The sequence below is a fragment of the Kitasatospora sp. NPDC001119 genome (genome assembly GCF_053598475.1).
In genome coordinates this window covers 1-57,671 of record NZ_JBSFKI010000027.1, presented here as the reverse complement: position 1 = coordinate 57,671, position 57,671 = coordinate 1, and the positions used below count along the sequence as shown (strand labels likewise).

Here is a 57,671-nt window from a genome sequence, read left to right as displayed (position 1 = left end):
CAGGGACTCGTGCCCGCCGGCCGGGAGCAGTTCGAAGGAGACGGCGAACAGCAGGACCAGCAGGACGCCGGTGACGAACGGCGGGACCGCCAGCACGCCGGTGGTGACCGCCTGGACGGCGGCGGCGACCGGGCCGCGCCTGGTGGTGGCGCCGACCACGCCCAGCGGCAGCGCGATCAGCACCACCAGCAGCAGGGCGCCGAGGGTGAGTTGGACGGTGGCGCCGAGGCCGTTGCCGATCAGGTTGGAGACCTGGCCGCCGATCGCGTAGCTCGGCCCGAGGTCGCCGCTCAGCAGGTGGCCGAGCCAGCTGACGTACTGGCCGAACAGCGGTTGGTCGAGCCCGAGTCGACCGCGGATGGCGGCGACGGTGGCGGGGGAGGCGTCCGGCCCGGCGAGCGTGGTGGCCGGGTCGCCGGGGATCAGCCGGAGGATGAGGAAGACCAGGAAGGAGGCGAGGGCGAGGACGAGCAGTCCGCTGGGGAGGCGTTTCAGGAGGAAGGTGCGCATGGGGTTCCGGGCCGTCCTGCTCAGGCCGTGAGGTAGGCGTCGTCGAGGTTGAGGTAGCCGAACTTGTTGAGCGTGACGCCCCGGGCCCGGCGGCCCGCGACCTCGACCAGTCCGGCGATGGCGAGGTCGATCACGAACTCCTCGTCCAGCAGCACGTCGGTGATCTGCTGGTGGAGGGCCCTGGCCTCGGGGCTGTCGCTGTCGCTGCGGTTCCAGGCGCGCTGCACCACGTCGGTGTAGGCGGGGGAGGCGAAGCGGGAGCTGTTCCTGGCCTCGTTGAAGGGGTAGGCGCTCACCGCGAGGGTGGCGGGCTGGAGTTGGGCGAAGCCGTGGCTGAGTGTCCACAGGGCCGGCATGGACTGGGAGATCAGCTGCTTCTGCATGGTCGGCGAGTCGGCGGGCTGGAGCACCGTCTCGATGCCGACCTGCCGGAGGTCGTACTGGAGGATCTGCGCGATGGCCGTCGGCCCGGCCTCGTTGGAGTGGGCGAAGGGCAGGGTGATGTGCTCGGCGCCCGCCTCCCGGAGCAGCGCCCGGGCCCGTTCCGGGTCGTGCCGGTAGTGGGTGGCGCCGGCCTCGGTGTAGGCCGGGGAGGACTTGGGCCAGGGCACCGAGGAGACGGTGCCGTAGCCGCCGAGGGCCTGTTGGACGAGCCGGTCGCGGTCGACGGCCCAGGCGATGGCCTGGCGGACGCGCTTGTCGCGGACGTGCTCGGCGGTGACGTCCACGCCGATGTAGTGGGCGCCGGAGCCGGTGTCGTACTGCCTGATCCGGAACCGCGGGTCGTCGACCAGGGTCGCGGCGTCCTTGCCGCGGACGTTGTAGGAGAGGTGGGTCTGGCCGGTCCTGAGCGAGGACAGCAGCGACTCCGCCTGCGGGATGATCCGGATCTCCACGCCGTCGAGGTGGGGGCGGCCGGGGTTCCAGTACTGCTCGTTGCGGGCGAAGGAGAGCGAGGAGCCGGGCTTGCGCCCGGTGAGGGCGAACGGGCCGGTGCCGATCAGCCGGGTGCCGGTGACGGCGTCCTCGATGCTCTCCCGGTCCGGGACGATCATGAACTCGAAGAGGTCGAAGAGATTGCTCACCGGGTGGGCGAGCACCAGCGTCAGCTCGAAGTCGCCGTTCCTGCGGAAGTCGGTGACGGCGGCGGCGGTGGACCTCAACTGGGCGGAGCGGGCCGGGTTCTGGAGGTTCCGGACGGCGAAGACGACGTCGTCGGCGGTGAACCGGCGGCCGCTGTGGAACAGCACGTCCTCGCGCAGCCTGAGGGTCACGTTCAGGCCGTCCGGCGAGACCTCCCAGGCGGTGGCGAGCTCGGGCTGCGGCCGGAGCCGGTCGTCGTACCGGGTGAGGGTGTTGAAGGCGAGGCGCTGGACGAGGGTGTTGGCGCTCACGGCGAAGAGCAGGCTCGGGGTGATGTCGATGCCGGTCGCGACGGTCAGCACGCCGCCCCGGCGCGGGGTGTCGGCGTCCACGGCACCGGCCGCGTTCCGGGCGTGCTCGACGGCCGAGCGGCAGCCCGCGAGCGTCAGCAGTCCGGCGCCGGCGAGGCCCGCGCGCAGCAGGGTGCGGCGGCTCGGGGCTGGGGGACGGGGGAGCGCGGTCATGGCGGTCCTTCGGGGGCGGCTGCGGGTGATCGGGGCGGTTTCGCGGGGTCGGGGGCGGCTGCGGGTGATCGGGGGCGGTTAGGGACGGTGGGCGGCGCGGGGTGCGGTGAGCGCGTGGACCGGCCGGGCGTACAGCTCGCCGAGCACCGGCGCTCCGGCGGCCACGGCGAGCACGTCCCGGCCGCGCGGCTGGGCGATCAGCAGGCCGGCGTCCCGGTGCAGGTGCGAGCGGAGCGCGAACTCGGCCCGGACGACGTCGAGATGGGCCGGGTCGAGGAGGGCGAAGGTCTCGGTCAGCACCACCAGGTCGGGGTTGACGACGTCGGCGAGCAGGGCGAGCGCACGGCCGACGATCCGGGCCCGGTTGCGGACCAGCCGGCCGGCCGTCGGGTCGCCGCGCCGGACGGCGGCGATCAGCTGGGCCCGGTCCGGTGCGGCGGTGACCCCCTCGGCGGCGGCCGCCGCGAACAGCGCGGTGTCCGAGGCGGCCACCGAGAGACAGCCGAGCCGCCCGCAGTGGCAGCGCTCCCGGCTGTCCGCGTCCGGGTCGGTGACCGTCCCGGAGACCGGGAGGTGGCCGAGGTCGCCGGTGGCCGAGGGCGGGCCCAGGTGGACGGTGCCCGCGACCGCCAGCGCCGCGTCCACCACGTGGCCGACGAACAGCTGCACCATGCTGCGGCGGGCGGCCGGGTGGCCGAAGAGGATCTCCGCCAGGGTGAGCGCCCGGGCGTGGTTGTCCACCTGGACGGGCAGTCCGGTGGCGGCCGTCAGCTGCTCGCGCAGCGGCAGGTCCCGCCACCGCAGCGGATCGTGCCTGACGACCACCCCGGCCGCCGGGTCGACGGAGCCGCCGGTGACGGCGCCGAGGCCGACCACCGTACGGTCGCCGCGCAGGGTGTCGATCAGCCGGGGCAGCCGGGCCAGCAGCGGCCGCAGCAGGTCCGGGCCGGTCCGGCCGCGGTGCGGGACCTCCTTGCGCCGCAGCACCCGGCCGCGCAGGTCGAGCAGCGCGACGGTGGTGAACGGCAGGCCGATGTGCAGCCCGGCCACGGCGAGGCGGTCCGGGTCGAGGTCGAGCGGCAGCTGGGGGCGGCCCAGGGTGCCGGCGCCGGCGGCCGCCAACTCGGGCCGCTCGTGCAGGAGTCCGAGCCGGACCAGGTCCACCGCCTGCCGGGAGACGGCCGAGGCGCTGAGCCCGGTGAGCGCGGCGACCCGGCTGCGGGCGATCGGCCCGTGGTCGAGCACCGTGCGCAGGACGGCGGAGGCGTTGGCGTCCCGGCGGTCGTCGCCGGCGCGCGGGGCGGTGGACGTGGTCATCGGCGCGGATCTTCTGCCGTGGTCCCTCGCGGCCCCGGTCAGTTGGCCGCTTCGAGCTCCTCGGCGGGCACCAGGCCCGGCACCCGCGGCGGGTCGGCGGGCTCCAGCAGCCGGCTCGGGGTGCCGTCCACGCCGACCGGCAGGTCGCCGTCCAGGGTGATCCGGCGCACCAGGCGCGGCTCGTCGCCGTAGTCGGCGACCGCGTAGTGCTGGGTGGCGCGGTTGTCCCAGATCGCCACGTCGCCGACCTGCCAGTCCCAGCGGACGGTGTTCTCCAGGCGCTCCACGTAGCGCTGGAAGAGGTCGATCAGGGCCTTGCTGTCGTCGCCCGAGACGCCCTGGACGCGCTGGGCGAAGGCGCCCAGCAGCAGGGTCTTCTCACCGGTCACCGGGTGGACCCGGACCACCGGGTGCTCGGTCCTGAAGGCGGTGGAGACGAACACGTCCCGGAACAGCCTGGCGACCTCGGCGTTGTCCGCCAGCTCGGGGCGCAGGGCGAGCCGGGCGGCGTAGTCGTAGTCGTTGGTGTGGACGGCGCGCAGACTCTCGGCGAGCGCCTTCAGCGGGGCGGGCAGGTCCCGGTAGGCGGCCGCGGTGTTGGCCCAGACGGTGCTGCCGCCGGCCGGCGGGACCTCCAGGGAGCGCAGGATCGAGGCCTTGGGGTAGGACGGGACGAAGGTGACGTCGGTGTGCCAGTTGTTGGCGCGCACGCCCTTGGTCGCGTCCAGCTCGAAGATGTAGCGGCCGTCCGCGCTGGGCACGGTGGGGTGGCCGACCGGCTGCCCGAGCAGCCGGGCGAAGGCCTCCTGCCCGGCGTCGTCCAGGTGCTGCTGGCCGCGGAAGAAGAGCACCTTGTGCTCGTACAGGGCGGCCTCCAGGGCGGCGACGGTCCCGGCGGGGAGGTCGCCGCCGAGGCGTATGCCGTGCACGAGCGCGCCGATCCGGCCGGCGACGGGGGTGAGGCGGAGCGCGGTCGGGGCGGTGGCGTCGGCGGTGGTCGGTGCGGCGGGGGCGGCGGGCGCGGCGGGGGCGGTGGTCATGGCGGGGCCCTTTCGGGACGGGTGTGGCGACGGTGGATACGGCTACGCAGCGTGACGAATGGCGGGTGCGCGGAGCGGCGTCAGGCGGCGGTGGGTGTACGGCTCCGCACGGCGGGCAGCGGGCGTACGGGGGGCGCGACGGTCCGCTTCGGCGGACGTCAGCGGGCGAGGGCACCGCGACAACAGCGGCGCGGGCAGCGGCGGGGGACGGGGCGGACGACGGTGGCCATCGGCCCTCCTTCCTGGTCGCTGCGGATGGGCTCGGGCCTCATCGTGCTGAACCGCCCGGGCCCCTGTCAATCGTCATCTTGGCTGGTGGGAAAGGGCGTTGCCGCTTCGTTGCGGCGGCTTGCGGCCGTTTGCCGGGTGTTGCGGCGGATGACGGGGGGATGGCGGGCGCACTGCGGGCGGGGGTTCGGGCTTGTGGCCCGGGGGTGGGGTTACTAATTTTCGGAGCGGAAGTAATCCGGGCCGGCGCGGGCGGTTCCCGCCTCGGGGCCGACGCCTGCCCGGATACCGGTGCGGCTGTGACGTTCGGTGACGGCGGTGCGGTCGCTACTGCCCGAGCAGGCGGGCGAAGTCCAGCCCGAGACTCGCGAGGACGGGCAGCGCGCCGAGGTCGGTCACGCCGGCGACCGGGATGCTGTAGCCCTGGTTCACCTCGCGCGGCGCGGCGCCGGCGGTGACGGGGGCGGTGGTCGGGAGCAGGACGCTGCCGAGGAGCAGGGCGACGAGCGAGGTGCGCATCTGAGGAGGCCTCCGGGGGCTCGGGTGACGGCCTGTCAACACCCTCCGTGGCAGGGCGGTCACGCATCTTCGCCCCTTCGGCCGCATTGGTAAAGATTCTTGCCTTGTGTTCATGCCAACATCGCGGAGGTCTGGACCACCTTGCGGTCAGGCGCATACGTTTCCTCCACAAAGGCGTTCGGTCGGTGAACTTCCGTACGAATGTGCCGACTTCTGCCTGTCATGCTCATGACCTTCACCGCAACCGAAGGGAACGAACCATGCGCGCCATCGGCAAGAACCTCAGGATCCTCGCGGGCGCCCCGCTCGCCGCGGCCGCCCTGATTGCCCTCACGGCCGGCTCCGCCAGCGCGGCGATACCGATCAACCAGCCCATGACCGGCAAGGCCACCTACTACACCGACGCCGGCTACGGCGCCTGCGGCACCCAGATCAACGCCTCCACCCAGATGCTGGTCGCCGTCTCGCACACCTGGTGGACCACCGCCAACCCGAACAACGACCCGGTCTGCAAGGGCATTTCGGTCAAGGTGACCTACCAGGGCAAGACCGTCACCGTCCCGGTGAAGGACCAGTGTCCCTCCTGCGACTCCACCCACATCGACCTCAGCCAGCCCGCCTTCGCCAAGCTGGCCCCGCTGGACAAGGGCGTCATCACCGGCCTGAGCTGGCAGTTCGTCAAGACCGGGCTCAAGGGCGAGACCGTCGAGCTCTCCGCCCCGGTCACCGGCTCCACCATCGGCTGAGCCGGCCCCGACGCCGGCCCCCGACGGCCGTGCCCGCCCCCGCGGCATGACGGGGGCGGGCACGGTCTCTCCGCGTCCGGTCGTCCTCCCGCGTCCGGTCAGGCGCCCGCGGACCCCGCGAGCCGCAGGGCCATCGCCAGCAGCAGCTGGACGGCCGGGGGAGCCGTCCGCGGATCGTGGGCCAGCCCCAGCGTGACGGTCGGCACCGGGGCCGTCAGCCGGCGCAGGCAGACGCCGGGTATCCGGAACACCCGGGCCCGGCCCTCGGGGATGGGCGCGATGCCGTACCCCGCCGCCACCGCCAGCAGGAGCTGCTCGTCGTCCGGCTCCTCCCGCACGATCCGCGGCGACCGGCCCGGCCAGAGCTGCCCGGTGATCAGCGCGTGCATCCCGGGCCCGTTCTGGCGCGGCCAGAGCACCACCGGCTCGTCCGCGATCCGGTGCCGGCCGATCCGGGCCCGGGTGCGGGCGAGCGGATGGCCGGCCGGCACGGCGAGCAGCAGCTCCTCCTCGGCGACGATCCGGCAGTCGAGCCCGGGGACGTCCAGCGGCGGCCGGACGAACGCCGCGTCCAGCCGCCCGGCGAGCAGCTCGGCGACGTTGTGCGAGGTCCAGCCGGTCTGCAGGGCGACGTCCAGCCGCGGGTAGCGGTTGCGGAACTCCGTCACCAGGGCATCGCAGACCCCGCCCCGGGCGGAGCGGGTGTACGCCACCCGCAGCCGTCCCTCCCGCCCCTGGACCACCGCCGCGACCCGTTCCTCGGCCGCCGCCACCTCCCGCAGCACCCGCCGGGCCTCCTCGGCGACCGCGCGCCCGACCGGGGTCAGCGCGCAGCCCTTGCTGGTGCGCTCGACCAGCTCCACGCCCAGCTGCCGCTCCAGCGCCTTGACCTGCTGGCTCAGCGCGGGCTGCGCCACGTGCAGCCGGCGGGCGGCCCGGGTGAAGTTCAACTCCTCCGCCAGCACCGAGAAGTAGCGCATGCGCCGCAGATCCATCCGCAGATCCATCCGGCGATGATAAGGGCGGCTTATCGCTTCCGGACAGAACCGGTCTTGGACGGCTTCCGGCGCGAGCCGCTTTCCTGGTGAGGGCCGCCGGCACCCGGCGGGCGGCCTCCGAGGGAGGGGTTCGCGATGGACGGCACGACGGACGGCACGGTGAACGGTGCGACGGGCGGCACGGTGGACGGCGTGATGGACGTCGTCGTGGTCGGGAGCGGGATCATCGGGCTCACCACGGCGATACGCCTGCAGGAGAAGGGACTTCGGGTCGTCGTGGTGACGGCCGACGGGCTGCTGTCGACGACCTCGGCGGTGGCGGCCGCCGTCTGGTTCCCGGTCGCCACCGGCACCGGCGGCCGGGTGGCGGACTGGTCCGCGACGGCCTTCGCCGAGTTCGCCCGCCAAGCCGAGGAGGGCGTGCCCGGCGTCTCGATGCGCAGCACCCGCATGCTGGAGCACGAGCGGCAGTCGGCAGGCCAGCCCTGGTGGGGCGACGCCGTCCCCGACCTGCGCCGGCTGACGGCCGCCGAACGCGGGGCGGACTGCGCGGACGGCTGGTCGTTCACCGCGCCCGCCGTCGAGATGCCGCTCTACCTGCCCTGGCTGCTCGGCCGGTTCGTCGACAACGGCGGCGGGATCGTCCACCGCCGCCTCGACACCCTCGACCAGGCCCGCGCCTGGGCGCCCGTGGTCGTCAACGCCACCGGGATCGGCGCCCGGCAGCTCTGCGACGACCCGGCCGTGCACCCGATCCGGGGCCAGCTCGTCCTCGTCCGCAACCCCGGCCTGCCCACCTCGACCCGGATCCAGGACGACCCGGCCGGCTACACGTACATCCACCCCCGCAGCACCGACGTCGTCCTCGGCGGCACCTTCGAACCGGACGACTGGAACACCGTCGCCGATCCGGCCACCGCCGAGGCCATCCTCGCCCGCTGCACGGCCCGGATCCCCGCACTGCGCGAGGCCCGCGTCCTCGGCCACGTCGTCGGCCTGCGGCCCGCCCGCCACGGCGGTCCCCGCCTCGAGGCGGAGCCGGACGGCCGGACCGTCCACAACTACGGCCACGGGGGCGCCGGCGTCACGCTCAGCTGGGGCTGCGCCGACGCCGCGGCCGAACTGGCGGCCGCGGCGGCGAGTTGACCCCGCCACGGGTGCGTACCGGCCCCCGAGCGCGCCGTCGCGGCGCCGCTCGGGGGCCTTCGGCCGGACGCCCACCGTGCCAAGTTCGCGGTTTTCCACGATGCCCGAGCGTGGCGGTCGGATGCCAGTCTGTGACTGCCACCGCACCCCGCAGCCGGGTCGGGGCGGGACCGATCGGCCCCGGGTGACCGGCTGTTCACGTGGAACGCCCAGAAGGGACACTTGTCATGAACAGGCGAATCGGAGCGGCCTCGCTCAGCGCGGCTCTCGCGGCCGCGGTTCTCGTCGGCGGTACCGCCCAGGCCTACGCCGCCGCGGCCTCCCCCGCCCCGGCGCACGCCGCGCCGGCGCCCGTCGCGGCGCCCGCCGTCCAGGAAGGCGCGTCGGCGCAGGCGCTCGACATCTGGCACTGGGTCGGCCGGTACAACTCGCAGTTCGCCGCCGAGGCCGCGTACTGGGTGCTGTACGGCCTCGGGAGCGCCATCGCGATGAGGATCGAGAAGATCTGGGACAACGGCGTGGAGACCTGGGAGCTCTACATCCAGTGAGTCTCCACAGCCAGTGAGTCACCCGGCGCCGGCACCCAGCCGCGGCGCCCCCCTCCGGACGGGACCAAGGCGAGCGTGACGCGTGTCCGCTCGTCCAGCCGAGAAGAGAGTTGGTAGACCCATGCAGCGTACGACCTCCATGACCGGTCTGGGCCGCACGGCCGCGGGCGCCCTCACCGCCGTGCTGATGGCGGCCGGAGCGGTCGCCCTCGCCCCGTCCGCGCAGGCCGCGGCCGGACAGGACGGGCCGCAGGCCTCGGCGGCGCAGCGCCCGGCCGCCGAGAGCGCGGCGGCGAACGTGCCGCTGGTCGCCGCGGACCGTTCCACGAAGGTCACGCTCTCCAACGGCAGCGGGTCCGGCCTGACCAAGACGTGGGACAAGCTCGACCACGGCTGCTGGACGAACGACATGCTGCCGTCCGACTACATCCCCAACACGAAGTCCTCCAGCTGGCAGAGCGAGTCCTGCGGGTTCGCGACCGGGACCGAGGGCAACATCACCTACACGCTCGACAACGGCGGCGAGGTCAAGCTGCACTGGAACAACCCGTACTGGGGCAGCAACGACTACAGCTGCTCCGTCCCGGACGGGTACACCTGTTCCCGGAGCGGCGGCAGCGGGGACAACACCGCGGTCACCTTCAGCATCGGGCGCAGCCGGGCCAAGGCCGCCGCCGCGGAGATGCCCAGCCTGACCAGCGCCTCCCGGAGCACGAGCATCAACCTGACCAACAACTCGGGGAAGCTGCTCACCCGCTCCGGCGCGAGCCTGCAGTGGGGGATCTGGTCCGACAACATGATGCCGCCGTCGATGGTCCAGCCCGGTGTCACCGCGAAGTGGGCGAGCGAGTCCGAGGGCGTGATGACCGGCACCGAGGGTGAGGTCAGCTTCAACGTGGCCGGGGAGCAGAACCAGGTCAAGGTGCACTGGAACAACCCGTACTGGGGCAGCAACGGCTACAGCTGCGACGCGCCGGCCGGGTACAAGTGCACCTGGCAGGGCGGCAGCGGCGACAACGCCGCGGTCTCCTTCACCCTGTCGAAGTCCTGACGCCGAAGTCCTGACGCGGGATCCGGTGCCGAGGCCCTGATCGCGTCGGGCCGGGTCGAACCGGCCGCCTCCGCCCGGGTGCATCCGCACCCGGGCGGGGGCGCGTCCGCGGCCGCTACCGGTCCAGCGCCGCCACCAGCTGGGTGCGCCGGGCGATCCGCAGCTTCCGGTAGGCGTTGGTGAGGTGGGTCTCCACGGTGCGGCGGGTGAGGCAGAGCGCGGAGGAGATCTGGGCGTTGGTGTGCCCCGCCGCCGCCAGTTCGGCCACGCGCCGTTCGGCGGGGCTCAGGGCGTGCCCGCCGTCCCGGTTCCGCACCCCGCCCTCGCGCAGCGCCTCCTCCGCCGCGCCGAGGAGACGGCCGACCGGGGCCGGTCCGCCGGTCTCCGGGGCGGGCCCGGCCAGCCGCAGGGCCACGGCGTGCGCCTCGCGCAGCGTGTCGCGGCCCTTGCGGCCGCTGCCCGCCTCGATGTGGGCCCGGCCGAGGTCGATCAGCACCTCCGCGAGTTCCACGGGCGCGGAGGCCGGCCTGAGCAGTTCGGCGCCCTCGGTCAGCGAGCACAGGGCCAGCCGGCCGCCCACGGCCGCGGCGTGGGCCTGCAGCGCCCGGCCGACGGTGCGCGGGGTGCCCCAGGTCCGGGCGTGGCGCAGTTCCTCCTCGGCGAGTTCGCGGGCTTCGTCCCGCCGCCCGAGCCGTACCAGGGCGTGCGCCGCTCCGGAGCGCCACGGCGTGGCGACCGGGCTGACGAAGTCGTGGGCGAGCTGGCCGGCTCCGCAGACCAGGTAGTCGTCGAGGGCGGCCTGCCAGTCGCCGTCCGCGGCGTGCAACAGGGCCCGGGTGTAGCTGAGTTCGTTCCACTCCCAGGAGCTGTCACTGCCGGACGGGCCGACCAGGGCCACGGCCTGCCAGGCCGCGGAGCGCCGGCCGGTCTCGCGCCGGGCGGTCGCCACCATGGCCGCCAGGTGCGGCAGTCGGACGCCCTGTCCGGCGGTCGCCTCCACCAGGGGGGCGTTCTCGGCGATGACGCGGTCGAACTCCCCCGCCCAGAGCGCGGCTTCGGCCCGGACGCTGAGCAGGCACTGCAGGCCCACGTCGGTCAGGTCCGGGGGGACGGGCGGGGCGGGCAGGCACTGGCCGGTCAACTCCCGTGCCTCGTCCAGGCGGTCCGCCCACTGGAGCAGGGTGGCCGCGCTGCCGAGCCAGGCGGTCCGCAGCCGCGGGTCCACCGGCGCGGCCAGCCGCGGCCGGACCCGGTCGAGCACCTCGGCCGCCGAGCAGAGGCCGGCCCCGGCCTCGTACTCGGTGATCAGTCCGCACACCAGGGGCTCGATGGCGGGGGGTGCGGTCGGGGCGAGTGCGCGCAGGCCGGCGACGGCGCCGCGCCAGGCGTCGTTGTCGTGCGAGGAGACGAGCGCGCCGAGCGTCCCCAGCACCTGGACGAGTTCGTCGTCGTCGGCGCCGCGACCGGCCCGGCGGAGGACCTCCAGCGCGGTGTCGGGATCCCGGCGCGCGACGTGGGCCGCGCAGAGGGCGGTGGCCGCGGTGGCCCGGTCCCGGAGGTCGGTGTGCAGTTCCAGTCCGGTGCGGAGCCGGCGGATGCCGGCGGTCGCGTTGTGCGGGAGCTCCAGGGCGCCGAGGCGCATGGTGAGGGCGGCCCGGCGGTCCGGATCGAGCGGGCCGCTCAGGGCGTGGCGCAGGTACGCGGCGGACTCCGCGACGTGACCGGCGCGCATCGCCTCCTCGGCGGCCTCGGACAGCGAGCGGGCCATCCACGCCTCGCCGGGCCGTTCGACCCGCAGCAGCCGGGAGGCCACGGCGGTCGCGGGCGCGCCGCTCTCGTCGAGCAGTTCCGCGACGCGGGTGTGCAGTGCGGCGATCTCCTCCGGCGCGGCGACGGCGAGGACGGCCTCCCGCGCGAGGGGGTGGTCCAGCAGCCTGCTGATGCGGCGCGCCGACCGCTCGCCCGGGGAGCGGGTGGCGGTGCAGAGGTCGGAGAGCTGGTGGAGCAGGCCGGGGCCGACGGGCATCCCGCCCTCGGCGGCGACGGCGAGGGCGAGGCAGGCGTGGCGTACGCAGGGGTCGGCCCGTCCCAGCCAGCGGGCGATCGTGTCGCGGAAGCGGCTGCGCGACGGGGTGGCCGACGGGCGGGGGAGCGCCCCGTCGGCGAAGTCGGCGACGAGCGCCCGCACCAGGGCCGGGTTGCCGATGCCCGCCTCGACGCAGGCCACGGTGGAGCGCTGGTCGAGGCCGGCGTCCCGGGCGAGGCGGATGACGGCGGGGACGCTGAGCGCGGGGAGGGCGACGGCCGTGCCGGTGGCGGGCGGGAAGGGGGCCGGACCGGACGGGTCGGCGCGCTCGGTGAGCAGCAGCAGGACGGGGATCTCGGCGATGCGGCGGGCGAGGTAGCCGAGCCAGCGCCGGGACGGCTCGTCGGCGTGGTGGAGGTCGTCCACCGCGAGCAGGACCGGCCGCTCGGCGGCGGACCGGGTCAGCCTGGTCACCAGCCCGTGGAACAGCCGCTGTTCGTCCGCTCCGGCCGCGACCGAGAAGGGCACGGCCTCGTCGTCCGCGAAGAGCTGGCGGACGAGCCCGAACGGGAACGCCGTCTCCTCCGGTACGCCGCGGGCGCGTCCGACGCGTACGGCGTCACCGTCGGCCTGCTGCCGGACGATCGCCTCCAGCGCGGCGGTCCGTCCCATGCCGGACACCGGTGCCGAGAGCAGGACCCAGCGTCCGCTGCCCGCTCGCGCCGCCGCCGCGGCCGCCGAGGCCGTGCCCAGCACCTCGTCGCGCTCCAAGAGCATGTGCTCCCCATCCTGTCGGTCCTGTTCGGCCGGTCCGGCGCGTGGTACCGGTCCGGGCCGTCCCCAGCGGTCCGGACAGGGGTTTCCGCGGTCGTCGGAGCCGTATTCCGCAGGAACATCGTGAACGATCTCTTTCCGGTTCGATCTTCACCCACGGGTGGCGCGAGGCGGCCGGTCGAAACGGAAAACGGCGTGATCATGCTCATGGCGAAGCTTGATCGCGACGCTACCGCCGGGTTTCCCGCAGGGTGCCCTGCCTGCGACGACGGCCGCACCCGGCCGCCCGGCCCGTCGGGCGGGGCCCCGGAGCGGAGCGGCGGGCGGGCAGCCGTGCCCACTCGGTTCGTCGGCGTACTGGTGGGTCCCGACGAGGTTGTTCGAATACCGGTCGATTCCGTCGGGCGTCGACCGGGCGGGTGGAGCGGACCACGGGGGCGGCTTACTGTTCGGGGGGCCGCAGGCGGGTCGAGAGCGGGCAGTCCGAGAGTGGGGAGGCCGAGGGTGTCCGAGGCGAGGAAGCCGGTGCTGTACGTCGTGGTGTGCGCGGCGGGGGTCGCGGGCGGGGTGGGGGAGCTCATCTCGGCCGCGCAGGAGCAGAACTGGGACGTGGGGGTGGTGGCGACGCCCCAGGCCATGGGGTTCATCGACGCCGAGGCGATCGAGGCGCGGACCGGGTACCCGATCCGCTCCGCCTGGCGGAAGCCGGGGGAGCCCCGGCCGCTGCCGGACCCGGACGCCCTCGTCGTGTCCCCCGCCACCTTCAACACGCTCAACAAGTGGGCCCTGGGCATCTCGGACACCCTGGCGCTGGGGATCCTCTGCGAGTCGTACGGCTGGGGTGTCCCGGTCGCCGTCCAGCCCTGCCTGAGCGCGGCGCAGGCGGCGCATCCGGCCTATGCGGACAGCCTGGCGAGGCTGCGGCGGATGGGGGTGCGGATCGCGGACTTCACGCCGGGCTCGTACGACTGGACGCGGGCCCTGGAGCTGCTGCGGGACTGACAGGGTGGCTGATCGGGCCCGGTGATCCTTGCAGTGTGGGGGGTGGCCCGGGCCGAACCCGCGGAGGTAGCGTCCGGGCAGGTCGGCGAGGGTACGGGAGGTTTCCGGTGACGGCGGTCAACGGCGAGGTGTCGTTCTGGTACGCGGCGGACGGGGTGCCGGAGCCGGGCCCCGCGCTGCCCGGGGACCGGGACGTCGACGTGTGCGTGGTCGGCGGCGGATACACCGGGCTCTGGACGGCCTACTACCTGAAGAAGGCCGACCCCGGCCTCCGGATCGCCGTCCTCGAACGGCGGTTCTGCGGCTACGGCGCCTCCGGGCGCAACGGCGGCTGGCTGTACAACGGCTTCGCGGGGCGCGGCGCCTTCGCCAGGCGGTACGGGCGGGAGCGCGCGGCCGCGATGCAGCGGGCGATGGACGAGGCGGTCGGGGAGGTCGTCGGCGTCGCCGGGGCCGAGCGGATCGACGCGGACATCGTGCGCGGCGGCGTCCTCGAAGTCGCCCGCAGCAAGCCGCAGTTGGAGCGCCTGCGGGCCCACGTCGAGGCCGAGCGGGCCTACGGCGAGGGCCGGGTCGAGCTGCTGGGCGCCAAGGAGGCGGCCGAGCGGATCAACGTCGCCGGCACCCTCGGCGGCTGCTGGACGGCGCACGGCGCCCGCATCCAGCCCGCCCGGCTCGCCCGTGGACTGGCCCGCACCGTCCGGGAGTTGGGCGTCGAGGTGTACGAGGGGACGGCGGTCACCGCGATCCTGCCCGGCAGCGGCTACCGCAAGCCCCGCGCCGTCACCCCGTACGGCACCGTCACCGCCGACCACGTGCTGCGCGCCACCGAGGGGTTCACCGCCGGGCTGCGCGGCGAGAAGCGCACCTGGCTGCCGATGAACTCCGCGATGGTCGCCACCGAGCCGCTGCCCGCGGAGTTCTGGGCGGAGGCCGGCTGGGAGGGCCGCGAGGTGCTGGGCGACTTCGCGCACGCCTACATGTACGCGCAGCGCACCGCCGACGACCGGATCGCGCTCGGCGGGCGGGGCGTGCCCTACCGGTTCGGCTCGCGGACGGACTCGGACGGCAGCACCCAGGTGGAGACGGTGCGCCAGCTCCGGGCCGTCCTCGACCGGTTCTTCCCGGCCGCCGCGCACGCCCGGATCGACCACGCCTGGGCGGGCGTGCTCGGCGTCCCCCGGGACTGGTGCGCCACCGTGGAGCTGGACCGGGTGAGCGGGCTCGGCTGGGCCGGCGGGTACGTCGGCAGCGGGGTGACCACCACCAACCTGGCCGGCCGCACCCTGCGGGACCTGGTGCTCGGCCGGGACACCGAGCTGACCCGGCTGCCCTGGGTGGGCCACACCGTGCGGCGCTGGGAGCCGGAGCCGCTGCGCTGGCTCGGCGTGCACGCGATGTACGCCGCGTACCACGCCGCCGACCGGCAGGAGGCGGCCGGCCGGGCCACCACCTCGCCGATCGCCCGGGTCGCGGACCTGGTCTCCGGGCGCTGAGCCTACGGGGCCGGGCCTCCGGGCGCCGGGCCTCGGGCCTTCGGGAAACCGGGTGTTGAACGGGTGCGGGCGGCACCGGGTTGACGGTCCGGCGGCGTGCCGACCCGGTGCGACGGCCGCCGGTGCGGTCGTCCCGCCAGGATGTCCGGATGACAGTGAACGAGGCGGACCCGCCGCCGGCGCCGCACGATCCACGGCCGTCGCTTCGATCGTCCGTTCGGACGTGCCGCCGAGCGGAGTCGGCCCGCAGCACCCACGGTGAAGGCGTGCTGAGGAGAACACTGCCGGCCCTCGCGGTCGCCCTGCTGCTCTGCGCGCCGACGAGCGGCGCGTGGGCCAGGTCGCCGGGCCGGCAGGTGGCGGTCGTGGACCAGGCCTCGCGCAGCGTGCTGGTGTTGCAGAGCGCCGAGGAGCTGATGGCCTACCGCGGCCCGGGCCGACTGCCCGTCGTGTGGGGCTGGAGTGCCGACCGCGCACCGGAGTTGACGGATCTGGCGCCCGCGCGCAGCTGGACCAACCCGGACGAGGCCAAGTCCCGGATCCGGCAGGGGCGGCGCTTCCTGCTGACCACCGCCTCCGGCGGGCTGGCCGCCGTCGTGGAGACCACCACCGGCCGCGTCCACTGGGCGACGGACCTCGGGACGGCCGCCAACCCGCACAGCATCGAGCTGCTGCCGGACGGCAACGTGGCCGTGGCGGCGAGCGCGGGCGGCTGGGTGCGGCTGTACGCGGCCTCGCAGGGCCCGCGGGCCGCGGCGTACGCGGAGTTCCCGCTGCCCGGCGCGCACGGGGTGCACTGGGACGCGCGGACCGGCCTGCTCTGGGTGCTCGGCGACACGGCGCTGACCGCGCTGCGGGTCGGCGGCACCCCGGCCGCGCCCGCCCTCACCGTCGTGCGGAGCAGCCCGCTGCCCGACCGCGGCGGGCACGACCTGGCGCCCGTCCTGGCGGATCCCGGACGGTTCTGGGTGGCCACGCTGACCGGCCTGTGGCGCTTCGACCCGGCCACCGACCGCTTCACCGCCGTGCACCTGGCCGATCCGGCCGCCGAGCGGGACCTCAAGAGCGTCGGCGACGAACCCGGCACCGGCCGGCTGCTCACGGCGGCGCCCGAACACGAGGCGCCGTGCGACTGGTGCACCTCGGTGATCACCCTGCACCGGCCGGAGGGGACGCGGTCGCTGCGGGGCTCGCACCTGTACAAGGCGAGGTGGTGGAGCGTCTGGTAGCAGATTTCGTTCCCCGAGGAGTCGATCCGGGGCCGCGCGTCGTGGATACCACTCGAATTGCGGACGGCATTCGACTGATGGGGCATATTGTGTACACCGACAAACTACTCCGATGGAGGTCAGTTTTCCGTCGCGGTCGGCAAACCATCCGTCGACCCCCGTCGGCTGGGATAGCGTCGTGGGGTCGGGGGGTCGACACCGATCCGGTGCATTCGAACGCTAGCTACTGGGCCGTAATGGCCGAATGAGTCATGGAGAAAATCATGCGGAATTTCCCTGCGGAAAACCGGCCAGACGGAGTCGACGACCTTCAACTCGCGATGGAATCACTGGCCGCCTTCCCGTCCCGGAACGCAGGGAGCGGGGCGGATGTGACCGAGCGGCTCGCGGCCGTCCACGATCTGTGCCGCGCGGTCGACGCGGTGCTGGACAGCCTGGTCGTCCAGGCCGCCGCCGAGGCGGCCGAGGAGGGTTGGACCGCGGCCCGGATGGCGGCCGAACACTCCGGCTACTACGCCAGGTTGCAGCGCGCGCTGCTCCCCGCCGGTGCCGGGCTGACCCGGCAGTGAGCGCGGTGCTGCCGGGCGTGCACGTGCTGTCCTGCCCCACCCGGTGGAGCGACGTCGACGAGAACGGGCACATCAACAACGCCCGTCTGGTCGGCTACATCCAGGAGGGGATTTACGACCTGTTCTGCCACCACGAAACCGCCGTCCGGGAGTCGCTGTTCCCGTCCGGGTTCATTATCGCCAGGCACGAGATCGACTACCTGGAGCAGTTGCACCACCGGCCCGAGCCGCTCTCGGTGGTGCTCACCGTGGAACGGCTCGGACGGAGTTCCGCCCAGGTCGAGGTGAATGTCTGCCGGGACCGGCTCACCTTTATGCGGGCGCGGACCGTGGTGGTCGCCCGGGACCGCGAATCCGGCCGCTCGCGGGCGCTGAGCCCGGCGGAACGGATCTTTCTCTCGGCGTTTATGCCGGACCCGGCCCGGGCCCAGGCGGTCCTGGCGGCCACCACGGTGACCGCGGCGGCAGCGGTGAGCGCGGCGCCCCCGGCGCAGCGCGTGGCGGCCGGCCCGGCCACCGGCGGGCTGCTGCCGTCCCGGCGGCCGCGCAGGCGGTGCCACGCCTCGGCGCGGTGAACGGCGCGGTGGGCGGTGCGGTGCGGTGAACAGCCCGGTGGACCGCAGGACGGACCGTTGCCCCGGGGCGGCGGCGTGATCGACGGCGGCGGCCGGTTCCGAAGGCGCCGGGGCGAGTTACGCTGAGCAGCACGGGCACCGGTACGTCCCACGGCGGTCACGGACCGCGATCCCCGTCCTGGCCCAGGGCGAGCGCGCCGCCGTCGGTCCGGCCGAGCCCGCCGACCGGAAGGAGGACGCGATGACCATCTCCTGGGAGGACTTCCTCGCCCGCGTCGTGGAGCGCGGCGAGTACCGGGGCGCGGCCGAGGCGGACCACGCCACCCGGGTCGTGCTGGCCCTGCTCGGCGAGCACCTGGTGGGGTCCGAGCGGGGCGAACTCGCCGACGCGCTGCCCGAGACCTACGCCTCGCTGCTGCGCGACGCCCAGCCCGCGGCCGAACCGCTGACCGCCGAGCGCTTCGTACAGGCCGTGGTGGGGTGGATCGACGGGGCGACCCCGGCGACGGCGCAGTGGGACATCGGGGCCGTGCTCAGCGCCGTCGCCGACCTCGTCCCCGGCGAGCTGCTGGACCAGGTGATCGAGCAACTCCCGGACGGCTACGACCTGCTGTTCGGCCACCCGGCACCGGCCTGAGCCCGCGGCGGGTGCCTGCCGCCTGAGCCCGCCGCCTGAGCCCGCCGCCCGCCGCCCGCGGCCTCGGCCGGTCGGCGCGGCTACCCCGTGGTGGCCCGGAACAGCTCCGCGCCCGGGCCGGTCAGTGCGACCGGCCCGGCGCCCGGGCGCAGGTAGGCCGACGCGCCCGCCGGAAGCGGGAGTTCGGAGCCGTCGGGGGCCCGCAGCAGGGCCTGCCCGGAGACGCAGAGCAGGACCTGCGGGGCGGGGCGGTCGACCCGGACAGCGGCGGCGCCGGGGCGCAGCCGGGAGAGCCTGAACTCCTCGGCCGGCGACGGGTACTCCTCCTCGAAGCCGTCGCCGGTCGGGCGCGGGGCGAGCGGCTCGACCTCCCGGGGCCGGAAGTCCGTGACCGCCAGCAGGCCGTCCACGTCGACGTGCTTGGGCGTGAGGCCGCAGCGCAGCACGTTGTCCGAGTTGGCCATCAACTCCACGCCCACGCCCCGCAGGTAGGCGTGCGGCACCCCGGCGTCCAGGTACAGCGCCTGCCCGGCGGTGAGCCGGACGTGGTGGAGCAGCAGGGCGGCGAGCAGCCCCCGGTCGCCGGGGTACTCCTCGGCGAGGCGGGCGTACGCGGCGCTGCTCGCGCCGTACGGCCCGCCGGCGGCCGCCGTGCGGCGCAGGGCGCCCGTGACGGCGGCGAGTTCGGAGCCGTCGGCGTTCAGGCCGGAGCGCAGCAGCTCGGGCAGCACGGCCTCGGCGGGCCGGGTGCGCAGGGCGGCGGCCCAGGGGGCGAGCACGCCGAGCGCGTCCAGCAGCCGGGCGGTGCCGGCGGCCGGGCGGAAGCCGCACAGCGCCTCGAAGTCGCCGAGCGCGCAGAGGAGTTCGGGCTTGTGCCCGCGGTCCTTGTACACCCGCTCCGGCGCGTCCAGCGGGATGCCCCGGGCCTGTTCCGCCGCGTACCCGGCCTCGGCCTGGGCGCGGGTGGGGTGGACCTGGAGGGAGAGCGCCCGGTCGGCGGCCAGCACCTTGAACAGGAACGGCAGCGCCGGGCCGAACCGCCGGACGGTGTCCGCTCCGAGCTGGCCGTCCGGGTCGGCGTCGATCAGCCGGTCCAGCGGCCGCGGGCCGCTGCCGTCTCCGCCGTCGCCGGATCCGTACAGCAGGGACGGCGCCGACGGGTGGGCGCCGAGCCAGAGTTCGGCCTGCGGGGTGCCGTCGGGCGCGGTTCCGGTGAGCGCGGGGATGGCGGTGGGCGAGCCCCAGGCGTAGCGGCGGACGGGGTTCTTCAGGAGGGCGAACGGCGGCATGCGGGCGGCTCCGGGGAGGCTCAGCGGCAGAGCGCGGCCGCGCCGATCAGCCCGGCGTCGGTGCCGAGCTCGGCGCGGCGCACGTCCAGGCCGCGGATGTACGAGAGGGCGGCGTAGCGGTCCAGGTGGCGGGCGAGCGGGGCGAACAGCACGTCCCCGGACTCGGCCACGCCGCCGCCGACGACGACCCGGGAGAGGTCCACCAGGGCGGCCGTGGCGGCGATCCCGGCGGCCAGTGCCTGGGCGGCGCGGTCGAAGGAGGCGAGCGCGACCGGGTCGCCCGCGGCGGCGGAGGCGGCGACGGCGCGGGCCGTCCGGTCGCCGTCCTCGGGCCGCCAGCCCTCGGCGAGCGCCCGGCGGGCGATCGCGGTGCCGCTGGCGAGGCCCTCCAGGCAGCCGCGGGAGCCGCACGGGCAGGGCTCGCCGTCCAGGTCGACGGTGATGTGGCCGAGGTGGCCGGCGTTGCCGCTGGGGCCGGGGCGCACCGCGCCGTCGAGCACGAGTCCGGCGCCGACGCCGGTCGACACCACCAGGCAGAGCGCGTTGTCGGCGCCCCGGGCCGCGCCCTGCCAGTGCTCGGCGGCGGCCATCGCGACGCCGTCCCCGGCGAGGTGGACGGGCAGCGTGCGCTCTGCCACCGCCGGGTGCGCGGCGACCGCGGCGACCAGCGGGAAGTCCCGCCAGCCGGGGATGTTGACCGGGCTGACGGTGCCGTCCGCGAGGTCGACGGGGCCGGCGCTGCCGATCCCGACGGCCGTCACGGCGGCCCAGTCGGCCGTCCCGGCGAGCCGCTCCAGCACCTGGTGCACCACGGCGAGCACGGCAGCGCCCGGCTCGGTGGCCGGGGTGGGCAGCTGGAGCCGGTGCCGCAGCCGTCCGTCGGCGTCGACCAGCGCCCCGGCGATCTTGGTGCCGCCGATGTCGAGGGCGGCGAACAGCGGGGTGAACGGCACGGTGGGCTCCAGGAAGTAGGGGGCGGCGCCCCGGCCGCGGGGGCCGGGGCGCCGAACAGCGTAGATCAGCCTCGGCGGGCGGCGCTGAGCCGCAGGGTGACCAGCTCGAACGGGCGCAGCGCGAGGCGCACCGCGCCGTCCTCGACCGCCACCTCGCCGCGGGTACCGTCCCAGGGCCGCTCCAGCAGGTCGCAGGGGACGGCGCCGGCCAGCGGGTAGGAGGTGGTCAGCCGGCCCCGGGCGCGGCCGCCGCCGGCCTCGTAGACCCGGACGATCAGGTCCCCGCTGCGGTCGTCGGCGAGCTTGACGGCGCTCACCACCAGGGCGTCGTTGTCCAGCTCCACCAGCGGGGCGACCCGCTCGGCGCTGCCGGTGACCGTCCGCTCGGGCAGGCCGATCCGGTAGCCCTCGCGGACGGCGTCGCCGATCGCCGCGCCCGGCACCAGGGCGTGCCGGAAGCGGTGCAGGCCCTGGTCGGTCTTCGGGTCGGGGAAGCGCGGGGCGCGCAGCAGCGAGAAGCGGACCGTGGTGGTCGTCCCGCCGTCGTCGGGGCGCACGGTGCGGGTGACGTCGTGGCCGTAGGTGGAGGCGGTGACCAGGGCGACGCCCCAGCCGGGCTCGTCGAGGTGGACGAAGCGGTGGTTGCAGGCCTCGAACTTGGCCGCGTCCCAGCTGGTGTTGGTGTGGGTGGGCCGGTAGAGGTGGCCGAACTGGGTCTCGGCGGCGTAGCGCTCGGTGTGGACGTCCAGCGGGAACGCGGCCTTGAGGAACTTCTCGGTCTCGTGCCAGTCGACCTCGGTGTCGATGTCCACCCGCTGCTCGCCGGCCGGCAGGGTGAGGGTCTGGACGACGGTGGAGGAGCCGAAGGAGCGGGCGATCCGCACCGAGGCCCCGGCGGGGGACGACGCGGCGGTGAGCGAGTCCACGCCGGTCAGGTCGGTGACGGTGTTGCGGTAGAACTGGTCGACGTCCCAGGCGTCCCACATGTTGGGGAAGTCGGGGTGCAGCTGGAGCAGGTTGGCCCGGCTGCCGGGGGCGACGGTCTCCCGGCCGGTCGCGGTCTCGACCACCGAGGCGATCAGGCCGTCCGCGTCCACGACGACCTCCAGCAGGCCGTTGCGCAGCGTGAAGCCGCCCCCGGGGCGCTCGACCGCCTCGCAGGTGCCGTCCGGCAGGCCGACCGCGGCGGCCCCGCCGGCCGGCACCGTCGAGCGGCCGTGCGGCGCCGAGTTGAACACCAGCTCCCGCCCGCCGGCGGCCGCCCCGGCCAGCGCCTGCTGGGCCGCGCCGATCAGCGCCTCCAGCTCCCCGGCCAGCGCCGCGTACGTCGCCTCGGCCTCGCGGTGCACCCAGGCGATGGACGAGCCGGGCAGGATGTCGTGGAACTGGTGCAGCAGCACCGTCTTCCAGATCCGGTCCAGCTGCTCGTACGGGTACTCCGCGCCGGTGCGCAACGCGGCGGTGGCGCACCAGAGTTCGGCCTCGCGCAGCAGGTTCTCGCTGCGCCGGTTGCCCTGCTTGGTCTTCGCCTGGCTGGTCAGGGTGGCGCGGTGCAGCTCCAGGTAGAGCTCGCCGACCCAGACCGGCGGGTTCGGGTACTCGGCCTCGGCCTTGGCGAAGAACTCGGCGGGCTTCTCCCAGCGGACGGTGGCCGAGCCCTCCAGGTCCTTCATCCGGGCCGCCTTGGCGACCATCTCGCGGGTGGTGCCGCCGCCGCCGTCGCCCCAGCCGGTCGGGGCGAGCGAGTGCCGGGCGACGCCCTTGTCCTTGAAGTTCTTCGCCGCGTGGGCGATCTCGCTGCCCTTCATCGAGCAGTTGTAGGTGTCCACGGGCGGGAAGTGGGTGAAGATCCTGGTCCCGTCGATGCCCTCCCAGAGGAAGGTGTGGTGCGGGAACTTGTTGATCTGGCTCCACGAGATCTTCTGCGTCAGCAGCCACTTGGAGCCGGCGTTGCGGATGATCTGGGGCAGGCCGCCGGTGAAGCCGAAGGTGTCCGGCAGCCAGGCCTCGTGGTTCTCCACCCCGAACTCGTCCAGGAAGAACCGCTTGCCGTGCACGAACTGCCGGGCCATCGCCTCCGAGCTCGGCATGTTGGTGTCGGACTCCACCCACATGCCGCCCGCCGGGACGAACCGGCCCTCGGCGACGGCCTTGCGGACCCTGGCGTACACCTCGGGGCGGTGCTCCTTGATCCAGGCGAACTGCTGGGCCTGGGACATGGTGTAGAGGAAGTCCGGCTCGTCCTCCAGCAGCGCCGTCATGTTGGCGGTGGTGCGGGCCACCTTGCGGACGGTCTCGCGCAGCGGCCACAGCCAGGCCGAGTCGATGTGCGCGTGGCCGATCGCGCTGATCCGGTGCGCGGACGGCACGGCGGGCGCGGCCAGCACACCGGCCAGCTCCGAACGGGCCGCCGCCGCCGTGCCGTTGACGTCCTGGAGGTCGACGGCGTCGAGCGCCCGCTCGACCGCGCGCAGGATGTCCCAGCGGCGGGCGCCCTCCACCGGCAACTCGGCCATCAGCTCGCCGAGCACCTCCAGGTCCAGCACCAGCTGCCAGACCGTCTCGTCGAAGACCGCGAGGTCCATCCGGGCCAGCTTGTACTGCGGCTGGTCGCCGGCCGTCTCCTTGTCGCCCAACTCGGTGGGCAGGAAGGGGTGGTAGTCCAGGATGACCGGGTTGGAGGCGGCCTCGACGTGCAGCAGCACCTGCTCGCCGCCGGCCGCCGGGGCGGCGATCCGCACCCACTGGTTCTGCGGGTTGAGGCCCTTCACCGGGGAACCGTCCGGGCGGTAGACCAGGCCCTCGCACTGGAAGCCGGGCATGTTGGCGTCGAAGCCGAGGTCGATCAGCGCCTCGACGGTGCGCCCGGCCCACTCCTGCGGCACGGTGCCGGTCACGGTGATCCAGCTGGTGCCCCAGGGCGCTCCCCAGGCGTCGCCGACCGCGATCGGGGTGCGCGGGGCGGCCAGGCCCTCGGCGACCGGGACGGGCTCGCCGGGAGCCGTCCAGATGCCGACCTCCAGCGGGACGGACTCGGGGTAGACGGCCGGGCGGATGCGCTCGTCCAGGACGCGCTTGAGGCGGGACTCGACCAGGGTGCGGTCATCGTGCATGTCAGCGGGCTCCGTTGCGTGGCTGAGGGGAACGGACGGACTAGAGGGACGGTACGTCGGAGGGGTGGACCACCTCGGTGATGCCGCGCGCGGCGAGGTGCTCGCGGTCCTCGGCGCGCTCGGCGAGCACCGTGGTCGGGCGGGCGCCCTCCGCGGCGAGGCGCATGAACGCCTCGTACACCGGGCCGCCGGGGCCGCAGACCGAGCGCCGGGGCGAGAGGGCCTCGTCGCCGGTGGCGACCACCACGGCGGTGCTGCGCGGCTTCGGCGGCTGCCAGGAGCGGCGGGCCTCGGCGGCGGCCTCGGCGAGCCGGGCGCCGGCCGGCTTGACCGTCCGGTCGGTGGTCAACAGGCCGAGGCTGTACTCCAGTTCGGGGAAGTCGGCGAGCGAGCGGTCCACGTCGTGCGAGCACCACCAGGTCACGCCCCACAGGTCCGGGCAGTCCAGCACGGCCTCCACGGTGGCGCCGGTGAAGCGCGCCGCGTCCTGCGGGGTGATGTGCGGGGCGGGCGCGCCGACCTCCTGCAGCCAGACCGGGCGGGCCGGGTCGTCCGCCCAGGCCTTGGACAGCTCGACCAGGTAGGCGGCGTGCTGCGCGGTGGCGGTGGAGTGGGCGCCGTAGCGCTGGGCGGTGCCGTTGAACACCCAGGAGTGCACGGCGGTCGCGGCGCCGATCCGGGCCGAGTGCCAGGGGGTGAACGGGTGCTCGTCCAGGTACCAGGCCGCGTCGTACGAGGCGTGCAGGTGCAGCCGGCCGGGGGCGCCCTGCTCGCAGGCGTCGAGCATCCGGCGCAGCCAGGCCTCCGCCTCGGCGGGGGTGGCCCGGTCCGGGTCGGGGTGCGGGGCGCCGGAGAACTGGTTGATCTCGTTGCCGAGCGTCATCCCGAGGAAGTTGGGCCGCTCGCTCAGCGCGTCGGCGAGGGTGCGCAGGTAGGCGGCTTGGCCGTCGAGCACCTCGGGGTCGGTGAAGATGTTGCGGCGGTGCCAGGTCTGCGTCCAGGACGGGAGGAAGTCGAAGCTGGACAGGTGGCCCTGCAGGCCGTCCACCGCGACGTCGAGACCGCGCTCGCCGGCCGCGTCCACCAGGGCCGTCAGCTGCTCGACGGCGCGCGGGCGGATCAGGGTGCGGTTGGGCTGGAAGACCGGCCAGAGCGGGAAGACCCGCACGTGGTCCAGGCCGAGGGCGGCGATGGAGTCGAAGTCGGCGCGCACGGCGTCGAGGTCGAAGTCGAGCCAGTGGTGGAACCAGCCGGCGCTGGGCGTGTAGTTGACGCCGAAGCGGGGAGCGGTGGTCATCGGGGTCATCGGAGGGCTTCCTCAACGGGTGTGGGGCGTACGGACGGTGGGTCGTCACCGGCGGGGGCGGTCCCCGGTCGGGCTATCCCTTGACGGCTCCTTCCTCGACGCCCTTGAAGAAGAAGCGCTGGCAGACGCCGAACACCACGACGATCGGCAGGAAGGCGATCATGGTGCCGGCCGCGATCAGCCGGGGGTTGGCGGCGAAGGTGCCGTTGAGGTACTGGAGCCCGACGGTGAGGGTGTACTTCTGCGGGTCGTTGAGCACGATCAGCGGCCACAGGAAGTCGTCCCAGGCGCCGATGAAGGTGAAGATCACGATCACGCTGAGCATGCCGCGCACGTTCGGCAGGCCGATGTGCCACAGCCGCTGCCAGACGTTGGCGCCGTCCACCAGCGCGGCCTGGTCCAGTTCGGCCGGGACGGCGGCGAAGGCGGTGCGCATCAGCAGCACGTTGAGCATCGCGATCGAGCCGGGCAGCGCGACGCCGGCCAGGGTGTCGGCCAGGCCGAGTCCGCGCACCAGCACGTACTGGGAGACGATGGTGACCTCGCCGGGCAGGATCAGGGTGGCGAGGAAGAGGCCGAGGACGAGCTTGGCGCCGCGGAAGCGCAGCCGGGCGAGCGCGTAGCCGGCCAGCGTGCAGCCGACCACGTTGCCGGTGATGCAGACCACGGCGACGATCACCGAGTTGAGCGCGTAGGTCCACACCGGGATGACCTCGGCGACCTTGCCGTAGTTGCCCAGGGTGGGCTGGTCGGGCAGGAAGCTCGGGGTGCGGGTGTAGACGTCCTCGGCGGGGCCCTTGAGGGAGGTCGACAGCTGCCACAGGAAGGGGCCGATGACCAGCAGCAGGACCAGCACCAGGAGCAGGTAGCGGGCGGCGGTCTGCGCGGTGGAGGGGGTGTTGAAGCTCCGGGAGCGCCTGGCGGGCCCGGCGGGGCCGGTGGGCTTGGCGGCCACGGTGGCCCTGGTGGGCTCGGCGGGGGTGTCGGGGGACTGGGGCGTGCGGACGGTGGTCATGGGGGGTCAGGCCGCCTTCCGGTTCAGCCGCATCAGGAACAGCATCGGGCCGAGGGTGACGACGAACAGCAGCAGGCTGAGCGCCGAGGCGTAGCCCAGGTGCCCGTTGAAGCCGCGGCTGTACATCTGGATCAGCATCACCACCGACATGTCCCGGCCGCCGGGGCCGCCGAGGCCGTTGGAGAGCACGTACAGCTCGGAGAAGACGCGCAGCGAACTCACCGAGATCAGCGCCGAGATCAGGATCATGGTCGGGCGCACCCCGGGCAGGGTGACGTGCCAGAACCGGTGCAGCGGTCCGGCGCCGTCCACGGCCGCCGCCTCGTGCAGCTCGCGCGGGACGTTGGCGAGCGCGGACAGGTAGATGACCATGTAGTAGCCGAGGCCCTTCCAGACGGTCAGGGCGATCGCGCTGAACAGCAGCAGCCAGCGGTCGGTCAGGAAGGCGACCGGGGAGTCGGCCAGCCCGGTCTGCTGCAGCAGGCCGTTGGCCAGGCCCCGCTCGTCCAGCACCCAGCCCCAGATCAGCGCCACCACGACGGCGGAGGCGATCACCGGGGTGTAGAAGGCGGTGCGGAAGAAGGTGATGCCGGGGATCTTGCGCTGCACCAGCAGGGCGAGCAGCAGCGGCAGGACGGTCAGCAGCGGCAGACAGACCAGCATGAACACGATGCTGTTGACCAGGGCGTCGGCGAGCTGGTCGTCGTCCAGCAGCCGGCCGTAGTTCTCCAGGCCGGTGAACTGCCCGCCGCCCAGGGGCTTGGCGTTGGTGAAGGAGAGGATCACCGTGTTGACGGCCGGCCAGAGGTTGAAGACGGCCAGCCAGACTATCGCGGGCCCGGCGAGCAGCCAGGGGGTGAACCAACGCCGGTGGGTCATGCCGTTGCCTTCCTGGGGCCTGGGGGTGGTGCGGGTGATTCCCGGGGAGCGGCGGGCGCGGGGGAGGCCCGCCGCTTCACCGGTACTTCGCCGGTACGTCTCCGGTGCCGCGCCGGAACGTCTCCGGTACGTCGCTGGTACGTCTCCGGTGCTTCGCCGGTGCGGGGTGGGGCACCGCGGGGCTGGTGCCGGGGCGGCGTCGGATCAGCCCTTGAGCAGCTTGTTGCACTGCTCGACGGCGGTGTCCAGCGCCTGCTTGGAGCTGGTGTCGCCGCTGATGGCCAGCGCGAACTGCTGCTTGATGATGGTGCCCATCGCGTCGTCGACCTCGACCGGCTGGATCAGCTTGGCCTTGGCGAGCGAGGCGAAGGCCGTCACCTTGGCGTCGCCCGCGTTGGTGCCGTCGCTCTTGCTGAAGAACGGGTCGTTCGCGGAGGCCTTGGTGGACGGGAACACGCTGGTCAGGTGGGCGAAGGCGGCCTGGTTCTCGGGGCTGGTCACCCAGCGGGCGAGGGCCACCGCGGCGGCCGGGTTCCTGGTGTTCTTCGGGATGGACAGGCCCTGGACGTACAGCGGCGGGGTGGCCATCGCGGGGGAGGAGACGACCTTCGGGGCGAGGGTCGGGTTGTCGGTGGCGAGGCTGGTGATGTAGTTGCCGCCGCCGGTGGTCCAGGCCACGGTGCCGGAGCTGAAGAGCTTGGAGTTGCCGGCGTAGGTGTCGGTGAGCACCCCGTTCGGCATCAGGCCCTCCTTGAAGGCGTCGCGGTACTTGTCGAGCAGTGCGGCGGCCTCGGGGGTGTTGAAGGTGAAGGACTTGCCGTCGTCGGACATGATCTTCACGCCGATGTTGTACAGGTCCCCGATGCCCGGCTTGCGGCTCATCAGGTAGGTCTGGCCGCCGGACTTCTCCTTCATCGTCCGGGCCTGGGCGATCAGCTCGTCCAGACTGGCCGGGGGCTTCTGCGGGTCCAGGCCGTTCTTCGTCAGGAGCTCGGAACTCCAGTAGTTCACATCGGTGTTGAGGTACCAGGGGTAGCCGAAGGTGCCCTGGTAGCCGTTGAACCGGTAGGCGTCCACGCCGCCGGGGACGTACTCCTCGGCGAGCTTGGGGTCGGCCTTGGCGATGTCCAGCAGGACGTCCTTCTTCGCCAGCGGGAAGGCGAAGTCCGGCGGGAGGTTGACCACGTCGGGCAGGCTGCCGGCGGCGGCCTGGCTGAGCACCTTGTCGGAGTAGCCCTCACCGGGCTGGTCGAGCCACTCGACGTCGACGCCGGGGTACTTCTTCTTGAAGCCGTCCAGCACGCCCTGCATGTAGTCGGTGAACTTCGGCTTGAGCGACCAGGTCTGGATCGAGACCTTGCCCTTGACCTCGCCGGTGGCGGCCGCACTCGCCACCGCGTCGCTGTCCTTGGTGTCGCCGGAGCCGAGTCCGCAGCCGGTGAGCGCGGCGGTGGCGAGCGCGGTCGTGGTCAGTGCCGCCCAGATTCTTCGCATGAGGGTCTCCCGGTCCTGGGGGTGGGTGGGGGATCGTGCCGAGCTCGGGGGTTGTGTCGGATTCCGCAACCTGACTAACTAAACCGGTCTAGCTATGCCAGGGACTATGCTCCCGCCTAAACTTGGATGTCAAGAGAGGAGTCGGGTTCTGTGGGCAGACCGACGATCGCCGACATCGCCCGCCAGGCCGGTGTCTCCAAGGGCGCGGTGTCCTTCGCGCTCAACGGCCGGCCGGGTGTCAGCGAGGCGACCAGGGCCCGGATCCTGCGGGTCGCCGAGGAGATGAACTGGCGCCCGCACAGCGCCGCGCGGGCCCTCGGCGGAGCCAGGTCCGACGCCGTCGGCCTGGTGATCGCCCGGCCGGCCCGGACCATCGGCGTCGAGCCGTTCTTCAGCCAACTGCTGTCCGGGCTCCAGGCGGTGCTCTCGGCCAGCTCGATCGCGCTGCACCTGATGGTGGTCGAGGACACCGCCGCCGAGATCGAGGTCTACCGGGGCTGGGCCTCCGAGCACCGGGTCGACGGCTTCATCGTGGTCGACCTCCAGGTCAGGGACCCGAGGCTGCCGGTGCTGGACGAACTCGGGCTGCCCGCCGTGGTGCTGGGCGGGCCCGGCAAGGGCGGCAACCAGCTGCGGATCTGGGCCGACGACCGGGAGGCGATGCTCTCGATCGTCGACTACCTGGCCGCCATCGGCCACCGGCGGATCGCCCACCTCGCCGGGCTGCCGCACTTCCAGCACACCCAGCGGCGGATCCGCGCGCTGCGCGACGCCTCGCGCCGGCTCGGGCTGGAGGAGGCGGTGTCGGTGCCCACCGACTTCAGCGACGCCGAGGGCGCGGCCGCCACCCGGACGCTGCTGTCCCGGGCCGGGCGGCCCACCGCGATCGTCTACGACAGCGACGTGATGGCCGTCGCCGGGCTCGGCGTGGCCGGGGAGATGGGGGTCGCGGTGCCCGGCGAGCTGTCCATCGTCTCCTTCGACGACTCGGTGCTCGCCCGGATCGTGCACCCGCCGCTGACCGCGCTCAGCCGGGACACCTTCGCGCTCGGCGAGCAGGTCGCGCGCAGCCTGCTGGAGGCGCTGGACGGGGCCGGGGCGGGGCGGGACCTCCAGATGCCCACGCCGCGGCTGACCGTACGGGAGTCCACCTCGCCGCCCGGCGCGCCCGGGACTTCCCCCTCCGGAGTGGTTGTCGCGCGCATCGTTGACAGCGGTTCTGAACCGGTTTAGCCTCGCAGCGCCGAGCGGCAGCCGCTCGGTCCGCTCCGCCGCACTCCGTCCGGCCTCCGCTGCCCGTCCCGCCGACCGTCCCGCTCCCCGCGCCGCCGCTCCGGTGCGCCCGGGGCCCGGCGGCGGCGCGACCCCCACCCGATCCACCACCGGCACCACACGCTCCAGCACCGGCACGCCCGCATGCAGCCGGGCCCCCGTCCGCGACGGCGGGCCCGCCCCCACCCTCCTCCGCTCGATCGGAGCCACCGCATGTCACGACGCCTCCCCCTGCTGCTCAGCGCCGTCCTCGCGACGGCCGCCCTGACCGCCACCCCCGCCGCCTGGGCCGACCCGGTACCGGCCGCGCTGCCGGGCGCCGGGCCGGCCGCGGCACCCGCCGCCACCGCCGGCCAGGGCAGCCAGCCCTTCGCCTCGTACTGGTACCCCAACAGCATCCTGAACTGGGACCCGGCCACCGACCCGGACGCCCGCTTCAACCGCTCCCGCGTCCCGCTCCAGCCGCGCACCAGCGACCCGGCGCTGCGGGCCAACCCCAACGCCCGGACCGGCGAAGGGAAGATCGCCTCGCTGGTCTCCTTCGGCCCCACCTCCAACAACCCCTCGCAGGGCTCCGCCGACCCCAACTACTACGCCTTCGGCTACTGGCAGTACGTCGACAAGCTGGTGTTCTGGGGCGGCTCGGCCGGCGAGGGCCTGATCCTCGCCCCCAACCCGACCGTGATCGACGCCGCCCACCGCAACGGCGTCAAGGTCTACGGCACGGTCTTCTTCCCGCCCGGCGCGTACGGCGGACAGCTCCAGTGGGTGCGCGACTTCGTCCAGAAGTCCGGCAGCCGCTACCCCGTCGCCGACAAGCTCGTCCAGGCCGCGCAGTACTACGGCTTCGACGGCTGGTTCATCAACCAGGAGACCGGTGGCGGCGATTCGGCCCTGGCGGGCGAGCTGCGCAACCTGATGCAGTACACCAAGGCGCAGAGCGGTACCGAGTTCATGTGGTACGACGCGATGACCACCTCCGGCGGGGTGAAATGGCAGAACGCCCTCACCTCCGCCAACTCGCCATTCCTGCAAGATGGTTCGAAGCGCACCTCGGACTCGATGTTCCTGAACTTCGACTGGTCGGCGAGCGGCCTCAACTCCTCCCGGGCGCTGGCCCGGCAGCTCGGCCGCAGCGAGTACGACCTCTACTCCGGCATCGACACCGAGGCCAACGGCTACAACACCGGCGTGAACTGGTCCGCCCTCTTCCCGTCCGGGCAGCCGCACACCACCTCGCTCGGCCTCTACCGCCCCGAGTGGACCTGGAAGTCCGCCACCGACCGCGCCGACTTCTACGCCAAGGACGCCCGCTACTGGGTCGGCGCCAACAACGACCCGTCCCGGACCGACCTCTCGGCGAGCTGGCCCGGCCTGGCCGGCTACGTCGCCGAATCCTCGCCGATCACCGCCAAGCCGTTCGTCACCACCTTCGACACCGGGCAGGGCGACTTCTACAACGCGGCCGGCACCCGGGTCGCCACCGGCGGCTGGAACAACCTCTCGCTCCAGGACGTCCCGCCCACCTACCGCTGGATGGTCGACTCGACCGGCAGCAGGCTCACCCCGTCCGTCGACTTCGGCGACGCCTATCAGGGCGGTTCCTCCCTGCGGTTGAGTGGAAAGCTCGACGCCGCCAACACCGTACGGCTGTACCAGACCAAGCTGCCCGTCGCCACGAACACCAGGCTGGACCTGGTGGTCAAGACCCCGGCCGCCGGGCCCACGAAGCTCAAGGCCGCGGTGTCGTTCACGGACTCCCCGAGCAGCTTCACCACGGTCGACGTCGGCGCCAACGCCGGCACCGGCTGGGAGCGGCACACCCTCGACCTCTCCCCGTACGCGGGCCGCACCATCGCCCAGATCGCCCTGCGGGTCGAGGGGAGCGACCCCTCGTACGACCTCCGGGTCGGCCAACTCGCGGTCTACGACGGCTCCGTGGAGTCCCCGGCGGCACCGGCCGGACTCACCGTGCTCGGCGCGAGCGACGTGACCGCCGGCTCCAGCCAGTCGCTGCGGCTGTCCTGGACGGCGGCGCCCGGCGGCAACGTGCACCACTACGAGGTGTACCGCCGCAACGCGGACGGCAGCCGCACCTTCCTCGGCGCCACGCCCAACGACGCGTACTTCGTCGGGCGGCTCGACCGGGCGGGCGGCGAGAACGCCACCACGCTGGACGTCGAGGCGGTGTCCACCACCTACGGGCGCTCCACCGCCGCGTCCACGACCGTCGGTTGGAACGGGACCCCGCCGACCTCCACCAACCTGGCGCTCAACCGCCCGGCCAGCGCCTCCGGCCAGTGCAACGCCAACGAGGGCCCGGCCAAGGCCGTCAACGGCAGCGTCAGCGGCGGGACCGGCGACAAGTGGTGCGCGCTGACCTCCGCCAAGTGGCTGGAGGTGGACCTCGGTTCGGCGAAGCAGCTGTCGAAGTTCGTGGTCAAGCACGCGGCGGCGGGCGGCGAGAGCGCCTCGTACAACACCCGCGACTTCGCCATCCAGGTCCGCTCGGGCACCAACGACCCCTGGACGACCGTCGCCGACGTCACCGGCAACACGGCCGGCACTACCACCCACCCGGTGGACACCGCCGCCCGCTACGTCCGGCTGGTGGTCAACACGCCGACCCAGAACGGTGATCCGGCCGCCCGCGTCTACGAGTTCGAGGCCTGGGGCGCGTAGCCCGCGCTGCCCTCCCGCTGTCCCGCGCCGCCCTGTTCGAGGAAAGGAAGCACCCCCGTGCCGGTCACCATCACCGCCGTCGAGAGTACCGATCTGTTCGTCGGCCCCGAGGACGCCCCGCGCCAAGTGCTGCGGGTCACGCTGGAGGGCCCGGCCGCCCGGATCACCGTCAGCGGCCCGGGCGTCCGCGGCGAGGCGACCGGCACGGGCCTGGTCGAGGTCCCGCTGGAGATCAGCGGGGCCTCGCCCGGCGACCGACTCCCGGTCGCCGTCCGGGCCTCGGACGCCACCGCCGAATCCGTGGTCGAGGTCGCCGAGCCCGGCTGGACGATGTTCCTGGTCTCGCACTTCCACTACGACCCGGTCTGGTGGAACACCCAGGCCGCCTACACCTCCCCGTGGGAACTGCTCTCCGCCGACGCCACCACCCGGCCGCTGTGGGAGCGCAACGGCTTCGCCCTCGTCGACGCGCACCTGGACCTCGCCCTGCGGGACCCGGTGTACAAGTTCGTGCTCGCCGAAGTCGACTACCTGAAGCCGTACTTCGACCAGCACCCGGAGCGCCGCGAGACCCTGCGGCAGCTGCTGGAACGCGGCCAGGTCGAACTCGTCGGCGGCACCTACAACGAGCCGAACACCAACCTCACCGGCGCCGAGACCACCATCCGCAACATCGTCTACGGCATCGGCTACCAGCGCGACATCCTCGGCGGCGACCCCCGGACCGCCTGGCAGCTCGACGTGTTCGGGCACGACCCGCAGTTCCCCGGCCATCTCGCCGCGGCCGGCCTCACCGGAAGCGCCTGGGCGCGCGGCCCCTTCCACCAGTGGGGCCCGATCCAGAAGAACTTCCGCGAGGCCAAGGACGACGCCCGGGTGATGCAGTTCCCGAGCGAGTTCGAGTGGATCGCGCCCGGCGGGGACGGCGTGCTCACCCACTACATGCCGCACCACTACTCGGCCGGCTGGTGGATGGACTCCTCCCCGGACCTCGCCACCGCCGAACGGGCCGTCTACGAGCTGTACCGCAAGCTCAAGCCCGTGGGCGCGACGAAGAACCTGCTGCTGCCGGTGGGCACGGACTACACCCCGCCGAACAAGTGGGTCACCGAGATCCACCGCTCCTGGGCCGCCAGGTACCTCTGGCCCCGGTTCGTCTGCGCCACCCCCCGCGACTTCCTCGACGCCGTCCGCGCCGAGCTGGCGGCCACCGGCCGGCGGCCCAGCCCGCAGACCCGCGACATGAACCCGGTGTACACCGGCAAGGACGTCTCGTACATCGACACCAAGCAGGCCCAACGGGCCGGCGAGGTCGCGGCCGTGGACGCCGAGAAGCTCGCCACGCTCGCCTCCGTGCACGGCCTCGGCCGCTACCCGGCCGCGGCGCTCGACAAGGTCTGGCGCCAACTCGCCTACGGCGCCCACCACGACGCGATCACCGGCTCCGAGTCCGACCAGGTGTACCTGGACCTGCTCGGCGGCTGGCGGGAGGCGTACGACCTGGCCTCCGGCGTCCGGGACGCGGCGCTGGACGCGCTGACCGCGCGGATCTCCACGGCGGGCGCGGGGCAGGCCGTCGTGGTCGCCAACACGCTCTCCTTCGACCGGACCGACCTGGTGAGTGTCGAACTCCCTTCCGGCACCGACTCGGTGAGGGTGCTGGACGACACCGGCTCGCCCGTGCCCAGCGCCGTCGACCGGGGCACCCTGCGCTTCCTCGCCGCCGATGTGCCCGCGCTCGGCTGGCGCACCTGGCGACTGGTGGAGGGGGAGGCGGAGCAGCCGTGGACGCCGTCCCCGGGCCTGACGATCGGCAACGGCCGGTACCGGGTGACCGCCGACCCGGCGCGCGGCGGCGGCCTCTGCTCGGTTCAGGACCTCCTGTACGACCGGGAGTTGATCCAGGACGGCCGGATCGGCAACGAGCTGCGCGTGTACGAGGAGTACCCGCAGCACCCCGACTTCGGCGAGGGCCCCTGGCACCTGGTGCCCAGCGGACCGGTGACCGGCTCCGGGGGAGCCGACGCCGCCGTCCGCCGGGAGACCGGGCCGCTCGGCGAGCGCCTGCTGATCGACGGCACCGTCGACGGCGTCCGGTACGAGCAGACCGTCACCCTCTGGCGCGGCCTCGACCGGGTGGACTGCCGCACCCGGGTGGTGGACTACTCCGGCGCCGACCGGCTGCTGCGGCTGCGCTTCCCGGTGGACGTCCCCGGCGGCCTGCCGGTCAGCGAGGTCGCGGGCGCGGTCGTCGGACGCGGCTTCGCGATGCCCGACGTGGACTCGGCGGAGGCGCCGTGGACCCTGGACAACCCGGCCAACACCTGGTTCGGCCTCGGCGCCACCGCGCGGGTCGAACTGACCGACAGCACGGGGACGGTGACCGGCTCGCGCGCCCTCGGCGTGGCCGAGGTCGTCGTCCCCACCCTGGACGACGCCGCCGACGCCCGCCCCCTGGTGGTCGCACTGGCACGGGTCGGGGTCACCGCCACCACCTCGGGTGCCGACTGGGCGCGGTACGGCTGGCTGGACGTGGACTCCAACCTGCCGGACTTCCGCATCGTGGTCGGCTCGCCGGACCTCAACCCGGTGGCACGGGAGTTGATCGACCTGGCGGGCGAGGAGTACGCGGCCGCCCTGAAGACGCACGGCGCGGTCTGGGTACCGGCGGCGACCCCGCTCACCGAGGTCTGGCACCCGGACGCCGACCTGCGCGACCTGCGCGCACTGCCGGCACTGATCGTCTCCGACCCCTCCGCCCTGGTCGACGACCTGGCCGACGCCCGGATCACCGCCGTCTGCCCGTCCGCCGTCCAGGACCAACTCGCCGACCACACCGTGGCCTTGCTGAGCTTCGGCCTGCCCGGCTTCGCCGTCGACACCACCGGCGCGCTGCACCTGTCGCTGATGCGCTCCTGCACCGGCTGGCCGTCCGGCGTCTGGATCGACCCGCCCCGGCGCACCCTGCCCGACGGCGCGTCCTTCCAACTCCAGCACTGGACACACGAGTTCAGCTACGCACTGGTCGGAGGCGACGGCGACTGGCGGGACCAGACACTGCCCGCCCAGGGCCAGGAGTTCAACCACCCGCTGTACGCCCGGATCGCCCCCGCCCAGGAAGGACCGCTGCCGGCCACCCTCTCCTGGCTGCGGGTCGAACCCCAGCGCGAGGTGCTGCTCGGCACCCTCAAGCCGACCGGCAACCCGATCGCGCACGGCTCGGCCGCGCCGCTCGGCAGCGAACTCACCGTCCGGCTGGTCGAGTCGACCGGCCTCGGCCGGACGGCGAAGCTCAGCGGCGCACTCGGCCTGGACGAGGTGCGCGCCGCCGACCTGCTGGAGCGCCCGCGCCCCGCCGACGGCCCCGCCCTCGACCTCGCCGGCTCGCAGATCGCCACCCTGCTCGCCTCCCCGGCCGTCACGGCCCCGGAGGGTGAGACGGACCTCGGTCCGGTGGCGGAGACGGCCCAGCCCGTCCACGCCCGCTACTGGCTGCACAACCGGGGCCCGGCACCGCTCGGCTACCTCCCGGTGTCCGTCGGTGCCTCGCCCGGACTGCTGCGGACGGCGGGGGAGCCGGTGACGCTCTCGGTCGCCCTCTCCTCCCAGCTGCGGGACGCGGCCGTCGAGGGCACAGCCGTCGTACTCCCGCCCGAGGGCTGGACCACGAGCCTCGGCAGCCGCCCGTACCGGCTCGCACCCGACGGCCACCTGCGCTTCCCGGTGACCCTCACCCCGCCGGTCGACGCCGAGCCCGGGCTGCACTTCGCCGCCGTCCGGATCGAGCACGACGGCCAGCAGATCGAAGACGTGGTGACCATCGCCGTCGGCGACCTGCCCGACCTGCTGCCCGTCCCCGGCGACACCCCCGAGGACTGGACGATCGCCCAGGGCACCAAGGCCGCCAGCGGTCGCGACACCGGCCTGGACGTCGAGGTCTCCACCGAGACCCTGCACGTCGTCCCCGGCAGCCGTACCGCCCTCTCCCTCACCCTCACCAACCGCACCCGCGGCGAGATCCGGGGCGAGCTGCAACTCGTCTCTCCCTGGGGCACCTGGGACGTCATCGCCGACCCCGTCCGCGGCTTCACCGTCCCGGCCGGCAGCTCGTCGGTGGTCGAATTCGCCGTCTCCGTCGCCGAATCCACCGACCCGGGCTCGTACTGGGCCCTGGCGAAGGTCATGTGGTTCGGCCGCTGCCGGTACGCCCCGACCGTCGCCCTGGTGGTGGAAGCATGACCCTCGGCCTCCTCGACGGTCGCCCCCTCCCACGTGCGGCCCTCGACCACCGCCTCGCCGCCCTCCGGAACGGCCCGCGCGCCACCGCCCTGCCACAACCGGGCAGTTCGGAGGACCGCCAGCTGACCCGCTGGGTCGCGCAGGTCTTGTTGACCGAAGCCCTCTGCGAGGCAGTCGCCGCCGAACGCGACCTGCCCGTGGTTCCTGACGGCACCGCCCGCCTCGACCAGCAGGCCGCCGTCGAACTCGGCTCCATCACAGCGGCCGCCTACGAGGGCAGCGCCGCCGTCCGCGCCGTCTACGACGCCGTGACGGCCGACATCGACCCCTCACCCGAGGACATCGCCCACTACCGCACCCTGACCGCCCGCCCGGCGGCCGAGAGTTGGCACCTCGCTCTCCCCGACGGCGAGTTGGAAGCCGACCCCACCACCCTCCCCGCCGCCCTCGCCGAAGCCCTCCGCACAGCCCCACCCGGCGAGTGGGTCACCGCCGGCCCCTGGACGGCAGCCCTCCTAGCCACCCACACCACCCAGGGGGGTATGGACCCCACCCCCACCCTCCGCGCCGCCGCCCGCCGAGCAGCATTCGTCCGCTGGCTCGACCACGAACGCGCCCAACGCATCACCCTGGTCGAAGGATTGGAACACCCAGGCGACCCCGCCCAACCCGACAACCACCACCGCCACTGAGGTGCACGGACGCGCCCGCCGCGCTCGTCCACCGAGCGCGGCGGGCACGGACGTCCTCGGTCCGCCCGGTCAGTGAAGAGCGCGGACCATGACGGCGTAGAGCGGAGCATCCTCGAACGGACGGTGCTCGCCGACCTTCTCGTACGCCCAGCGCTCGTACATGGCCTGGACACGAGGGTGGGTCACGTCGACATAGAGAACGGCCAGCGCCTCGTCCCGTCCGGACAACAGCGCCTCGTGCGTCTGCTCGGCAATTCCCAGCTTCCGCCAGTCGGGGCGCACCATGACCTCGGAGACGGCGAACGTCGACGCGTCGGCGGGCGGCGGCATGTGCTGACGCCACCACTCGCGGCCGTCCTCCTGCGGCGCACCGTAGGAATAGCCGACCGGCTCGTCGCCGTCGTAGGCCATGACGCAGCTGTAACCGGGCCGGGACGTCCAGTGCTTGGCGAACCACGGGAAGCGCTGGACGAAGGGGTCATCGGCCTGGTCCCGGTAGGCATCCGCGTGGACGTCGATGAGCAACTGCGCGTGCTCGGAGGGAAGACCGCCGGCCTCGTAGCGGCGGAGGGCTATCGTCACTGGGTTTCTCCCTGGGCGTGGACTCGGTCGGTCCACTCTCGCGTAACCGCCGAGGTCGGTGCCAGGGTGATCAGGCCGCGATGGAAGTCGCCGAGGAGGGTCAGCAGCCTCGGTGGCAGCGGGTCGTCACCCATCAACGTGTACACGCTGTTAGCTGTGGTGGTGGCCTGTTCGATCTCCCCCTGTCCAAGCTGGGCGAGTGCGAGGCGGGCGGTGGCGGAGGCGCGGTTGCGGCGGAACTGCGGGGGGATCCCGGCCAGGGCATGATGTGATGCGCTCTCGGACTCCGCGCTGTTGTCGAGGTGTTGGTGGACGACGGCACTCAGCGCGAACAGTTCGGCCGAGCCGTAGAAGTCGGTCCACGTGGGGCGCTCGCGGTCATCCACGCGGCTCAGCGCATCACGGGCGTGGCCGAGGCAGCGGAGGGCGGCCTGCCGGTCGCCCGTGATGGAGTGGGCGATGGCGGCCCGAGCGTGTGCGAGAGAGGCGAGGAGCGGGTCGCGGCGGGCTGCCTGGGCGTTCTGGGCGGCCCAGGCCGCCGACAGGGCAACCGCCGGTTTGTTGCGGTGGTAGCCCACCATGGAGAGGCAGTTGAAGACCCGCATTGTGGTGACGTGGTCGTTTCCGAGGCCGGCAAGGCGCAGAGCCGTCTCGAAATGCCGTTCGGCGTCGTCCAAGCGGCGGTCGTCGATGCACGAGAACGCGGCGGTGGCGGTGTAGTCGGCGGCGAGACTGTAGAGACGCCGCCGGACGCTGTCGCTGATCGTCCTGTCCACCTTGCCGAGTGCCTGATCGGAGCCGGCCAGAGCGGCTGTCTCAAGTGATCCGTGTCCTCCGCGGTGGTCATCGAGCGCGGTGAGGGTCCTGAGACTCTCCTTGAGCCGGTCGACGTCGGTGTGACCGACGGCCTGGCCGCGCGAGGCGATCATGGATGGGAGGGCGGCGGCGGCCGAAGCGGCGAGGAAGTCGCGGCGGAGCACAGGTTCCTCCGAGGGCACTTGGGGCTGGGCAGTCCGGTGTGGGATGAAGCCGAGCTGCTCGGGAGTCCGCCTCAGCGCGCGTTCGAGCGCGGTGCGGATCCTGCCCTGAGGCCAACGGGACTGTCCGGAGAGCCAAGTGCCCACTGTCCTCACGGTGAGGGTCCCAGGGCACCCGAGGGCGACGAGTTCCTGGTTGACCAGGTGCGCGAGGTCGGCCCTTGTGAGCCCCAGATCCGCCATGACGGCGCGCAGTTCGGCGTTGCCCACCATGTGCCCAGCGTATCCCGATGGTCACTCAGGGCGCATGTCCATGTGTAAAGGGAAGGTCAGTTTTTCCTTCTGAGGGCGCCCTTGGCAGCCAGGTTTTTCACTCGCCATCGGCGTCGAGTCGGCGTTGAGTTGATGTCGGAAGCAACCGGGCGCACCTGGTGACTCACTGCGCGTTGCCGTCGAACGGGTGATGGAGGAGCAATGGGGTGGAAGATGATCGTCAGCCCGCTCAAGACCGCTCGGTTTCCGGTGCCCCTGGAGTGGGATGTCCCGCCGGACAGCGCGGCCGTGCCGCCGGCGCGGAGGCTGGTGATGGACGTCGTCCGCTTCTGGGATGTGCCGCTCTCCGGGGAAGCACTGCAAGAGCTGGAGCTCTGTGCGAGCGAGGTGATCGCGAACGCGATGGAGCACTCGAAGGCACGCTGCACGGTGACCGTTCGCCGCGCGGGCGAGCGGCTGCGTGTTGAGGTCGCGGATTCCAACCCGGTGTTCGAACGCGGTGGAGCGGACCCGGAAGCGACCAGCGGACGTGGGCTGATCCTCGTCGAGGCGCTGGCTCATGCGTGGGGCTGGCATCCGGTGGCAGGGGTGGGCAAGGTCGTGTGGTTCGACTTCCTGGAATCCCACGAGGCGCGGTGCCCCACGTACGGGTGGGGCACCGCGCGCAACCTCTGCGCGCAGAGCTTGGTGGCGTGAGCCGTCCCGCTGAGAGTGATCTCGTCGTAGGTGAAGTGGTACGACTACTTCCTCTATGGCGGCAAGGGCCCGGCCCGGGATCGGCGGCGGTCGCCCGTAGCTGTTCGGGGGTGCTCAGCACCCGTATCGCCGAGCTGAGCGAGGCCGGGCTGCTCGCCCCGCACGACGACGCCTACCGGCTCACGCCGTTCGGCGCCGACCTCGTCACCGCCCTCGGCCCGCTCACCGCCTGGAGCCACCGGTGGGCCGCCGAAACGGAGCCGCCCGGCGGTCGGCTCGGGTGAGCCGACCGCCGGGCGGTCCGGGGGCATGGTCGTGCGGTCAGACGGTGGCGGCCTGCTCAGCGGCCTGCTCAGCGGCCTGCTCGGCAGGCTGCTCGTCGGTGCCGGAGGTGTTCTCCCGGGGGGTCGGGAGCACGGCCATGATCACGCCGGAGATCACGATGGTCGCCGCCCAGGCGAGCCCGTACTTGCCGACGAAGGTGCCGGAGAACGGGCCGGCGAACCAGTCGCACTTGGTGAAGGCGAGCCCGGCCAGCAGCGCGAGCACCCAGGAGACCATCGCCTGCCAGCAGAAGCCGCCCGTGTACCAGTAGCGGCTCTTCCTGCTGGTGTCCATGAGCGCGGCGGCGTCGTAGCGCACCGCGCGCGAGCGGCGCCGGTACATGTCCACCGCGTAGACGCCGATCCAGGCCGAGAAGGAGACGGCGAGCAGGATCAGGAAGGTGATGAACGAGCCCAGGAAGCTCTTGGCGACCAGCATCAGCAGCAGGCCGCCGACCAGCGAGATCACGGCGTTGATGCTGACGGCCATGGCGCGCGGCAGCTTCACGCCCATGGTCTGCGCGGTGAAGCCGGCCGAGTACATGGAGAGGCTGTTGATCAGCAGCATGCCCACGATCGCGGTCAGCAGGTAGGGCACGGCCAGCCAGGTCGGCAGCAGGTCGCCGAGGAAGGAGACCGGGTCCGCGGCCTCGGCCAGGCCGGGCGAGGCCACCGCCATCACGGCGCCCATCAGCACCATCGGCACCATGACCAGGCCGGCGCCGGAGACCGTCACGCCGACGATCTTCCGGCCGGAGGCGGCGTGCGGCAGGTAGCGGGCGAAGTCCGGGCCGGTGGGGACCCAGCTGATGCCGCCGGCCGCGATGGTGCCGATGCCGGCGATCATCATCGCGGTGGTGCCCGCAGGCTTGGAGAAGACCTCGCTCCAGTTCATGGTCGCGACCAGGTAGCCCAGCACGAGCACGCTGAAGACCCCGAAGAGGTACGTCGACCAGGTGTTGCAGACGTTCAGCGCCTTCCGGCCCATGCCGGAGACCAGGAAGGTGCAGGCGACGAAGGCGAAGAGCGTGATCACGATCAGCGCGGTGTTGCTCTTGACGCCGAAGACCAGGTCGAGGACGGTCAGCACGGCGTAGGCGCCGGTGACGGCGTTGATCGTCTCCCAGCCGAACCGGGCGATCCAGAGGATCGCGCCGGGGAAGAGGTTGCCGCGTACCCCGAAGGTGGCCCGGGAGAGGGTCGCGCCCGGGGCTCCGCCCCACTTCCCGGAGACCGACAGCACGCCGACCATGCCGAACGAGATGAGGGCGGCGCACGCGGCGACGACCAGCACCTGCCAGAAGTTCAAGTGGTTGAACACCACCAGGGCCGCACCCATGGTGAGGAGCAGGACGCTGATGTTCGCCGCGACCCAGGTCGGGAAGAGCTCGCGGACTCTGCCCCGGCGCTCGTGGTCGGGGACAGGCTCAATGCCGCGGGTCTCGATCGCGCCGTCGTTGGCGTCGGTGGACGGATTGTCCATGAGGGTGGCTCCGTGCGTGTGAAGCGGGAGGTAAATCGGTCAAATAAGATATTTGTGGAACTCTTCGCGCGTAGCGGGAGTCGAATCATCCTACTTTGTTCTGAGGGCAAAGCGGTTGGCGCGGGTGCTCGCCGGCGGCCGTCGGCGCACCCGTCTCCTGGGCCGCCTCCCGGACCCTCGGCCGGTCCACCCGGAAAACCCTGCGACCGCGGGGGCGGCCGGCCTGTTGAATGGCCCGCATGTCCAGTGCACCGCACAGCCCGGCCGAAGCCGTCGACCACCTCCTCGCCGAGCTCGCCCCGCTCGCCCACCCCGCCCGGATGCGGCGCCTCGCCGCCTGGACGAAGGAACGGGCAGGGGAGGGACCGAACGAGGGCGACGGACGGGAGCGGTTCGGCCTGCTGCTGTCGGAACTCGACAAGCGCGGCGCCTACGGTCGAGGGCTGGCCGGAGTCGCCGCCACGATCGCCGGGGACGGCGCCTTCGTCGCCGCGCGGCTCACCGATCCCGACCCGGCGGTCAGCCGCCAGGCCCTGAAGGCCGCACTCCACCTGCCGGTCGCGGACGAGCTGCTGGCCGCGGCGATGGCCGACGCGCCCGCCGTCCTGCGCCACCGGCTCACCACCTTGATCGTCGCCCGCGGGCGCACCGCGCTGGCGGAGCGGCTGCTGCTCCCCGTCCGGCAGGCGTGGGGGGACGCGGCGGCGGCCCGGCTGCTGCCGGGCTGCGGGCCCGACACCGTCGCCCGGTACCTGCCCGGGCTGTTCCTCGCCGTGACGCGCTGGAGCGTCCTGGCCCGCCGCCATCCCGACCTGCTGCTGGACGAGGTGGCCCGCCAGCTCGCCGAACTGCCCGAGCCGGCCCGCCCCGCCTGGTGGCAGCGCAACGCGGACGTCCTGGCGGCCGCCGCCGGGCACCGACCGGAGCGGGTGCTGGACCTGCTGGAACGCCACTGCCCCACGTGGTTGCCGCAGCCGGTGCAGGGGTGTCTGGGCCGGTTGCTGACCGCTGCGCCCGGCCGGACCATCCGGTTGATCACGCCGCCCGAACGCGCGGCCACCGCGTCGATCTCCCGCAGCGCGCTGACCCGGGTCGCCCGGCTCGACCCGCCCGAGCTGCCGGACCTCGGCCGGGCCTGGAGCACCGCCCCGATCTGGCTCGCCCGGCTGCTGCGCGCCCTGCCGCCGTCCCGGCGCGAGGCGTTCTACGACCTCGTCACGGCGGACCGGGACCTCAGCCGCAGCGAGCTGTCCGGGGCCGTGCTCGACGCGCTGCCCCGCCGACGGGCGCAGGCCGAGGCCCGGCGGATGGCCGCGCAGGCCGCCGAGCGCGGCGCCGCGTGGTCGGTCGTGCTGGCCCACGTCGCCCACCTGCCGGTGGCCGAGGCCCGGCCGCGGCTGCTCGCCGCGACCCGGCGGCCGGCCGCGGAGGACCGGGCGCTGGCCTACCCGCTGCTGGTCCGCAACGCGGCCCGGTCGGGTGAGCCGGCCGCCGTCGGCGAACTCCTCGACGACCTGCTGCGGCTGCGCAACGAGCAGGATCCGGTCCGCTCCCCGGCCCTGGTCGCGCTGGCCGAGGTCCCGCCCGCGCTCTTCCGGGGGGAGGCGGCGGCCGCCGCCCTCGGCCGGATCGCCACCGACGCCGTCGAGGCCCGGGACACCTCCTGGCAGACCCGCGGAGCGCTCTCGCACCTCGCCCTCGCCGTCCTGCGGGAGCACGCGGTGAGCGGTGAACAGCCGCTGCTGGGCTGGGCCCTGGCCGCCCTGCGGCAGCTCTCCGGGATGCTCGGCAGCGTTCCGCTGGGCCGACTGGACACCGTGCTCCGGCGCGGACAGGAGGCACAGGTCTTCGAGGCGCTGCGCCCGTGGCTGGCGGCCGGCGCGGACCGGGTCGACCACACGCTGACCTTCGCCCTGGCCGGAGCCCTGGGCCGGCGCGCCCACCACCTGCCCGAACTGCAGGAACTCCTCTGGGAGGCCATCCAGTTCGGCGACAACGCGACCTTCATCCAGGCCGTACGGCACTGGCTCGCGGACCCGGCCACCCGCAGCGAACGGGTGGCACGGGTGCTGGAACTGGAACCGTCGGCCGCCGTCCTGCCGCCGGTGCTCCGGGTGCTGGCCCGCGGGCGCACCGACCTGCTGGACACCGTCCTCGCCGACACCCCGCCGTACGGGCGCTTCCTGGCGGCGGGGACGCACTGGCTGCCGCCGGTCGACGGCATCGAGGGCTGGACACCCGGACAACAGGCCGCCGCCGCACGCCTGTTGGCGGCAGCCGCGGCCGACGCCTCGCTGCCCAGGCAGGTACGGGCCGGACACCTGTGCACCGTGGTGGCGGTCCCCGAGCGCGGCTTCGCCACCGTCCGGCCGTACGTCGACTCCCCGGACACGGTGCTCGCCGAGGCCGCGCTCGGAGCCCTGATCTGGACCGACCGGCCCGCCGAGGCACTGCCCCTGCTGCTCGCCCAGGCCGGGAACGACCGGGCACGGGTCGCGCTGTACGCGGCCGGGCGGGCCGCCGGGTTCGTCGCGCCGTCGCGACTGGCGGGCATGCTGCGGGCGGTGCTGCTGCCGGCGGTGGACGGGGCCGCGGAAGCCGGCGGCGGGGCGGCCGGCGGTGGTGGGGCGAAGGTCACCAGCCGGAAGGAGCTGGTGCGGCTGGCCGCCCGGCTGCTGCCGGTGGACACCGCAGGCGCACTCCTCGCCGAGGCCCACGACCTGCCCGGCCAGCACCGCGACGTCCGGGCGGCGGTCGTGGCCGCCACCGTCGACCTGCTCCCCGCACCCGCGGCCTGGCGGCTGCTCGAAGACGCCGCGACGGGCGTCCCCGTGGCCCGGTCCGCCGTGCTGCGCACCCGGCCGCTGGACCTGCCGACCACCGACCGCCCCCGCTACGCCGCGCTGGTGGCCCGGGTGGCGAGCGGCGACGACCCGCACACCGCCCAGGTCGCGCTCGACCTGCTGGCCGCCTGGTCGCCCTGGTACCCCGAAGCGGAGGAGCTGCTGCTGGCGGGCACCGTCGACCTCGCCAACCGCTCCTCCTGGCGGGCCGCCGCAGCCGGCCTGGCCGCGCTCGCCGTCGGCGGCACGGGCCGCCGGCTGACCGAGGCGCTGGCGCAGCTGCTGGCGAGCGAGGCGTCGGCCGCGGGAGCCCCGGAGCGGGAGGACGTGGACGTGGACGAGGATGGGGACGGTGGCGGTGGCGGCGGACTGGACGCGGCCGCCGACCGGGACCGGCCGGCCCGGCAGCGGATCGACCACCTGGTCGCCCGGCTCGCCGCCGGCGTGGCCGACCGCCTGTCGGCGGAGGGCCTGAAGGCGGTCAGCGAGGCAGCCGAACTCCTCTCCACCGAACCTGACTTCATACCCAAGGCCGTCCAACTCCTGACCGCCACCCTGGAGTTCGACACCGCCCAGGACCATCTCCTCGCCGAGCTGGACCGGTTGGCCGCCCTGCACAGTGACCGCCCGGTGCTGGCCGCCCGCACGGCCGAGGCCCTGCGGAGCCGGCTCAACACGCCTCGCCGCCCGGGCGACCCGGCGGTCCTGCACACCGTGACCGGACGGCTCGCAGTCCACGGCGGCCACACCCAAGGCCTGTTCGCGGTCGGCCTCGCCCACGCCCTGGGCCCGCGCACCGGCTGGCGCCCGCAGTGGCGAGCACTGCTCCGCACCCTGCGCCGCCACCCGCAGCCGGACGTCCGGGAGGCGGCCCTGGCGGTACGGACGGCGACGGAGTAGGAGAGCGGGGGAGCGGGGCCGGTAGGGGCGCGGCGGTCAGTCGTCGCGTCCGGCGGCCTGTTCGTAGAGCGCCACCAGGACGCCGTGCACCGGCTCGCCGGGCGGGGCCTCGGCGGCCTCGGCGACCAGGGCCTGGAGGGTGGCGCCGAGGCGCGCGGCCTGGTCGGCGGTCAGCCGCAGGTGCCGCAGGACCAGCACCGGCTCCTGCGGGGCGTCGGCGCACTCCTCGGCCACCGCCTTGAGCAGGGCGGTGGTCGGCCCGGCGTCGCGTCCGGTGTCGCGTCCGGCACCACGCTCCGTGACGGCGATCCGCCGGGTGGTGCGCTGGTAGAGGTGTTCGCTGCCGCCGCGCACCTTCCGGGTCTCCACGATGCGGACGACGCCGGCCTCCTGCAGCACCTTGAGGTGGTGCGCCACCGTGCCCTTGCGGCTGTCCAGCAGCGCCGCCAGTCGGCCGACCGTGGCGGGCTGCCCGCCGAGTGCCAGCAGCAGCCGTTGGCGCAGCGGGTGGGAGAGCGCCTTGTACTGCTGCGGGCTCTCGATGGTCAGCTCGTGATCCTCGGGCTGGTGGTCCTCGGGTTGGTGGCCCTCCGGCTGGGGGTCGTGGGGCTCGTGCTCCTGGGGCCGGTCTTCCCGCTGCTGGTCGTCCATGCGTAAAGCGTCCAATTTTCTTGACGCTTTCGCAAGCCGCGTGCTCTACTCGTCGCGACCTGACCGAGCATCACCAGCGGGGGACAGCAGATGGCGCAGCTCCAGTCGGCCGAGATCACCGGGATCGTCACGGAGGTGAGCCGGCTCACGGCCGGGCTCTACGTCTTCCCCGAGATCGGCGAGCGGATCGCCCTGGGCCTCGACGACGCGTTGTCCAAGGGCCGCTACCACCAGTCCGGCGACCCCGAGACGCTCGGCCGGCTGGTCACCGAGGACCTCCAGTCCGTCAACGGCGACGGCCACCTGCGGCTGAAGTTCCACCCGCACGCGATCCCGACGGAGCAGGAGGACGGCGCCGTCCTCGCCGAACTGGCGCGGGCCGCCGACCTCTCGCTCGGCGGCGTACCCCGGATCGAGCGGCTGGAGGGCGGCGTCGCCCTGCTGAAGCTCGCGCCGATCCTCTTTCCGCTCGACATGACCGGCGACTCGCTGAACGCCGCGCTCGGCCTGGTCGCGCGGGCCGAGGCCCTGGTCCTGGACCTGCGCGAGTGCGTCGGCGGCGACCCGTACACGGTCGCCCACATCTGCGGCCACCTCTTCGACGGCCCGACCCACCTCAGCACGATCTACGACCGCGAGGAGGACGCCGAACGGCAGTTCTGGAGCCCCGCGCCGGCACCCGGCCCGCGCTTCGGCGGCAGCAAGCCGCTCTACGTGCTGATCAGCAGGGCCACCTTCTCGGGCGGCGAGGCGCTCGCGTACGACCTCCAGCAGCGCGGCCGCGCCGTGGTGGTCGGCGAAGCCTCCGGCGGCGGCGCCAACCCCCGCCGGGGCTTCACGCTCCACCCCCACCTGGAGGCCACCATCCCGACCGCCCGCTCGATCAACCCGGTGTCCGGCGGCAACTGGGAGGGCACCGGCGTCATCCCGGACACCGCCACCGACCCGGCCCGGGCCCACCAGACGGCCCACCTCGCCGCACTGGCCGACATCGCCCGGCTCGGCGGCGACACCCCGTCGGCCGAGGAGGCCCGACAGGCCCTCCACGGCCAAGCGGACGACCACCCCACGCCGCCGGACGCCCGGCTCTGACCTCCGGCCCTGGCGTCCGGCGCTGCGCCGGTTCTGCGTCCCGGGAGTGGTTCAGTGCCCGGGGGCGGCCCCGCACGCGGCCGTGGTGAGGAAGGCCGTCACCGCGGACTTGGCGGCGCGCGGGTCGGAGCGGTCGTACGGGTTGTGGGAGAGCACCAGTTGGCGTCGGCCGTCGGCGGTGCCGGCGACCATCGTCGAGTAGCCGGGGAGGTCTCCGCTGTGACCCCAGAACACGCCGCAGGGAGTGTCGAACCGGGCCAGCCCCAGCCCGTATCCGCGTCCTGGGCCGGCGTCCGTCGTCCTGGTCATCTCGGCGAGTTCGGCGGGCCGCAGCAGCCGGCCGTCCAGCAGGGCGGCGATGAAGCGGTTGAGGTCGGCGGTGCCGGAGATGCCCTGCCCGGCGGCGCCCATGACGGACGGGTTGAGTTCGGTGACGTCCACCGGCCCGGTCGAGAGCTTCACATAGCCGTGCGCGTGGGGGTCGGGCAGCCGGACGGAGCGGCCGGGCATGCCGGTGTCGCGCAGTCCCAGCGGCTGGATGATCCTCCGGTCGACCTCCTGTTGCCAGGGGTGGCCGGTGACCTTCTCGACGAGCAGGCCGGCGAGCAGGTAGTTGGTGTTGGAGTAGTGCCAGCCCTGTCCCGGCGGGAAGTACGGAGCGTTGCGGTTGGCCAGTGCGAGCAGGTCGGCCGGCTGGTAGGTCTGCCAGCGCGGTCCCGCCAGCCAGTCGAGGTACTGGGACTCGTCCTGGGGATCCAGGCCGGGCGCATCGGTGTAGTTGTACAACCCGGAGGTGTGGTCGAGGAGTTGGCGGACGGTGATGGCCGAACCGTTCGGGACCGCGCCGGGCAGGTGACGGTCGATCGGGTCGTCCAGGCCGATGCGCCGCTCGGCGGAGAGCTGGAGCAGGACGGTGGCGACGAAGGTCTTGGTGACGCTGCCGATCCTGAACCGGGCGTGCTCGGGTACCGGCGTGCCGGTGGCCAGGTCGGCCACGCCGGCCCGCCCGCGCCAGACGGTCCGCCCGTCCTGCCGGACCTCGCCGACGGCTGCCGAGGAACCGGTGTCGACGATGCCCTGAAGCGTGCTGCGCAGTGCGGTGGCCTCGGCGCTGCCAGTCGCCAACGTTCCCTGCTCGCCCGCCGGTTGGGCATCGACCGGCAGGCGGCCGGGGGATGCGGCGAAGCTCGGGGTGGCACCGGCGCCGAGCAGGGCGGCGGCGGCCAGGAGCGCGGCCGCCGAGCGGAGGCCGCGCCTCAGGGTGCGCGGAGGTGTCGTCACGTCGGACATGGGCTGCTTCCCTCCCGGGGCAGGCGCGCATCGCCGCCCCCGTACCGAGCGTGCCGGAGGGGTTCCCGCCCGGGCATCCACCGAAGGTGCCGCGCCGTGTCCTCCCCGGGACCGGTCGGGCCGGTCGGGCGTCGCCCTGTGGGCTGAGCCGGTCCCACGCCGCGGCCCGCCCCCGGAGCGGGACTAGAGTAGGACGGTGACCGCTCTGCCGGACAACCTGCCGATCAACGACGTTGAACGCGACCATGCCGTGGAGCGCCTGCAAGAGGCGTTCACCGAAGGGCACATCTCACACGAGGAGATGGACGAACGTCTCCACCAGGTGCTCACCGCGAAGACGCGTTCCGACCTCGCGCCGCCCCTGGCCTCGCTCCCCGAGCCGGACCAGGGAGCGGTCCCGACCATCGCCGCCGTCAGCGGGCGCCTGGTGCGCCGCGGCCCCTGGCGGGTTCCGCGCAGCTTTCAGGTGGCGTCGGCCTTCGGGCGGGTGCACTTGGACCTGTCGGAGGCGGTCATCGAACATCCGGTGATCGACATCGAGTTGGGGCTCGGTACCGGCAGTGCGAAGATCACCGTCCCGCGCGACGCCGTCGTCGACCTCGACGGCCTCCAGGGAGGCTGGAAGGACGTGCGTTACACGCCTCCCGGCCGCTCATCCGTGGGCAACCCGACGATACGGATCACCGGGACCACCGGCTTCGGCCGTCTGAAGATCCGGCACGCCCGGCGCTGAGCGGCGGCGTCGGCGAGGTCGGTGCTCCCTCTGGCTGGACCGAGGGGCTGGTTCCCTGCGCTGCGGACAGCAAGCGCCGCAGGATGGTGAGCAACTCGCCTTCTCCGGCCGTTGGTTGCTGCGCCCGCCAGGCGATGTGACCGTCCGGGCGGACGAGGACGGCGCCGCCGGTGGTAGCGGGAAGGCCGGTGGCGCGGGCCCAGTCGGGGGGCGCCAGGGTGTGTACGGTGACCGGCAGTCCCGCCGCTGTCGCGGTGTCCGCCTGGTGCTGCCAGTCGGCGTCCTCCGTGGCCGTGGTGAACAGGGTGAAGCCCGGCCCGACCAGGTCGAGGGTGGATGTGGCTGCGGCCCCGGGCGGGCCGGGGAGGCGGAGGTGGGGGAGGCGGGTGCCGGGCGTGCCGTCGGGGTGTTCGCGGTCCGGGTCCAGGGGTGGCCGTTCCGGGGCTGTCGGGTCTGCGAGGACCGCCGTCGAGCGGTAGGCGGCGGTGAGCAGCAGCTCGTCGTCGATCCGGTACCCGGCGCGGGCACGGGAGTTGGCGAGCGAGATGTCGATGACCTGCCGGGCCACCGGGCGCCGCTCGGCCTCGTAGGTGTCCAGCAGGGCCTCGCCGGCCGTCCCGGCGGTGACCGCCGCGAGTTTCCAGGCGAGGTTGTCCGCGTCGCCGATGCCGGTGTTCATGCCGTGCCCGCCGGTCGGCGGCACCACGTGGGCGGCGTCGCCCGCGAGCAGCACCCGTGCGCGGCGGTAGGCCCCGGCGAGGCGGGCGTCCATCCGCCAGGTCATCGTGTCCTGGACGGTGACGGCCAGCCCGGGCAGTCCGGCGGCCTCCCGGACCAGCCGGGCGAGTGCCCCGCAGTCGCTCAACAGGGCGTCGATGCCCGGGAGTTCGGGGTCGTACGGGTACTGGTAGATCCACCGGCGGTCGTTGTCGACGGCCAGGAAGCCGCCGCGGCCCGGTTCGGTGAGGAAGTACGAGGCGCTGGCGCGGTCGGCCACCACCTCGCCGAGCGGCGCCTCGAAGCGGATGCTGAGGAAGTGGCCGAGGCCGGTCGGCCCCGCCATCTCGATGCCGGCCGCCGTGCGGACGGTGCTCGACGCGCCGTCGCAGCCGACCAGCCAGTCGGCGCGCACGGTGTGGCGCTCGCCGGTGGTGCGGTCCTCCAGCAGGGCCTGGACGTGTCCGTCCCGTGGGGTGAGGGAGAGCAGACGGGTGGCGAACCGGACGCCGTCCGGGGCGAGTTGGCGGGCCCGTCGGAGCAGGGCGGCCTCCAGGGCGTCCTGCGAGCAGATCAGCCCGGGGGTAGGGGTGCGCTCGGCGTCCTCCGTCGTGCCGGCCGCCACGCCGGTGCGGACGAAGTCCGGGTCGACCAGGCTGCGGCCCCGGTAGAAGAACACCTGCGAGGCAGGGAGGCCGACCCGCCGGACCTCCTCCTCCAGTCCGCACCGCCGGAAGACCTCCATCGAACGCGCCGAGACCCCACGGGCCTTGGGGTGGCGCGAGGTGTCCGGGTGCGCCTCGACGAGCAGGTGCGGTACGCCGTGGCCGGACAGCAGGACAGACAGGGTCAGGCCGACCGGTCCGCCACCGACGATGAGCACGGGTGTGGCCCCGGGGTATCGCATGCCACCACTCCTCAGTAACGCCTACTGGGTCATTTTGACGTTACCATGGTCCGGACGGCACCCTCCCAGACCCCGCGAGGCGATCCCCATGGCCCAGTCCCAGCCCCAACCCCAAGCCCAGCCCCAGTCCCGGCCGCAGGACGGCGACGACGGCAACCCCCGCGGCCTCCACTTCCTCACCGACCTCGCGAACACCGTCCGCGAGGACCCCGACGCGGGCGCCGCCGAACTCCAGGCCCTCCTGGACCGCCACGGCGGCCCGCCCCTCCGGCTCACCGACGCCGACGCCCGCGAACTGCGCCAGGCCACCGCCGAGGTGACCGCCGTCCTCGAAACCGACGACCCGGACCACGCCGCCGACCTGATCAACACCCTGCTCGACCGCCACCCGCCCCGCCCCCGCCTGGTCCGCCTCCCCGGCCGGCCCTGGTCCCTGCACACCCGCGCCCCCGCCGACGCAGGCCTCACCCACTGGCTGCTCTCCACCGCCGCCCTCGCCCTCGGCCTGTGGCTCAGCGAACGCGGCACCTGCGCCTGGGGTCGCTGCGCCGCCCCGGGCTGCGGACGCTTCTTCATCGACACCGGCCGCCGCACCCCACAGCGCTACTGCACCCCCCGCTGCGCCACCCGCGTCCGCGTCGCCGCCCACCGCGCCCAGAAGAGCTAGAGGACTGGTGCTGACCGCAGGGGTCTACGCTGCCGCCGGAGGGCCCCTGGAGGGTGGCCCGCACAGAGCGAAAGTGAGGGCCGCCATGGCCGGGCGACACCGCCGCCCCCCGCAGCCGGAGCTGCCGCCGGACTCGGACGGCCGGCTCCGGGCCATCGCCGAGCAGCGGGCGGTCGTCGAGGACGGCATCGCCGTGTTCGACGGCTCGGGCGTCCCGTACCTGTACCGCACCGTGTACGAGCCGGACGGCACCGTGCGGCAGACCCTCGTCAGGATCGATGCCGGGCCCCTGTGACCGGCCCGCCCGGCTGGGAGGCGTCAGCGGAAACGGCCCGCTCGGAGACCTGCTCACCGTCGGCCCCGGTGGCTGTCCGGCGCCCGACTGGCGAACCTCGGGTCGAGGTTCGCGCACGTGGACGACCGTCCTCCCTCACCCCCATGGTGCGGGACGTACCCCTTGGGGCGCCCTTACCACCCCGGTGCCGCAGGGGTGGACCGCCGCCGCTCGTGGCCGACTCCGTCGTTGACGACGGTCGTTCGAATACGTCACGCTCGGTGGAACGCCGAGGGCGGGCGCCGGTCGTGCCGCGCTCCGTGCGCCGCCGCCGATGTCCTGCCGCCCCGCCGCCCCGGCCTCCGGATGCCCACCGTGAACCCCGTGTGGAGGTACCGCCATGTCCAAGCGCCGTCTCGCCGTCCACGGAGCCGCCGTCGCCGCTCTGACCCTCGCCGCCGTGCTGCTCCCGGCCGTCGGCGCCCACGCCGCGCCGCCCGCCGACTCGTGCACCCAGAACTGGAGCATCAGCTCCGGCGAGGGCTACGCCAACGGCAAGTGGTGCAACTACAACTCCAAGGTCGTCGGCACGGTGCACGACACCAAGGCGGACGGCCGCTGTCCGTACGTGCGCGGCAGCCTCTCCAACGGCGGCCACGTCGACAGCGACTGGGCCGGCGGCAAGGGCAAGTCCCGCGCCATCACCCTCTACGCGCCCTCGGGCACCCACATCACCGGCCTCAGCATGCGCTACATCGGCTGCTGATCCCGGCCGGGAGCGACTGAGGGCAGGTGGTCCACCGCCAGGAGCACGGCCCCGGTCGCCTTCCGGGCCGCCCCCCCGAGACGGTCATCGAGTCGGTACCCGTCAGGACCGGCAGGAGCCCGCCAGAGTGGACTCTGGCGGGCTCCTGGGACCGATCGGAAGCTCAGGGAAGTGCCGGAAGTATCACTTCCCATTCTTTCAGGCGTGGATCGAGATCCTCGCCCACAGCGGAGCGCATGGCGATGAGTGTCGGAAGTACCAGGCTCTTCGCGGCCCTGAGCCGGCGGATGTCCGCAAGGTCGCGACCTCGCCAGTCGGTCGACAGCTCTCGCGCCTCCTCGATCGAGATCGGGATCTCGCCAAGGAACGTCTCCATGATGCGATTCGGGTCGAGGAGGTCCACCTCGGCATCGACCGGAACGCGCTGGAGCAGAGCGGCGGAGAGGTTCAGGCGCCGGACCACCGCTTCGCGGTGATCGATCGAGCCCGTGGCGACGGCGGCGTCGAGCGCGTAGGTGATCGAGCTCGAGCACGCTCCCCACGCGTCGGCGGACAACCCGCCGCACTCATCGGTCAGGCGCATGGTCAGCAGCTCGACGACGCCCAGCCATTCACCCGCGCCCAGTTCGACGACTCCCGGAGAGTGCGAAGCCAGGGTCTCGGACAGTGCGTGGAGGTCAAGTCGGACGAGTTCGTCGAGCTCTGTTCCCATCAGAAATGCACTCCCGCTGCCGCGAACGCGTCCTTGCCGATCTGTGCCACGTTCCAGTTGGGCTCGAAGAAGTGGCCGCTGTGGTCGTTGATCTCGATCCCGAAGTAGCCGTCCCTCGCGGAGCCGGCAATGTCGGCCTCGCCCGCGGCTCGCACCGGGTTCCCCTTGCTGAGGACGGCGTGGGAGATTTCGACGCCACTGACGAACTTCGGCATGACGACGAGCGATCCGTCCTCCAGGACCGCCCACTTGATCCTGCCGTCACCGGAGTTGATCGCCGCGTCGAACTTCGCGGACCCCACGCTGGTCGGACCCGCGCCGAGCTTCTCCGCGTCCGCCAACTCCTTCTCCAGGGTTCCAGGCATCTTGTTCGGGAACAGCCCGCACGTGGGGTCGGTGTTGTGCACCAGGACCGGCGTGGTTCCGGCGACCACATAGTACGTGTGGAGTTCGTCGACCGCGAGGTTGTAGGCGGGCTGGAGGGTGTTCCAGTGCCGGACGTCCTCGATGCGCTGGGGCTGTCCGTCCGGGTCGCGCAGTTCGTCGCCGGTCTGGAGGTCGACGGCGTCGACCCACTGCTTCCGGTTCTCGGACCAGAAGGGGTGGTGGTCGGTGCTGGTCAGGGACTGCCCCGCACCCAGCGAGATGTCGGTGAAGTCCCGGTCGTCAGGGCCGTAGATGGTGGCCCAGACCCGGCGGGGGCCGGTCAGCCCGGTGGCGGGATCGGTGGCGAGGACCTCGTCGCCGATCACGACCGTCTCGATCGCGCGGGTGGAGCCGTCGGCCATGAGCACGCGGGTGCCGGCCGGGAAGCTGTTCGGCCGCGGGCAGGACGGGGGGAGCCGGGTGACGAGCTTCTTGATGAACTCGACGGCCTTCTCGCCCCAGGAGCCGAACTTCTTGGCCCACTGGGCGAGCTTGGCGACGGCGGCGCCGTCGCCAATGAAGGGGATCGCGCCGATGCAGGAGGTGAGCGCGTCGGCGGTGCGGCCCTCGACGGCGTAGTAGGCGCAGTTGATGAGGTCGGCGATGTCGGCGAGGCCGGGGGCGATGACGCCGCCCGCGCCGCCGATGACGTCCAGGGTGAGGTGGACGCTCTCGGAGAACAGGTGATAGAGGAGGCTGACGTTGTCGCTGTCCTCCTTCGCCTTCTTGATCTCCTCCTCGAGCGCCGCGATCGAGTCCTGCTTCTCCTTCGCGGCCTGGGCCTGGCGCTCCGCCTCCTTGCGCTCCGCCTCGAGCCTGGCGAGCCGCGCCTTCTCCTCGGCCTCCTGCTTCACCTGGTAGTTCGCGTGGGCGTCGTCGGCGGCGGTCTGGGCGGCCTGGGCGTCCTGGCCGGCCGCCTCGGCGGAGGCCCGGGCGGCGCTCGCGGAGGCGTTGGCCTGGGACGCGTTCCAGCGCGCCAGCTTGGCCGACTTCTCGGCCTGGTTGGCGGAGTAGACGGCGCTGGCGGCGTCGCGGTTGGCGGAGACCTTGGCGGCGTTGGCGGTCTTCGCGGCCGCGGCGGCCCTGGTGGCGTCGGCCTGGGCGGCGTCGGCGGCGGCCTGGGCCTTGGCGACGTGCTCGGTGGCGGTGGTGGCCGATGCCCGGGCCGCGGCCTCGTAGCCCCTGGCCTCGTCAGCGACGCCGCGGGCGTAGGCGGCGGCGGCCTGGGCCGTGGCCGCGTTCTTCTGGGCGGTCGCGGAGACCGCGGTGGCCTCGGCGATCAGGCCCTTGATGTCGGCGACGTGGACGGCGGTGAGCCGGTCCTTCTGCTGCGCGGTGTACTGGCCCTCGGCCACGAAGGCGCGCAGGCCCTGTACGGGGCCTTCGAGGGCGATCTTCGCCGCGGCCTTGAGCTCGGGCTCGGTGGCCGGGGCGTCCTCGAGCCGGGTGGCGGTCAGGCGGTCGTCGGCGGCCTGCGCGTCGGCCAGACCCTTGCCGAGGAAGTCCCGCAGCGCGGCGGGAGTGTTGACCCGCAGCGCGGCGTCGGCAGCCGCCTTGACGGCGGGACCGGCCTTGTCGCTGAGCCGGGTGATCGTCAGCCGGTTCTCCGGCGCCGCGGCCTCGTACTGACCGCTGCTCAGGAACGTACCGACCTGGGTGGTGCCGCCCTGGAGGGCGGTGTAGGCGGCGGTGCGGACCGGGTCGCTCTCCGAGTCCTTGTAGACCTGGGTGGCACGGTCGCGGGCGTCGTGGTCCTCGGCCTCCCGGCGGCCGGTCTTGAGGTAGGAGAGCACGGCGTTGTCCGGGCCGGTGAGGGCTGCTTCGGCGGCCGAGGCTCCCCAGGTGCCGGAGATCTTGCGGGAGATCAGGGCGAGCTTGCGGCCGTCGGTGGCGACCTGCGCCGGGGTGGCGCCGGGCTGGTTGGCCAGCTGGGCGAGGCGGTCGGCCTCGGCCTTCGCCTGCTGGACCTGCTGGGCGGCCTGGTCGGTCTGCGCCTGCTTGTCCGTCTCGTCGGCCTTGGCCTTACGGGCCGTCTCCACCGCGGCCGCGGTGCGGTTCGCCAGGTCCTCGGCCTCGGTACGGCGGGCCAGGTCCTGGACCGCGTTGGCCTGGTCGACCGCGCGCTGCGCGTCCACGGCGGCCGCGGAGGCGGCGTTCGCGTGGTTGGTCGACTCCTGCGCGGCGTTCCCGCTCTGCCCGGCGTGCTCGGCCGCGTCCCGGGCGGCCTGCGCCGCCGCGGCGGCGTGCTCGCCCGCGGACTTCAGGAGCGCCGCGGCGGCCGCGGCCTGCGTCGAGGCCTCCCCGGCCAGCTGCTGGGAGGCGGCCGCGGCACGGCCGGCCTCGGCGGCCGAACGGCGGGTGGCCGCCGCGGCCTGCTTGGCCTTCGCCGACTGCCCGCCGGCGCTGTCCGCGTACGCACCGGCCTGCTCGGCGGAGCCCGCCGCGGAGTCGGCGTTGCCCTTGGCGCTCAGCGCGGCACCCGCCGCATCCTTGCTGCTCTTGGCGGCGTCGTTCGCGTGACCGAGCGTCGTGTTCGCGTCCGCCGCCAGCTTCGCCGCGGCGTCGGCGACATCGGCCGCCACCCGCGCGTCGTGCGCCTTCGTCTGGTCACCGGCGGCCGCGGCCGCGGCGGTCTCGGCGTTGGCCGCGGCCCGCTGGGCCCCGGCCGCGGCGGCAGCCGCGTTCGACGCCGCGTAGGCGGCGGCCCGCGCACCCGCGTTGGCCGCACGGGCTGCCGCCATCGCCGTCCGCGCCGCCGCACCCGCGCGCTCGGCCGCCGTCGCGGCCTTGTTCGCCGCCTCCGTCGCCTTGGCCGCGTCACTGCCGGCCTTCTGCGTCTCCGACGCGGCCAGCGCAGCGGCCTCCATGGCCTTCTGCGCCTCGTAGACCGCCTTGTCCTTGGCCTCGATCGCCGCCGCAGTCTCCTGCGCCGCCTGCGCGCCCGCGTCCTTCGCCTGCTGCACCAGCTGCGCGATGCTCGCACGCTCCTGGTCACGGCTCTGCGCGATGTACTGGCCGACCGCCAGGAAGTCGCGCACGTCCTCGATCGACCCGTTCAGCGCCGCACGCGCCGCCGCCTGGGTGTTCGTGCCGCCCGCGCTGAGGATCTGCACCAGCTTGAGCCGGTCGTCGGAATCCTTCGCCGGGAACTGGCCCTCGGTCAGGAACCGCTGCAGATCATCACTGTTGTTGCTGCGCAGCGCCGCGTCACCAGCCGCCTGCAGGTTGCTGCCCGCGCCCATCGCGGGGTCGGTGAGCCGGGTGATCATCAGCCGCCGGTCGGCGTCGAGCGCCGCCTGCCAACCACCCTGCAGGAAGGCGCGCAACTCGTCGGGAGTTCCATCGATCGCCTTGTCCGCGGCCTCGCGAACCTTCGGCCCACCCACACTGGAGATCTGCGTGGCCGCGAGCAGATCGTCAAGGCGCTGCGCCCCGGCGATGTCACTGTCCAGGAATCGTTTCACGTCCTGGTCGGAGCCGGCCAACGCAACCTCAGCCAGCTCGTGCATGCGAGGGCCGCCGTTGAGCCACGCGGTCAACGCGCGCTCACGGGGGGTCGGTTGGACCTGCCCGCCGGTCGGCTCGGCAGCGGCGGCGCTCTGGATGCCGGATCCCACCAGACCGGCCGTCAGGGCGAGCGGCAGCAGGCTCAGGGAGAGCCTGCCCAGTAGCGGCGGCCTCCCCCTCCCTTGCCGTCGTGAGCGGGATATCGATTGGCGCACCGGAAAACCTCCACTGTCGACATCGGCCGAATCCCGGCCGCAGCGGAGCCTACGTCAAATGATGTCACGACAGAACGCTTACGAAGTCAAGGAGTTGAGAGTTAAGACACGTGCAATAAACCCCCTCAGTGGGCCCATATTTCAGCAAAGCGAGCGCATCGCCAGGAAGTGCCCAAGCTATTCGAAACTGTGACAGAGCGCCTGCTCGGGAGGGGTCTCCGGAAGAAAGACCTGGCGTGTCGTCAGTTTGATCTGGTTCGATGGGGCCGCATTCCATCCTTGATCACGAAGGCGCCGGGTGGTTGATTCCGTGCATCCCCATCACCCATGACGCGCCATCGCGACAGGTTGGTTCGCCTGCCATCAAGGGTGGTTCGCACCAATCCGTGGATCTGCCCGTCAGGGCAACACCAGATGAACGAAGAGGAATAGTCATGGCAAAGCGCATGTCCCGCTTGCTCGTTGGCGGTGCGGTCGCCGTGGCCGCCACGCTCGGCGCCACCGCACTCGCCTCCGCCGACGGCACTCCGGCGGACAACTCGGCCGCGCCGGTGGCGGTCGAGGACTTCAACTACCCCGGCCCGGCGCCCTACCCCAACGTCAAGCTGCTGCGCGGCGACGGCCACATCGTGCTGTCCGACTGCGCCGTCGACAGCCAGATCAGCGTGTTCAGCTTCGACCTGCC

44 protein-coding genes and 1 pseudogene (1 of these 45 running past the window's edge) are annotated in these 57,671 nt (G+C 73.5%); 23 read left to right on the top strand and 22 right to left on the bottom strand.

Translation table 11 applies throughout. The features are described from left to right. From ACWDD9_RS29595 to ACWDD9_RS29575, 5 genes are all read right to left on the bottom strand, one after another. Positions 1-510 carry the 5' portion of an ABC transporter permease gene (locus ACWDD9_RS29595; protein WP_449813244.1) on the bottom strand. The gene continues 435 nt to the left of window position 1, outside the view, so 510 of the gene's 945 nt are visible here — the first part of the coding sequence; the start codon lies at positions 508-510; the stop codon falls past the left edge of the window. A gap of 20 nt (positions 511-530) precedes the next feature. Next, positions 531-2,117 (bottom strand): ABC transporter substrate-binding protein, encoded by a 1,587-nt coding sequence (locus ACWDD9_RS29590; protein WP_449813243.1) that lies wholly within the window; start codon positions 2,115-2,117, stop codon positions 531-533. Positions 2,118-2,195: 78 nt separating this feature from the next. Next, the gene (locus tag ACWDD9_RS29585; RefSeq protein ID WP_449813242.1) at positions 2,196-3,434 is read right to left on the bottom strand and encodes an ROK family protein; all 1,239 of its coding nucleotides are present in this window, start codon (positions 3,432-3,434) and stop codon (positions 2,196-2,198) included. 38 nt (positions 3,435-3,472) lie between these two features. Further along, a complete protein-coding gene (locus tag ACWDD9_RS29580; RefSeq protein WP_449813241.1) occupies positions 3,473-4,474 on the bottom strand; it encodes a TauD/TfdA dioxygenase family protein in 1,002 nt (333 codons plus the stop codon). Between the two features lie 555 nt (positions 4,475-5,029). Then, positions 5,030-5,221 carry a hypothetical protein gene (locus ACWDD9_RS29575; RefSeq protein WP_049656983.1) on the bottom strand — a complete coding sequence of 64 codons (192 nt, stop codon included), beginning with the start codon at positions 5,219-5,221 and terminating at the stop codon, positions 5,030-5,032. A gap of 260 nt (positions 5,222-5,481) precedes the next feature. Here ACWDD9_RS29575 and ACWDD9_RS29570 point away from each other — a divergent pair, with 260 nt between their 5' ends. Beyond that, positions 5,482-5,967: a cysteine/serine endopeptidase inhibitor gene (locus tag ACWDD9_RS29570; protein WP_049656984.1), complete on the top strand. Its 486-nt coding sequence runs from the start codon at positions 5,482-5,484 to the stop codon at positions 5,965-5,967. Between the two features lie 98 nt (positions 5,968-6,065). On the opposite strand, the gene ACWDD9_RS29565 is transcribed toward ACWDD9_RS29570, so the two are convergent. Further along, positions 6,066-6,974, bottom strand: a complete 909-nt coding sequence (locus ACWDD9_RS29565) for a LysR family transcriptional regulator (protein WP_449813240.1) — start codon at positions 6,972-6,974, stop codon at positions 6,066-6,068. A 126-nt stretch (positions 6,975-7,100) separates the two neighbouring features. On the opposite strand from ACWDD9_RS29565, the gene ACWDD9_RS29560 reads away from it, so the two are divergent. The 3 genes from ACWDD9_RS29560 to ACWDD9_RS29550 all read left to right on the top strand — a co-directional run bounded on the left by ACWDD9_RS29560 (position 7,101) and on the right by ACWDD9_RS29550 (position 9,710). Further along, entirely contained in the window at positions 7,101-8,111 is a 1,011-nt protein-coding gene (locus ACWDD9_RS29560; protein WP_449813239.1) for an FAD-dependent oxidoreductase, read from the top strand. A 227-nt stretch (positions 8,112-8,338) separates the two neighbouring features. Beyond that, positions 8,339-8,659: a hypothetical protein gene (locus ACWDD9_RS29555; protein ID WP_117486900.1), complete on the top strand. Its 321-nt coding sequence runs from the start codon at positions 8,339-8,341 to the stop codon at positions 8,657-8,659. Between the two features lie 121 nt (positions 8,660-8,780). After that, on the top strand, positions 8,781-9,710 hold the full coding sequence (locus tag ACWDD9_RS29550) for an aegerolysin family protein (RefSeq protein ID WP_074005251.1): 930 nt from the start codon (positions 8,781-8,783) through the stop codon (positions 9,708-9,710). A gap of 115 nt (positions 9,711-9,825) precedes the next feature. Here ACWDD9_RS29550 and ACWDD9_RS29545 read toward each other — a convergent pair whose 3' ends face one another. Next, positions 9,826-12,513 (bottom strand): LuxR C-terminal-related transcriptional regulator, encoded by a 2,688-nt coding sequence (locus ACWDD9_RS29545; RefSeq protein ID WP_449813238.1) that lies wholly within the window; start codon positions 12,511-12,513, stop codon positions 9,826-9,828. A 501-nt stretch (positions 12,514-13,014) separates the two neighbouring features. Here ACWDD9_RS29545 and ACWDD9_RS29540 point away from each other — a divergent pair. From ACWDD9_RS29540 to ACWDD9_RS29515, 6 genes are all read left to right on the top strand, one after another. Continuing rightward, positions 13,015-13,512, top strand: a complete 498-nt coding sequence (locus ACWDD9_RS29540; protein ID WP_181970499.1) for a flavoprotein — start codon at positions 13,015-13,017, stop codon at positions 13,510-13,512. Positions 13,513-13,619: 107 nt separating this feature from the next. After that, a complete protein-coding gene (locus ACWDD9_RS29535; RefSeq protein WP_449813237.1) occupies positions 13,620-15,008 on the top strand; it encodes an NAD(P)/FAD-dependent oxidoreductase in 1,389 nt (462 codons plus the stop codon). A 266-nt stretch (positions 15,009-15,274) separates the two neighbouring features. Beyond that, complete coding sequence (locus ACWDD9_RS29530) at positions 15,275-16,237, top strand: DUF6528 family protein (RefSeq protein WP_449813236.1); 963 nt, start codon at positions 15,275-15,277, stop codon at positions 16,235-16,237. Between the two features lie 371 nt (positions 16,238-16,608). After that, complete coding sequence (locus ACWDD9_RS29525; RefSeq protein WP_049657510.1) at positions 16,609-16,806, top strand: hypothetical protein; 198 nt, start codon at positions 16,609-16,611, stop codon at positions 16,804-16,806. Beyond that, on the top strand, positions 16,803-17,381 hold the full coding sequence (locus tag ACWDD9_RS29520; RefSeq protein WP_387829245.1) for an acyl-CoA thioesterase: 579 nt from the start codon (positions 16,803-16,805) through the stop codon (positions 17,379-17,381). Before ACWDD9_RS29525 ends, ACWDD9_RS29520 begins: the two co-directional genes overlap by 4 nt. Positions 17,382-17,622: 241 nt before the next feature. Next, positions 17,623-18,018: a DUF2267 domain-containing protein gene (locus ACWDD9_RS29515; protein WP_049660531.1), complete on the top strand. Its 396-nt coding sequence runs from the start codon at positions 17,623-17,625 to the stop codon at positions 18,016-18,018. A gap of 80 nt (positions 18,019-18,098) precedes the next feature. Here the strand turns inward: ACWDD9_RS29515 and manA are convergent, their stop codons facing one another. The 7 genes from manA to ACWDD9_RS29480 form a co-directional block, all read right to left on the bottom strand. Continuing rightward, complete coding sequence (gene manA, locus ACWDD9_RS29510) at positions 18,099-19,307, bottom strand: mannose-6-phosphate isomerase, class I (protein ID WP_449813235.1); 1,209 nt, start codon at positions 19,305-19,307, stop codon at positions 18,099-18,101. Positions 19,308-19,327: 20 nt separating this feature from the next. Further along, positions 19,328-20,260, bottom strand: a complete 933-nt coding sequence (locus ACWDD9_RS29505) for an ROK family protein (RefSeq protein WP_449813234.1) — start codon at positions 20,258-20,260, stop codon at positions 19,328-19,330. Positions 20,261-20,325: 65 nt separating this feature from the next. Further along, positions 20,326-23,373, bottom strand: coding sequence for an alpha-mannosidase (locus tag ACWDD9_RS29500; RefSeq protein WP_449813233.1), 3,048 nt, complete (start codon positions 23,371-23,373; stop codon positions 20,326-20,328). Between the two features lie 40 nt (positions 23,374-23,413). Next, positions 23,414-24,670 carry a glycoside hydrolase 5 family protein gene (locus ACWDD9_RS29495; RefSeq protein ID WP_388047052.1) on the bottom strand — a complete coding sequence of 419 codons (1,257 nt, stop codon included), beginning with the start codon at positions 24,668-24,670 and terminating at the stop codon, positions 23,414-23,416. 82 nt (positions 24,671-24,752) lie between these two features. Continuing rightward, positions 24,753-25,694 (bottom strand): carbohydrate ABC transporter permease, encoded by a 942-nt coding sequence (locus ACWDD9_RS29490; RefSeq protein ID WP_449813232.1) that lies wholly within the window; start codon positions 25,692-25,694, stop codon positions 24,753-24,755. 6 nt (positions 25,695-25,700) lie between these two features. After that, positions 25,701-26,573 carry a carbohydrate ABC transporter permease gene (locus tag ACWDD9_RS29485; RefSeq protein ID WP_074005259.1) on the bottom strand — a complete coding sequence of 291 codons (873 nt, stop codon included), beginning with the start codon at positions 26,571-26,573 and terminating at the stop codon, positions 25,701-25,703. 204 nt (positions 26,574-26,777) lie between these two features. Then, the gene (locus ACWDD9_RS29480; protein ID WP_375877255.1) at positions 26,778-28,067 is read right to left on the bottom strand and encodes an ABC transporter substrate-binding protein; all 1,290 of its coding nucleotides are present in this window, start codon (positions 28,065-28,067) and stop codon (positions 26,778-26,780) included. Positions 28,068-28,217: 150 nt separating this feature from the next. Here ACWDD9_RS29480 and ACWDD9_RS29475 point away from each other — a divergent pair, with 150 nt between their 5' ends. The 4 genes from ACWDD9_RS29475 to ACWDD9_RS29460 all read left to right on the top strand — a co-directional run bounded on the left by ACWDD9_RS29475 (position 28,218) and on the right by ACWDD9_RS29460 (position 36,952). Continuing rightward, positions 28,218-29,300 carry a LacI family DNA-binding transcriptional regulator gene (locus tag ACWDD9_RS29475; protein ID WP_082345973.1) on the top strand — a complete coding sequence of 361 codons (1,083 nt, stop codon included), beginning with the start codon at positions 28,218-28,220 and terminating at the stop codon, positions 29,298-29,300. Positions 29,301-29,552: 252 nt separating this feature from the next. After that, a complete protein-coding gene (locus tag ACWDD9_RS29470) occupies positions 29,553-32,021 on the top strand; it encodes an endo-beta-N-acetylglucosaminidase (RefSeq protein WP_449813231.1) in 2,469 nt (822 codons plus the stop codon). A 57-nt stretch (positions 32,022-32,078) separates the two neighbouring features. Further along, positions 32,079-36,260, top strand: a complete 4,182-nt coding sequence (locus ACWDD9_RS29465; RefSeq protein WP_449813230.1) for a glycoside hydrolase family 38 N-terminal domain-containing protein — start codon at positions 32,079-32,081, stop codon at positions 36,258-36,260. Further along, positions 36,257-36,952 (top strand): DUF7158 domain-containing protein, encoded by a 696-nt coding sequence (locus tag ACWDD9_RS29460; protein ID WP_449813229.1) that lies wholly within the window; start codon positions 36,257-36,259, stop codon positions 36,950-36,952. The genes ACWDD9_RS29465 and ACWDD9_RS29460 overlap by 4 nt, the downstream gene beginning before the upstream one ends. A gap of 69 nt (positions 36,953-37,021) precedes the next feature. Here ACWDD9_RS29460 and ACWDD9_RS29455 read toward each other — a convergent pair whose 3' ends face one another. Beyond that, entirely contained in the window at positions 37,022-37,534 is a 513-nt protein-coding gene (locus ACWDD9_RS29455; RefSeq protein ID WP_387829228.1) for a GNAT family N-acetyltransferase, read from the bottom strand. Continuing rightward, positions 37,531-38,784: an XRE family transcriptional regulator gene (locus ACWDD9_RS29450; protein WP_449813228.1), complete on the bottom strand. Its 1,254-nt coding sequence runs from the start codon at positions 38,782-38,784 to the stop codon at positions 37,531-37,533. Before ACWDD9_RS29450 ends, ACWDD9_RS29455 begins: the two co-directional genes overlap by 4 nt. A 201-nt stretch (positions 38,785-38,985) precedes the next feature. Here ACWDD9_RS29450 and ACWDD9_RS29445 point away from each other — a divergent pair, with 201 nt between their 5' ends. Together ACWDD9_RS29445 and ACWDD9_RS29440 are read left to right on the top strand one after the other, a co-directional pair. Next, positions 38,986-39,480, top strand: coding sequence for an ATP-binding protein (locus ACWDD9_RS29445; protein ID WP_449813227.1), 495 nt, complete (start codon positions 38,986-38,988; stop codon positions 39,478-39,480). A 110-nt stretch (positions 39,481-39,590) separates the two neighbouring features. Further along, positions 39,591-39,764 carry a winged helix-turn-helix transcriptional regulator gene (locus ACWDD9_RS29440; RefSeq protein WP_449813226.1) on the top strand — a complete coding sequence of 58 codons (174 nt, stop codon included), beginning with the start codon at positions 39,591-39,593 and terminating at the stop codon, positions 39,762-39,764. 37 nt (positions 39,765-39,801) lie between these two features. Here the strand turns inward: ACWDD9_RS29440 and ACWDD9_RS29435 are convergent, their stop codons facing one another. Further along, on the bottom strand, positions 39,802-41,286 hold the full coding sequence (locus tag ACWDD9_RS29435) for a purine-cytosine permease family protein (RefSeq protein WP_387829222.1): 1,485 nt from the start codon (positions 41,284-41,286) through the stop codon (positions 39,802-39,804). Positions 41,287-41,525: 239 nt separating this feature from the next. Here ACWDD9_RS29435 and ACWDD9_RS29430 point away from each other — a divergent pair, with 239 nt between their 5' ends. After that, positions 41,526-45,029 carry a hypothetical protein gene (locus ACWDD9_RS29430; protein WP_449813225.1) on the top strand — a complete coding sequence of 1,168 codons (3,504 nt, stop codon included), beginning with the start codon at positions 41,526-41,528 and terminating at the stop codon, positions 45,027-45,029. A gap of 36 nt (positions 45,030-45,065) precedes the next feature. Here the strand turns inward: ACWDD9_RS29430 and ACWDD9_RS29425 are convergent, their stop codons facing one another. Then, positions 45,066-45,680 (bottom strand): ArsR/SmtB family transcription factor, encoded by a 615-nt coding sequence (locus tag ACWDD9_RS29425; RefSeq protein WP_082345910.1) that lies wholly within the window; start codon positions 45,678-45,680, stop codon positions 45,066-45,068. 90 nt (positions 45,681-45,770) lie between these two features. Between ACWDD9_RS29425 and ACWDD9_RS29420 the strand changes: the two genes are divergently transcribed. Then, the gene (locus ACWDD9_RS29420; RefSeq protein WP_449813224.1) at positions 45,771-46,772 is read left to right on the top strand and encodes a S41 family peptidase; all 1,002 of its coding nucleotides are present in this window, start codon (positions 45,771-45,773) and stop codon (positions 46,770-46,772) included. Positions 46,773-46,823: 51 nt separating this feature from the next. Here ACWDD9_RS29420 and ACWDD9_RS29415 read toward each other — a convergent pair whose 3' ends face one another. Further along, complete coding sequence (locus ACWDD9_RS29415) at positions 46,824-48,062, bottom strand: serine hydrolase domain-containing protein (protein WP_449813223.1); 1,239 nt, start codon at positions 48,060-48,062, stop codon at positions 46,824-46,826. A 196-nt stretch (positions 48,063-48,258) separates the two neighbouring features. On the opposite strand from ACWDD9_RS29415, the gene ACWDD9_RS29410 reads away from it, so the two are divergent. Continuing rightward, positions 48,259-48,795, top strand: a complete 537-nt coding sequence (locus tag ACWDD9_RS29410) for a DUF1707 SHOCT-like domain-containing protein (protein WP_449813222.1) — start codon at positions 48,259-48,261, stop codon at positions 48,793-48,795. Here the strand turns inward: ACWDD9_RS29410 and ACWDD9_RS29405 are convergent. After that, complete coding sequence (locus ACWDD9_RS29405) at positions 48,743-50,419, bottom strand: FAD-dependent monooxygenase (RefSeq protein WP_449813221.1); 1,677 nt, start codon at positions 50,417-50,419, stop codon at positions 48,743-48,745. The two genes, ACWDD9_RS29410 and ACWDD9_RS29405, sit on opposite strands and share 53 nt — an antisense overlap. Positions 50,420-50,507: 88 nt before the next feature. Between ACWDD9_RS29405 and ACWDD9_RS29400 the strand changes: the two genes are divergently transcribed. From ACWDD9_RS29400 to ACWDD9_RS29390, 3 genes are all read left to right on the top strand, one after another. After that, on the top strand, positions 50,508-51,086 hold the full coding sequence (locus ACWDD9_RS29400) for a CGNR zinc finger domain-containing protein (protein ID WP_449813220.1): 579 nt from the start codon (positions 50,508-50,510) through the stop codon (positions 51,084-51,086). Positions 51,087-51,171: 85 nt separating this feature from the next. Then, the gene (locus tag ACWDD9_RS29395; protein WP_375877766.1) at positions 51,172-51,381 is read left to right on the top strand and encodes a hypothetical protein; all 210 of its coding nucleotides are present in this window, start codon (positions 51,172-51,174) and stop codon (positions 51,379-51,381) included. Positions 51,382-51,760: 379 nt separating this feature from the next. Continuing rightward, positions 51,761-52,126, top strand: a complete 366-nt coding sequence (locus ACWDD9_RS29390) for a hypothetical protein (protein WP_074005273.1) — start codon at positions 51,761-51,763, stop codon at positions 52,124-52,126. Between the two features lie 163 nt (positions 52,127-52,289). Here the strand turns inward: ACWDD9_RS29390 and ACWDD9_RS29385 are convergent, their stop codons facing one another. Together ACWDD9_RS29385 and ACWDD9_RS29380 are read right to left on the bottom strand one after the other, a co-directional pair. Continuing rightward, positions 52,290-52,838: a hypothetical protein gene (locus ACWDD9_RS29385; RefSeq protein WP_449813219.1), complete on the bottom strand. Its 549-nt coding sequence runs from the start codon at positions 52,836-52,838 to the stop codon at positions 52,290-52,292. Continuing rightward, positions 52,838-56,881 carry a polymorphic toxin-type HINT domain-containing protein gene (locus tag ACWDD9_RS29380; protein WP_449813218.1) on the bottom strand — a complete coding sequence of 1,348 codons (4,044 nt, stop codon included), beginning with the start codon at positions 56,879-56,881 and terminating at the stop codon, positions 52,838-52,840. The genes ACWDD9_RS29385 and ACWDD9_RS29380 overlap by 1 nt, the downstream gene beginning before the upstream one ends. A 539-nt stretch (positions 56,882-57,420) precedes the next feature. Here ACWDD9_RS29380 and ACWDD9_RS29375 point away from each other — a divergent pair. Then, positions 57,421-57,671 (top strand): annotated as a pseudogene (locus ACWDD9_RS29375) (hypothetical protein); the annotation flags it as partial.

Bases quoted from the DNA above. Each gene is read 5' to 3' on its own strand.
- ACWDD9_RS29405 (WP_449813221.1), bottom strand. From the start codon at position 50,419: ATGCGATACCCCGGGGCCACACCCGTGCTCATCGTCGGTGGCGGACCG.
- ACWDD9_RS29555 (WP_117486900.1), top strand. From the start codon at position 8,339: ATGAACAGGCGAATCGGAGCGGCCTCGCTCAGCGCGGCTCTCGCGGCC.
- ACWDD9_RS29480 (WP_375877255.1), bottom strand. From the start codon at position 28,067: ATGCGAAGAATCTGGGCGGCACTGACCACGACCGCGCTCGCCACCGCC.
- ACWDD9_RS29495 (WP_388047052.1), bottom strand. From the start codon at position 24,670: ATGACCACCGCTCCCCGCTTCGGCGTCAACTACACGCCCAGCGCCGGC.
- ACWDD9_RS29445 (WP_449813227.1), top strand. From the start codon at position 38,986: ATGGGGTGGAAGATGATCGTCAGCCCGCTCAAGACCGCTCGGTTTCCG.
- ACWDD9_RS29390 (WP_074005273.1), top strand. From the start codon at position 51,761: ATGTCCAAGCGCCGTCTCGCCGTCCACGGAGCCGCCGTCGCCGCTCTG.
- manA (WP_449813235.1), bottom strand. From the start codon at position 19,307: ATGCCGCCGTTCGCCCTCCTGAAGAACCCCGTCCGCCGCTACGCCTGG.
- ACWDD9_RS29550 (WP_074005251.1), top strand. From the start codon at position 8,781: ATGCAGCGTACGACCTCCATGACCGGTCTGGGCCGCACGGCCGCGGGC.
- ACWDD9_RS29395 (WP_375877766.1), top strand. From the start codon at position 51,172: ATGGCCGGGCGACACCGCCGCCCCCCGCAGCCGGAGCTGCCGCCGGAC.
- ACWDD9_RS29515 (WP_049660531.1), top strand. From the start codon at position 17,623: ATGACCATCTCCTGGGAGGACTTCCTCGCCCGCGTCGTGGAGCGCGGC.
- ACWDD9_RS29450 (WP_449813228.1), bottom strand. From the start codon at position 38,784: ATGGTGGGCAACGCCGAACTGCGCGCCGTCATGGCGGATCTGGGGCTC.
- ACWDD9_RS29580 (WP_449813241.1), bottom strand. From the start codon at position 4,474: ATGACCACCGCCCCCGCCGCGCCCGCCGCCCCCGCCGCACCGACCACC.
- ACWDD9_RS29565 (WP_449813240.1), bottom strand. From the start codon at position 6,974: ATGGATCTGCGGATGGATCTGCGGCGCATGCGCTACTTCTCGGTGCTG.
- ACWDD9_RS29415 (WP_449813223.1), bottom strand. From the start codon at position 48,062: ATGTCCGACGTGACGACACCTCCGCGCACCCTGAGGCGCGGCCTCCGC.
- ACWDD9_RS29485 (WP_074005259.1), bottom strand. From the start codon at position 26,573: ATGACCCACCGGCGTTGGTTCACCCCCTGGCTGCTCGCCGGGCCCGCG.
- ACWDD9_RS29585 (WP_449813242.1), bottom strand. From the start codon at position 3,434: ATGACCACGTCCACCGCCCCGCGCGCCGGCGACGACCGCCGGGACGCC.
- ACWDD9_RS29460 (WP_449813229.1), top strand. From the start codon at position 36,257: ATGACCCTCGGCCTCCTCGACGGTCGCCCCCTCCCACGTGCGGCCCTC.
- ACWDD9_RS29590 (WP_449813243.1), bottom strand. From the start codon at position 2,117: ATGACCGCGCTCCCCCGTCCCCCAGCCCCGAGCCGCCGCACCCTGCTG.
- ACWDD9_RS29435 (WP_387829222.1), bottom strand. From the start codon at position 41,286: ATGGACAATCCGTCCACCGACGCCAACGACGGCGCGATCGAGACCCGC.
- ACWDD9_RS29425 (WP_082345910.1), bottom strand. From the start codon at position 45,680: ATGGACGACCAGCAGCGGGAAGACCGGCCCCAGGAGCACGAGCCCCAC.
- ACWDD9_RS29385 (WP_449813219.1), bottom strand. From the start codon at position 52,838: ATGGGAACAGAGCTCGACGAACTCGTCCGACTTGACCTCCACGCACTG.
- ACWDD9_RS29575 (WP_049656983.1), bottom strand. From the start codon at position 5,221: ATGCGCACCTCGCTCGTCGCCCTGCTCCTCGGCAGCGTCCTGCTCCCG.
- ACWDD9_RS29500 (WP_449813233.1), bottom strand. From the start codon at position 23,373: ATGCACGATGACCGCACCCTGGTCGAGTCCCGCCTCAAGCGCGTCCTG.
- ACWDD9_RS29570 (WP_049656984.1), top strand. From the start codon at position 5,482: ATGCGCGCCATCGGCAAGAACCTCAGGATCCTCGCGGGCGCCCCGCTC.
- ACWDD9_RS29490 (WP_449813232.1), bottom strand. From the start codon at position 25,694: ATGACCACCGTCCGCACGCCCCAGTCCCCCGACACCCCCGCCGAGCCC.
- ACWDD9_RS29420 (WP_449813224.1), top strand. From the start codon at position 45,771: ATGGCGCAGCTCCAGTCGGCCGAGATCACCGGGATCGTCACGGAGGTG.
- ACWDD9_RS29400 (WP_449813220.1), top strand. From the start codon at position 50,508: ATGGCCCAGTCCCAGCCCCAACCCCAAGCCCAGCCCCAGTCCCGGCCG.
- ACWDD9_RS29545 (WP_449813238.1), bottom strand. From the start codon at position 12,513: ATGCTCTTGGAGCGCGACGAGGTGCTGGGCACGGCCTCGGCGGCCGCG.
- ACWDD9_RS29470 (WP_449813231.1), top strand. From the start codon at position 29,553: ATGTCACGACGCCTCCCCCTGCTGCTCAGCGCCGTCCTCGCGACGGCC.
- ACWDD9_RS29430 (WP_449813225.1), top strand. From the start codon at position 41,526: ATGTCCAGTGCACCGCACAGCCCGGCCGAAGCCGTCGACCACCTCCTC.
- ACWDD9_RS29560 (WP_449813239.1), top strand. From the start codon at position 7,101: ATGGACGGCACGACGGACGGCACGGTGAACGGTGCGACGGGCGGCACG.